The 44,448-nt window shown below is 62.1% G+C and carries 31 protein-coding genes and 2 pseudogenes; 13 read left to right on the top strand and 20 right to left on the bottom strand.

What is annotated here, in order from left to right:
* Positions 1–79 precede the first annotated feature (79 nt).
* Positions 80–331 (top strand): annotated as a pseudogene (locus C446_RS01075) (hypothetical protein); the annotation flags it as partial.
* A 52-nt stretch (positions 332–383) separates the two neighbouring features.
* Here C446_RS01075 and C446_RS01070 read toward each other — a convergent pair.
* Complete coding sequence (locus C446_RS01070) at positions 384–803, bottom strand: hypothetical protein (protein WP_006671193.1); 420 nt, start codon at positions 801–803, stop codon at positions 384–386.
* A gap of 286 nt (positions 804–1,089) precedes the next feature.
* Between C446_RS01070 and C446_RS01065 the strand changes: the two genes are divergently transcribed.
* Both C446_RS01065 and C446_RS01060 read left to right on the top strand, forming a co-directional pair.
* Entirely contained in the window at positions 1,090–1,593 is a 504-nt protein-coding gene (locus tag C446_RS01065; protein ID WP_006671192.1) for a YfcE family phosphodiesterase, read from the top strand.
* A 114-nt stretch (positions 1,594–1,707) separates the two neighbouring features.
* On the top strand, positions 1,708–2,328 hold the full coding sequence (locus C446_RS01060; RefSeq protein WP_006671191.1) for a hypothetical protein: 621 nt from the start codon (positions 1,708–1,710) through the stop codon (positions 2,326–2,328).
* 143 nt (positions 2,329–2,471) lie between these two features.
* Here the strand turns inward: C446_RS01060 and C446_RS01055 are convergent, their stop codons facing one another.
* From C446_RS01055 to nrfD, 5 genes are all read right to left on the bottom strand, one after another.
* Entirely contained in the window at positions 2,472–3,572 is a 1,101-nt protein-coding gene (locus C446_RS01055; protein WP_006671190.1) for an Mrp/NBP35 family ATP-binding protein, read from the bottom strand.
* Positions 3,562–4,326, bottom strand: a complete 765-nt coding sequence (locus C446_RS01050) for a TorD/DmsD family molecular chaperone (protein WP_006671189.1) — start codon at positions 4,324–4,326, stop codon at positions 3,562–3,564. The genes C446_RS01055 and C446_RS01050 overlap by 11 nt, the downstream gene beginning before the upstream one ends.
* 146 nt (positions 4,327–4,472) lie before the next feature.
* Positions 4,473–7,256, bottom strand: coding sequence for a molybdopterin-dependent oxidoreductase (locus tag C446_RS01045; RefSeq protein ID WP_006671188.1), 2,784 nt, complete (start codon positions 7,254–7,256; stop codon positions 4,473–4,475).
* A gap of 4 nt (positions 7,257–7,260) precedes the next feature.
* Positions 7,261–8,088, bottom strand: coding sequence for a 4Fe-4S dicluster domain-containing protein (locus C446_RS01040; RefSeq protein ID WP_006671187.1), 828 nt, complete (start codon positions 8,086–8,088; stop codon positions 7,261–7,263).
* Positions 8,081–9,310, bottom strand: coding sequence for an NrfD/PsrC family molybdoenzyme membrane anchor subunit (gene nrfD, locus C446_RS01035; RefSeq protein WP_006671186.1), 1,230 nt, complete (start codon positions 9,308–9,310; stop codon positions 8,081–8,083). Before nrfD ends, C446_RS01040 begins: the two co-directional genes overlap by 8 nt.
* A 300-nt stretch (positions 9,311–9,610) precedes the next feature.
* On the opposite strand from nrfD, the gene C446_RS01030 reads away from it, so the two are divergent.
* Together C446_RS01030 and thsA are read left to right on the top strand one after the other, a co-directional pair.
* Positions 9,611–10,168, top strand: a complete 558-nt coding sequence (locus C446_RS01030; RefSeq protein WP_006671185.1) for a KH domain-containing protein — start codon at positions 9,611–9,613, stop codon at positions 10,166–10,168.
* Between the two features lie 263 nt (positions 10,169–10,431).
* A complete protein-coding gene (gene thsA, locus C446_RS01025) occupies positions 10,432–12,096 on the top strand; it encodes a thermosome subunit alpha (RefSeq protein WP_006671184.1) in 1,665 nt (554 codons plus the stop codon).
* 593 nt (positions 12,097–12,689) lie between these two features.
* Here the strand turns inward: thsA and C446_RS01020 are convergent.
* Positions 12,690–15,017 (bottom strand): methyl-accepting chemotaxis protein, encoded by a 2,328-nt coding sequence (locus C446_RS01020; protein WP_160162948.1) that lies wholly within the window; start codon positions 15,015–15,017, stop codon positions 12,690–12,692.
* A 343-nt stretch (positions 15,018–15,360) separates the two neighbouring features.
* Between C446_RS01020 and C446_RS01015 the strand changes: the two genes are divergently transcribed.
* The gene (locus tag C446_RS01015) at positions 15,361–16,710 is read left to right on the top strand and encodes an ABC transporter substrate-binding protein (RefSeq protein ID WP_006671182.1); all 1,350 of its coding nucleotides are present in this window, start codon (positions 15,361–15,363) and stop codon (positions 16,708–16,710) included.
* Positions 16,711–17,248: 538 nt separating this feature from the next.
* Positions 17,249–18,244, top strand: a complete 996-nt coding sequence (locus tag C446_RS01010; protein WP_006671181.1) for an alanine dehydrogenase — start codon at positions 17,249–17,251, stop codon at positions 18,242–18,244.
* A gap of 4 nt (positions 18,245–18,248) precedes the next feature.
* On the opposite strand, the pseudogene C446_RS20525 reads toward C446_RS01010, so the two are convergent.
* Positions 18,249–19,047: pseudogene (locus C446_RS20525) on the bottom strand (YqjF family protein).
* A 165-nt stretch (positions 19,048–19,212) separates the two neighbouring features.
* Between C446_RS20525 and C446_RS01000 the strand changes: the two are divergent.
* Positions 19,213–20,130 carry a transcription initiation factor IIB gene (locus C446_RS01000; RefSeq protein WP_006671179.1) on the top strand — a complete coding sequence of 306 codons (918 nt, stop codon included), beginning with the start codon at positions 19,213–19,215 and terminating at the stop codon, positions 20,128–20,130.
* On the opposite strand, the gene C446_RS00995 is transcribed toward C446_RS01000, so the two are convergent.
* The gene (locus tag C446_RS00995) at positions 20,111–20,680 is read right to left on the bottom strand and encodes a hypothetical protein (RefSeq protein ID WP_006671178.1); all 570 of its coding nucleotides are present in this window, start codon (positions 20,678–20,680) and stop codon (positions 20,111–20,113) included. The two genes, C446_RS01000 and C446_RS00995, sit on opposite strands and share 20 nt — an antisense overlap.
* A 553-nt stretch (positions 20,681–21,233) precedes the next feature.
* Here C446_RS00995 and C446_RS00990 point away from each other — a divergent pair.
* Entirely contained in the window at positions 21,234–22,235 is a 1,002-nt protein-coding gene (locus C446_RS00990) for a hypothetical protein (RefSeq protein WP_006671177.1), read from the top strand.
* Between the two features lie 107 nt (positions 22,236–22,342).
* On the opposite strand, the gene C446_RS00985 is transcribed toward C446_RS00990, so the two are convergent.
* From C446_RS00985 to C446_RS00950, 8 genes are all read right to left on the bottom strand, one after another.
* Complete coding sequence (locus tag C446_RS00985; protein WP_006671176.1) at positions 22,343–23,704, bottom strand: PKD domain-containing protein; 1,362 nt, start codon at positions 23,702–23,704, stop codon at positions 22,343–22,345.
* Between the two features lie 176 nt (positions 23,705–23,880).
* Positions 23,881–25,533 (bottom strand): PKD domain-containing protein, encoded by a 1,653-nt coding sequence (locus C446_RS00980; RefSeq protein WP_006671175.1) that lies wholly within the window; start codon positions 25,531–25,533, stop codon positions 23,881–23,883.
* Between the two features lie 34 nt (positions 25,534–25,567).
* Positions 25,568–27,325 (bottom strand): glycosyl hydrolase family 18 protein, encoded by a 1,758-nt coding sequence (locus C446_RS00975; RefSeq protein ID WP_006671174.1) that lies wholly within the window; start codon positions 27,323–27,325, stop codon positions 25,568–25,570.
* A gap of 89 nt (positions 27,326–27,414) precedes the next feature.
* Positions 27,415–29,247, bottom strand: a complete 1,833-nt coding sequence (locus C446_RS00970) for a glycosyl hydrolase family 18 protein (RefSeq protein WP_006671173.1) — start codon at positions 29,245–29,247, stop codon at positions 27,415–27,417.
* 581 nt (positions 29,248–29,828) lie between these two features.
* Positions 29,829–31,004, bottom strand: coding sequence for an ABC transporter ATP-binding protein (locus C446_RS00965; RefSeq protein WP_049919958.1), 1,176 nt, complete (start codon positions 31,002–31,004; stop codon positions 29,829–29,831).
* Positions 31,005–31,281: 277 nt separating this feature from the next.
* Entirely contained in the window at positions 31,282–32,208 is a 927-nt protein-coding gene (locus C446_RS00960) for a carbohydrate ABC transporter permease (RefSeq protein WP_006671171.1), read from the bottom strand.
* On the bottom strand, positions 32,205–33,191 hold the full coding sequence (locus C446_RS00955) for a carbohydrate ABC transporter permease (protein ID WP_006671170.1): 987 nt from the start codon (positions 33,189–33,191) through the stop codon (positions 32,205–32,207). The genes C446_RS00960 and C446_RS00955 overlap by 4 nt, the downstream gene beginning before the upstream one ends.
* Positions 33,192–33,281: 90 nt before the next feature.
* Complete coding sequence (locus tag C446_RS00950) at positions 33,282–34,535, bottom strand: extracellular solute-binding protein (protein ID WP_006671169.1); 1,254 nt, start codon at positions 34,533–34,535, stop codon at positions 33,282–33,284.
* Between the two features lie 208 nt (positions 34,536–34,743).
* Between C446_RS00950 and dgoD the strand changes: the two genes are divergently transcribed.
* Positions 34,744–35,895, top strand: coding sequence for a galactonate dehydratase (dgoD, locus tag C446_RS00945; RefSeq protein WP_006671168.1), 1,152 nt, complete (start codon positions 34,744–34,746; stop codon positions 35,893–35,895).
* A 417-nt stretch (positions 35,896–36,312) separates the two neighbouring features.
* On the opposite strand, the gene C446_RS00940 is transcribed toward dgoD, so the two are convergent.
* Both C446_RS00940 and C446_RS00935 read right to left on the bottom strand, forming a co-directional pair.
* Complete coding sequence (locus C446_RS00940; RefSeq protein WP_006671167.1) at positions 36,313–37,014, bottom strand: PIG-L deacetylase family protein; 702 nt, start codon at positions 37,012–37,014, stop codon at positions 36,313–36,315.
* Between the two features lie 145 nt (positions 37,015–37,159).
* Entirely contained in the window at positions 37,160–37,906 is a 747-nt protein-coding gene (locus C446_RS00935) for an IclR family transcriptional regulator (RefSeq protein WP_006671166.1), read from the bottom strand.
* Between the two features lie 95 nt (positions 37,907–38,001).
* Between C446_RS00935 and C446_RS00930 the strand changes: the two genes are divergently transcribed.
* The 3 genes from C446_RS00930 (at position 38,002) to C446_RS00920 (ending at position 40,782) form a co-directional block, all read left to right on the top strand.
* A complete protein-coding gene (locus tag C446_RS00930; RefSeq protein WP_006671165.1) occupies positions 38,002–39,228 on the top strand; it encodes an aminotransferase class V-fold PLP-dependent enzyme in 1,227 nt (408 codons plus the stop codon).
* A 115-nt stretch (positions 39,229–39,343) separates the two neighbouring features.
* Positions 39,344–39,724: a RidA family protein gene (locus tag C446_RS00925; protein ID WP_006671164.1), complete on the top strand. Its 381-nt coding sequence runs from the start codon at positions 39,344–39,346 to the stop codon at positions 39,722–39,724.
* Positions 39,721–40,782 carry a glucose 1-dehydrogenase gene (locus C446_RS00920; protein WP_006671163.1) on the top strand — a complete coding sequence of 354 codons (1,062 nt, stop codon included), beginning with the start codon at positions 39,721–39,723 and terminating at the stop codon, positions 40,780–40,782. The genes C446_RS00925 and C446_RS00920 overlap by 4 nt, the downstream gene beginning before the upstream one ends.
* 927 nt (positions 40,783–41,709) lie before the next feature.
* Here the strand turns inward: C446_RS00920 and C446_RS19735 are convergent.
* A partial coding sequence (locus tag C446_RS19735) for an LAGLIDADG family homing endonuclease (RefSeq protein ID WP_006671162.1) occupies positions 41,710–44,448 on the bottom strand: 2,739 nt, incomplete at its 5' end.

Raw genomic sequence — 44,448 nt, 5'->3', positions numbered from 1 at the left:
AAAACAGGACTCTCAGGCCATATAGCGGCATTAAGACGAATATCATAAATTCAATACTGTCGCCTTCTTGCGTTCAACAGAGCAACTCGAACGCATCGCCACACAGTATCGCACAGGCGAGTTGCTCAGCGGCGAACTCAAGGAGATCGCGACCGATCGCATCACCGGCTTCCTCGCGTCACACCAGCGTCGCCGGGACGCGCTGGATCGCCTCGAGGACGAACTCGAGGCGTATCGACTCACCGACACCGAGCGTCGGCAGGCGCTCGAGCGAGCGGGAGTTCCGTGTTCCCTCCGCCCCCGTCTCCGAGGGCAGGGGGACGAGGGCTGAAGCCGACGGTGGACTGCTGCTCGCCCGGCAGGTCGGACCCATCCCGCTGTCGTCACTCGAGTAATAGGACGGCGGTGGCACCGAGAACGAAGCCGCCGACTGCGAACGGGACGCTCTGTCCCCCTAGCATCAGGGCGAAGACGAACGCCGGGAGGTCACCGTCGGGACGGACGAGAAGCTGCAGCACGTAGAGAACGAGGATCGGCACGATGCCACATCCCAGCGACGCGAGAAAGCCCAGCCGGTACCAGCCACAGACGACACCGGCGAGCGCCGGTATCACCCAGAACCCCACGAGCAGCACCGTCGTCCCCGGTGGTTCGGTGCTCGGCAGTCCGAAGACGGCGATGACGACGTAGCTGACCAGTATCCCGATGCCGACGGCGGCTACGGTGAGTGCGGCACGGGTCGGAGCCGTCCCAAGGAGGACCGATCGGAGTCGGGCGGTCGAAGAGTCACTGGAGCCGCTCACAGACGTCTTTCGCCCGAACCGAATTTAAATCGACCGCCGGTAAATATAGTAGCCACTGCAAGGCAGTGCGCACCTGCTCGCCAGACGGATCGGCGATCAGTGTGCAAATCGTTGCAGTTGGTACTATAGTTACAGCAATCCGTCGAGTCCGGCGTGCAACGGGGCTCGTCTCCAAGGCCTTGTACGGACTGTTGTCTCGGGTCCCGGGGCAACTGCTTTGGGTTGCGGGTACACCGGAACTGACGGACAGTAAATCGTATAGTGACTCGACGGCCTCGTGTAGAATATGCATATCGGTATCGTGTCTGACACTCACGACAACGTCGAAGCGACGGAGCGAGCGACCGAGGTCTTCGCCGAGGAGGGTGTCGAGATCGTTATCCACTGTGGGGACTTCGTCGCCCCACTGATCCCGCCGTACTTCGAGGCGTTCGAACTCCACGGCGTCCTCGGGAACAACGATGGCGACGCTCGCAACCTGCAGGCCGCGTTCGACGCCCTCGGTAGCGAGAGCGAACTCCACGGCCGGTTCGCCGACCTCGAGATCGACGGGCTCTCGATCGCGGCCCTCCACGGGGAGTCGATGGCCGAAGTCGAGGCCGTCGCCGCCACAGCGGAGTACGACGTGGTCTGTTATGGCCACCACCACGTCTCCGAACTCCGCGAAGACGGCTGTACGACGGTCGTCAATCCCGGGGCACAGTTTCCGACGACGGCCGACGACGACCGGACCGTCGCCGTTCTGGATACACGCTCGGAGTCGGTGCGGTTCCGGTCCGTACTCGAGTGAGCGTGACGGCGAAAACCGGACGACGGCCGGTCGGCCGACTTAGCTATACTCCTCGTTCCTCGCCAGTGGGAGCAAGGGGGAGGAATACGGCCGACGGAAGACGACGGTGTAGCTATGTCCGATGATGCTGCGAGTTTCGGTCGTTCCGACTGTGATTCCGACTCTGGTGCCGGTTCCGGTTCCGGCTCCGGCTCTGGGAACGGGGACGGATCCGGACCCGATTCCAACGACGTCGCCGCCGAGATACGAGCTTCGAGACTCGTATACGGGGCCGTCCTCGTCGAGGAGCGACCGACGTTCATCGAGTGTGTCGACCGCGACTCCTTCGAGGACGACGCGGACGAAGCGCTCTATACGGCGCTCAATAGCCTCGGTGCTGACCTCGTTCCGTTCGTCCACGAGACGGCAGAAGAACTGGGGGATGCGCTTCCGGCGACTATCGCCGCCACGCTCGAGGACGACGATCTGCCGCGGGTGAGGGCGTTCGACCGGGCAGCATCGACCGCCGTCGATGCACGTGTGTCGTATCTGCTGGTCAATACCGACGACGGTGGCTGGAAACGTATTCGAGACGTTGCGACCGACCGGTTCGGTGCGGACGACCAGTTGTCCGATCCGCGACTGGGCAAGTTCGTGGTCGCTTCGGCTCTCGTCGAGGAGTCGAGAGACCGGTTTGCGGAGCTCCCGGACGGTGTCGACGCCGAAAACGTGGGACTCGTTCAGTGGTCCGGGTGACCGTCCGACTGTCAGTTTCGGACGGCTCCGGCGCTACCTCTACAGAGATACAGCGAGAGTGACTCGGGGTCGTACGGAAGACGTTGTCTTCCGTGATGACGAGAATCTTTGATTCTCGAACCACGTGACCCCGAGGTACTCCGCTACTCTGCTGGCCCGTCCGTCGGCGGGACACCCTCGAGATCGACGTCCGCGACTGCTCCACGATTGACCGCACCGACTCTGTTCAACACCGTATCCTGTAGCTCTATGAACCGATCGGCCGCAGGCCCCTCTTTGAGCGCCGTAACGGGCTCGTCGGCGTCGCTCCCGGCTCGAATCGCCGGGTCCATCGGTATCTCGGCCAACAACGGAACGTCGAACTCGTCGGCGATCCGTTGTCCGCCGCCAGTTCCATACAGGTCGTGTTGATCACCACAGCTCGGGCATCGGTAGGCGCTCATGTTCTCGACGACGCCAAGTACGGGGACGTTCTGGTCGATGAACATCCTGACCCCCTTCCTGACGTCCTCGAGGGCGATGTCTTCGGGCGTGGTGACGACGACCGCACCGGTAACCGGCGCGTGCTGCATCAGGGTTAATTGTTCGTCACCGGTCCCCGGCGGGAGGTCGACTAACAGGTAGTCGAGTTCCCCCCAGTCGGTTTCCCGAATGAGTTGTCCCAGCAGTTTGTCGATCATCGGGCCACGCAACATCGCGGGATCGGTCTCTTCCTCCGTGAGGAAAGCCATACTCATCAGCGTGATCCCGTCGGCTTCCGGCGGGACGATGTCCCCCTCCGGACTCATTCCTGGCTGGGCTTCGATACCGATCATTCCGGGCACGTTCGGCCCGTAGATGTCCGCATCTAGCAGGCCGACTCGAGCGCCGGTCCGTGCGAGCGCGGTCGCCAGGTTCGTCGCCACCGTCGTCTTCCCGACGCCACCCTTTCCGGACGCGATCGGGACGACGTTGCGAACTCCCGGAAGGGGGCTGTCGGTCGTGGCCGGCTGCTCAGGGGAGACCGTCGGCTCGAGGCCGAGGTCTTCGATCTCCTCGCGGATTCGGTCACCCATGTCCATCTCGTCGGGGGCGTACGGCGCGCCAAACGACACCGACACCGCTGCGGTGCCTTTCTCGTCGCCGTCCCCGTCGCCGACAGCGACGTCGATGTCGTCGATTAACCCGAGCGAGACGATGTCCGATCCGAGTGCGGGGTCCTCGACGGAGCGCAACCGGTCGCGAACCTGGTCCTCATCGACCATCGTCGTCACCTCCGTGTAGTGCCGCGACCAGGTCTGCTCTCTCGAGGTCCCCGGTGTCGATGTCGTCGTCACCGTCGTCGTCTCCCTCCCCGTACTGGATTCCGAGTCGGTCCAGACGATCGGCCAGTCGCCGTCCGTCGCGTTCGACGAACCGTTCCGTTTCGTCGGCCAGCCGCCGATAGAACTCGGTGTCGGCGTGACTCCGAACGTCGTCGGCAAACTCGCCGATCCAGCGCCCGAGATGGGTACCCAGGAACTCGTGTTGCCGTCGTAGGTAGTCGGCTGCGGTCTCGTACTCGCCGGCCGCAAGCGCTTCGACTTCGTGGCGTGCGAGCAGATAGACGAACTCGAGTTCGGCGGCGACGTGGTCCGCTGGTTCGTCGAGCCCGATATCGACCTGTTCCTGGCGATACTCGTTTGTCACCTCGACGGTCGATTCCGTCATCACTCGATCCGGGTCGTCGACGTAGGTCGATTCGTACGGCGGTGCGAGGACCTCGAACGGACCCACGAACAGCCTCGCGTAGTCGACGCGCAACGATTCGAGGTCCGTCATCGCCTCGTTCAGTTCGTCGGCCGGGATATCCAGCTCCAGCCCTCCGTCTCGGTCGCTCCCTTCGTCGGCAGTAACCTCCGTCAGCAGCCCAGCAAGCTCCTCGTCGGGCTCGTGGAAACACTCTGCCAGGAGCTTGTACGCGTTCACCCGGCACCGTTCCGGTGCCAGCAGATCGTCGTCCGATAGTTTCTCGTACATGCTTTTGTCTCGTGTTTTGGTTTCAGTCGTCAACGACCGTCGTTGTATCGGCGCACTTCTTCGTCTCACCGCGACATCACGTCGGTCCGTTCGCCGCCCACGCCGCGCCTCTTGGGTGTCCGAAAGGATAGAACGGCGGTCAGGTGTTAGAGCTTCTCCACGTCGACGCAGACGTCGCCGTAGAACACGGAACTTCCGCTCAGGCGATCGTACTCCGCGCCGATGAGGCGGTTGTTGCTACCACCGTGTTCCTCTTCGCCGAACTCCTCGGACGCGACGCGCCCGTAGGCCCAGTGGCCCTGTCCCCAGGTCTTCGCGACCGTGCCGGGCTTGACGCCCTCCCACAGCTTCGCCGTCACCTCGATCTCGCCTGCGGGGGAACTGATCCGAATCTCGTCGCCGTCTTCGATGCCGAGTTCCGCGGCGTCGCGGGGATTGAGCTTGGCCACGTCTTCCCAGGGCTCGTCGCCGGGGTTGACATCCTTGAACTCGTGGAGCCAGGTCGCGTTCGCCGACCGCCCCTCGCGGTTGAGTCGGTCCTTGTAGTCGACGAACTTGAAGGGGTAATCGCCGTCGTCGCCCATATCGTACGGCTCCTCGTAGTGAGGCACGTACGCGTGTCGTTCGCCGTCGGTTCTGGCCAGGTAGTTACACGTCTCGAGGACGTCGTCGACGTCCGTGTCGTGTCGTTCGGCGTGGCCTTCCAGGCCGTCGGGGTCGTCGACATCGAACTCGAGGTCGATGTCGTCGTCGGGATCGACGTCGGTGTCGGGGCCGACTCGCAGCGTCTCCGAGAAGAACTCGAATCGGCCCGTGGCGGTATCGAACTCGCCGCCTTCGGACGGCCACCGGTGTCTGTACTCCCAGTGATCGGAGTTCCAGACGCCGGCCTCGCGGAACTCCTCCCAGCCGTCGAACTCGTCGCCCGGCGGTGCTTCGACGTCCGGGTCCCACATCGGCTGGGTCCGGAGTTTGGCCGCGTTCCGCGAGAACGCCTGGGCGCGGAGTTCGCGGTCTCGGAAGCTGCCGCCGTCGTACTCCTCGCTCGGAGCCAGTCCGGTCTCGGGGTCCTCGTACTGCTCACAGTACTCGAACAGATTGTCGAAGCCACGATCGGCCAGCTCCTCTGCGATCAGGTAGACGATCTCGGTCTCGTCGGTCTTGACGTCCCACAGCCGGCCGTTGTCGAGGACGTCTTCGGGGTCGTCGGGATCGTCCGCCAACACCGGCTGGTGGAGGTTGATCGACCGAATCCCGTTGGCAGTGCTGCGAAGCTGGCCCCACCGCTCGAACTGGTGGTGGGTCGCCGGCAACAGGATATCGGCGAACCACGCCGTCTCGCTCGGGTGCGTTTCGATCGTGACGTGGAACGGTATCTTCTCGAGGGCGTCCTCCCAGCGCTGGCTCTCGGGGTTCGAGAAGGCGTAGTTGTTCCAGTAGGAGATCAACAGCTCGATCTCCATGGGGTCTTCCTCGAGGATGCCGTCGGCGGCGTTGTTCGTGACGACGCCGCCGCCGGACTCACCGCCCTTGAGTGCGGGGAGCTCCAGCGAGCCGCGCTGGTCGATCTTGTCGCCGGTGCCGTGCTCTTCGGGGTAAGCGAGCCCCTCCTCGGCGATCTCGTCGGTGAACTCGTCGGGTCCGGGGAGACTTGCCGTTCCGTCGTCGGGCGCGTACAGGGTCCCGCCCTCGTTGCCCACGGAACCGACGAGCCCGTTGAGGGCGTGGACCGCCATGGCGGTGTAGGTCCCCCGAATCTGCATGCAGGGGCCGCCGCCGAGCCAGGAGATCGCGTTCGGTCCAGCCTGGGCGAACCGCCGGGCGACCCGCTCGATCTGTTCGGCGGGGACGCCGGACTCCTCTTCGGCCCACTCGGGGGTCTTGTCGTTGAGCTCGAGGTTCCACCACTGGACGACCCCGTGGCTGTTCTCCGATTCGTCGAACGTGTCGGGATCGACTTCCTCTCCCTCGACGAACCGGTTGTCGCCGTCCTCGAACTCGCCGACGAACTCCTCGTTCCACAGTCCCTCCGTGAGGATCACGTGGGCCATCGCGGAGGCGATAGCACCGTCGTAACCCGGCTCCACGGGGAGCCACTCGTCGGCTTTCGAGGCCGTCGAGGAGAGCCGCGGCTCGACGACGGCGACTTCCGCACGATCGAGCAGGTCGCCGAACTCGTGGGAGTAGTGTGAGACCTGGCGGTTCGTCGAGATCGGGTCCGCGCCCCAGCAGATGACGTACCGCGTTTCGGTCACGTCGTACTGGCGGTACGACCACTCACCTTCGGTGAACATTGGGCCTGCCTTCTCGGCTTCCGCACAGATCGCGCTGTGGGAGATGTTGTTCGGAGTGCCGATGATCTGTGGGAAGTGGCTGTAGAGGATCGGCCGGAGGTACGTGTACCGGCCGCGCGTGACCATCGCCTTGTGGGTCTCCTCGTTCTCTCGCAGTTCCATGATCTTGTCGGCGATCTCTTCGATCGCCTCCTCCCAGGAGATCGGCTCGAACTCGGGATCGACGTCTTTCCCCTTCTCCGGATTGGTCCGGCGCATGGGCTGTTTGAGCCGATCGGGATCGTACAGCTGCTGGATAGCCATGTCCTGGCGGACACAGTCGTTCCGACCGTGTACTTGCGAGTGTTCGTTCCCGCGGGTTCTGATGGCACGTCCCGTCTCGTCGTCGACCAGGATCTGTGCGGCACACCAGGACGTACAGCCGGCACAGGTGCTTGCACGCCACTCGCCGGTGTGCTCGACCAGCGCGTCCCGGTAATCGTCGGCCTCGACGAGTGAACTGAGACCGAAGCTGAGCCCGAGACCGGCAGCCACGGCTCCCGCCGCGCCGGTTTTCATAAATCCTCTCCGGTCCAGCGCGAGACCGGCACTGTCCGTCGTGTCCGTCGGGTCGTTCGTGGTGTCGTTTTTGCTCATGGTCTTAGTCCCCCAGTGCTGGCTCTCCTTTGCCGCGTTCGTAGCTGCCGCCGTTGTAATCGCGGACGTACTTCACTTTCGGCTCCGTTCCCTCTTCTTCCTTGAGCACGTCGGGGTTGTACCGTCCGAGTATCTCGTTGACCTTGCTGTCCGGATCGTTTCTGTCGCCGAAGATCCGTGCATCACACGGACACTCTTCGACACATCGTGGCAGCTCACCCTTGTTGAGACGGTGGACACAGAAGGTACACTTCTCGACGACGCCCTTGAACCGCGTCGGGTGTTCGTGCTCCCCGACTTCCCGGTTCGGATTGTAGTACGCCGGGGCGTCACCGTCGACACCGACTTCCGCTTTGAGCTCGGTCGGGGTCGCTGTTCCTTCGTCGATCACGGCCTCGTCGTCGTCCCACCGCGGATGCGGATCTTCCTTGTGAAGGTGAATCTCGTCGTACGGACAGTTGATCATGCAGTACTTGCAGCCGATACACTGGTCGGGATCGTGCATCGTGATCCCTCCTTCCCCCTCGTACAGCGCCGATGTCGGACAGCCCGAGGCACACGGTGCGTCCTCGCACTGATTACACAGCGTCGGTGTGTACTCGTAGCTGACGTTCGGGAACTGGCCGTCGGTCTCGACGATCCGACTCGAGAAGGCCACTCCCTCCTGGAGGTTGTTTTCCTGTGCACACCCGATGTTACAGGCGCCACAGCCGGTACAGCTCTGGAGGTCGATGACCATGTTGAGGTCGACATCGTCGTCGCCGTTTTCGTCCAACTGCAGCTGCTCGACCTCCGTGCGCATTTCGTCGTCGAGTGAGTGGTGCTCAGTCATCGTCGTCACCTCCGGTTACCGCTGGCGATGGTGTCGATGGCGTCTTCACGTCGTGATCCGGAACTTCGTCGAGATCGAACAGCAGCCGGCCGGCCGTATACAGCAACGCGAACACGGCGATCCCGAGGATCACGACCGCGATCTCGATGCCGGTCGGCGAGTAGCTCACGAACGGCCACTGCAACGACGGATCTTGCGTTAGCGAGACGACCTGGCCGCCGAGCACGTACTCGAGCCGGGACGCGAACATCCCGACCAGTACCAGTACCGACGCAGCCAGTACGCCGTTGACGCTTCGTGTCCGCGACGTGGCGACCAGTGCGAACGGCACGACCAGCCCGAGCACGATACCGAACGTCCAGACCCACCAGCTCGGTGGTCCAAACAGCATGTACTCGTGTGCTGCTGCCATCGCGTTGTTCGTGGCCGTCAGTCCCATGATGTACTTCCACGCGACGGTGACGATCGTGATGCCGAGCAACAGCCCCAGATACTTGCCGAGGGTTTCGGTCACCAGCTCCTGGCGAGCGTCCTCGAGTGTCCCACCGGCGAGTTTGGATTCGACGATCACCACCGCAGCGATCAGTGCCACGCCCGACAGCACGGCGGTCAGGACGAGATACACCGGACCAAACACGTCGGCGTAGTACGGCCGAATCGAGGTGCCGAAAATCGCTCCGAGGGTCGTCCCCGCAGCGATCGGGGCCAGCAACGCAAGCAGGCTGACCGACAGTTTCGAGGCACCGTTTCGCTCCAGCAGGTAGAACTCGGCCAGCAACGCCACCATGTAGATCGTGTAGAACACGATCATCCACCACATCGGCGAACCGGGGTTCGCCGAGAGCAGGAGGTGGATCATGCCCTGTTGGTGGCCCAGGCTGACGAAGATGACCAGGAGCCCTGCGGCAAGCGTGGCGATAGCCAGCAGGACACCCCGCTTCACCAGCGGCTCGTACTTCTTCAGGCCGAAGACTCCCGCCAGTGCAACCACACCGATACAGATGCCAGTGCTCAGCAGCGCGAAGAACACGTACGTGGAGATCAGGATTCCCCACGGTGCCTGACTATCGATCCCGGTCGCGATCGTCCCCTCGAGAAAGAGGGTGACGACGCCGTACAGACCGATCACGAGACCGATAGCGATCGCTGCCAGCCACGCGTACAGTCGCTTTCCACCGTCTTCGATGTCCGGTAATCCGGAACTGTGAGTTGATTGGCTCATTTGTTTACCCCCTGTGAGTCGCCTGCTCTCGGCGACGGGTTCCTCTCAGCTCGGTTGGCCCCCGATTCACCTTTCCTAACCGGCCATCCGACTGTGTTGTACCCATGGTTCTAGTAACAACTCGTAGCTCATCTTCCGAGACAGTACGTCTCCAGTATACAGACCTTTATTAGTGGCAGAACACGTTAGTTCCGCACCTTTATTGATAATAAAATATGTTTGATTAAACCCTCTCCTCCATGGGTCCGCGGCGTACCCCGGACCAAGCCCTTAAACTCACCGAGCCACTACGGTTGATACATGCAGCACGTGAAGATTCCGCAGGACCGAATCGGCGTTCTCATCGGCGAAGGCGGTGAGACGATGCGGGAGATCGAGGCCCAGGCTGAAGTTCGTCTCGACATCGACTCCGAGAACGGCTCCGTCGCGGTCGAAACCGTCGGCGACCCCGTTCTCGGCCTCAAGGGCCCCGAAATCGTCCGCGCCATCGGCCGCGGGTTCCCGCCCGAGGAGGCGCTTCGCCTACTCGACGACGAAATGATGATGTTCGATGTCGTCGACATCGACGCAGCCGCCCGCAACAAAAACGATCTGCAGCGACAGAAGGGCCGACTCATCGGCGAAGACGGCCGGACTCGCGAACTGATGGAGGAACTCACCGGCGCGTCGGTCGTCATCTACGGGTCGACGCTCGGTATCATCGGTGCACCCGAGGAAGTCGATGCCGTCCGTACGGCCGCCGAGATGCTCCTCGATGGCGCACCCCACGGCTCGGTCTACTCGTTCCTTGAGGAGCGACACAACGAGATGAAACACAAGGGCCTCGAGTACCACCGGTTCCCCGGCGGCCAGTCCTGAGACGGCCGCTGGCTCCCGGCCCGGTGTCGGTAGATACTACGCCGATCGCGGTCCGTTCTCGCTCGTTTTCGTTTTCACCCGCTTGCTTTCCCCGCTCCCGCTCCTGCTCCCGATCGAGCGGTGGCTCCGAACGACGCCCCCGTCGATCCGTGGCTATGGCTCACATATGTTCCCGGCCACGTCCGTCGGTTTGCCTCCCCGGCGTCCGAAAAGCATATATAGAATAGCAATCAATCCTTCAGACGACTATGGCACAACAGCAGATGGGCAACCAGCCCCTTATCGTTCTCTCGGAGGACAGCCAGCGCACCTCCGGTAAGGACGCGCAGTCGATGAACGTACAGGCCGGGAAGGCCGTGGCCGAATCCGTACGGACCACGCTCGGCCCGAAGGGGATGGACAAGATGCTCGTCGACTCGACGGGCAACGTCGTCGTCACGAACGACGGCGTCACGCTCCTCTCGGAGATGGACATCGACCACCCGGCGGCCGACATGATCGTCGAAGTCGCCGAGACCCAGGAAGACGAGGTCGGCGACGGGACCACGAGCGCCGTCGTCGTCGCCGGCGAACTGCTCAGCCAGGCCGAGGAGCTCCTCGAGCAGGACATCCACGCGACGACCCTCGCTCAGGGGTACCGCCAGGCCGCCGAGGAAGCTACCGAGGCTCTCGAAGAGATCGCGGTCGATGTCGACGAGGACGACGAGGAGATCCTCGAGCAGATCGCCGCCACCGCGATGACGGGCAAGGGTGCCGAGAGTGCCCGCGACCTGCTCTCGAACCTCGTCGTCGAGGCCGTCAGCACCGTCGCCGACGACGGTGAGGTCGACACCGACAACATCAGCGTCGAGAAGGTCGTCGGCGGCTCCATCGACGAGTCCGAACTCGTCGAGGGCGTCATCGTCGACAAAGAGCGCGTCTCCGAGAACATGCCGTACTTCGTCGAGGACGCCAACGTGGCGATCGTCGACGGTGACCTCGAGGTCAAAGAGACCGAGATCGACGCCGAAGTCAACGTCACCGACCCCGACCAGCTCGAGCAGTTCCTCGAACAGGAGGAACAGCAGCTCCAGGAAATGGTCGAGGAGATCGCCGACGCCGGTGCCGACGTCGTCTTCGTCGACGGCGGCATCGACGACATGGCCCAGCACTACCTCGCTCAGGAGGGTATCATCGCGGTCCGCCGTGTCAAGTCCAGCGACCAGAGCCAGCTGGCCCGATCCACGGGTGCGACGCCGGTCTCCACGGCCGAAGACCTCACCGAGGAGGACCTCGGCTTCGCCGGCAGCGTCGCCCAGAAAGAGATCGCTGGCGACCAGCGCATCTTCGTCGAGGACGTCGACGACGCCAAGGCCGTCACCCTGATCCTCCGCGGTGGCACCGAACACGTCATCGACGAAGTCGACCGCGCCATCGAGGACTCGCTGGGCGTGGTGCGGACGACCCTCGAGGACGGTAAGGTCCTCGCGGGCGGGGGCGCACCCGAGGTCGACCTCTCGCTTGCGCTGCGTGACTACGCCGACTCCGTCGGCGGCCGCGAACAGCTCGCCGTCGAAGCGTTCGCGGACGCGCTCGAGGTCATCCCGCGCACGCTGGCCGAGAACGCGGGGCTGGACCCCATCGACTCGCTCGTCGAGCTACGTGCCGACCACGACAGCGGCAACGAGTCCGCGGGTCTCGACGCCTACACCGGCGACACGATCGACATGGCCGAGGAAGGCGTCTACGAGCCGCTGCGAGTGAAGACCCAGGCCATCGAGTCCGCCACCGAAGCTGCCGTCATGCTGCTGCGTATCGACGACGTCATCGCTGCTGGCGACCTCGCCGTCGAAGACAACGACGACGACGATGACATGCCCGCCGGCGGTCCAGGCGGTATGGGCGGCGGCATGGGCGGCATGGGCGGCGGCATGGGCGGCATGATGTAAGCCCGGCCGAAACCGACCCGTTATCTACCCTCCCGACGAGATCACACTGGGCGGTCCTGGGTTCGTTCGGACCTCGCGACCGCATCCGAAACCACAACGGCGACGGTCGACGTACCGATCCCGTGTCCGTATCGCGTCGGCCTCTCGTTTTCCCGTTTCGTCGTCGCTTTCGATTCGTTGTCACCAGTTGAGCCACCCACATCGAAAGAGAGGGATTCTCGAGTCGAACGAACCGAGTCGCTCGAGACAGCGACACAGCCCCGTCACGCCGAAGCGAAAAGCGTCTGTCACAGATTCGCCCACTACAGCTACGGAGGCGATCGTCTACTCTTTCGTGGTGGATAGCGCCGATTGTAGTGCTGTCGAGACGCGATCGAGTGTGTACTGACTGGTGTTCGTATCAGTGGCGTCGCGGCAACTCGACGAGACACTCCCGATCGTGGTCCGTATCGACGAGAAACGATTCGCAGTTACGTGCTACGGAGACCGTCGGTCCACGATGGCGGGCGGATCGCCAGTGACCGGATCAACTGGTGTTCCCGAAACACGCTCGCGACGGGGATCGACGGCCCGACCGATCTCGGGCCGATCGGTCAGTCCTGGGACCTGGTCGTCGCGTCGTCTTCGCGCGTGTCGCTCCCGTCGTCCTGTCGGTCGGTAGCGTCGTCTTCGAGGGTGTCGTCGTCACCCTCGAGGTCGGCGTTCACGTCCGTCCCTGCCAGCGTCTCCGCGTTCGCATCAGTTTCGAACTCGTCGAGGACTTCGAGCAGGCGGATCGATTGATCGGTCAGCTGCTGGGCCGAGCCCGAAACCTCGGTCAAGGCCGAGGTCTGTTCCTCCGCCGCCGCAGCGACGTTTTCGGCTTCGGTCGTCGTCTCCTCGGAGATCGTCGCCGCCTCGTCGACGATGGAAACGACCTCCTGGGTGGTCGCGGCCTGCTGTTGGGTCGCCGCCGAGATTTCCTGAATACCGGTGTTGGTCTCGTCCGCGAAGTCGGCGATCTGTGTGAGCGCGTCCACGGCCTGTTCGACGCGTTCAGTCTGCGATTCGACCTGTTCCGTCGTTCCTCTGACCTGCGTGACCGCCGTCTGGGTCTGGTCCTGAATCTCGTCGACCAGCGACTCGATAGTGTCGGCGGCCTCCTTGGTCTCGCTGGAGAGTTCTTTGACCTCCCTCGCGACGGCACCGAAGCCTTCACCCGCCCCGTCCTCGGTGGAGCGTGACGCTTCGATGTTCGCGTTCAACGCGAGCATGTTCGTCTGTTCGGCGATCTCGGAAATCGACGTCGTGAGTTGGTCGATCTCCTGGACCTCCTCGTGAAGCGTCTCGATCTCGTCGAGGGCCTCGTCCGACTCTTCGAGGACCATCTCCATCCCGTCGATCGCTTCCTGTGCGGCCTCTCGTCCCTCCGAACCAGTCTCGGCGGTTCGTTCGGCGAGGTCCGCCACCTCGTTCGACGAGGCTGCGATCTCCTCGGTCGTCGTCGAAAGCGAATTCATCTCCTGGTTTGCCGACTGCAGGCTCTCGTTCTGTCGTTTCGAACCGTCCGAAATTTCCTGAATCGACTCCGACACCTGCTCGCTGGCCGCTCTGACCTCTTCGGAGGACGACGTTACCTGCTCGGAGGCCGTCGCGACCTCTTGGGCGAACGCTTTGACCTCTTCTGTCGTCCGTTCGATGTCCGCGATCATCTCGTTGAACTCGGCGGCGATCTCGGTCATCGACTCGTTCTCGCTTTCGGGATCCATCCGAGCGGTGAAATCACCGTCGCCGGCGGCCTGCATCACCTCGCGGTACTCGTCGGCTTTCCGCTCGAGGTGCTGGTTGAGCCGTTCGGCTCGCTGTCTCGCCTGTTCAGCGTTCTCTCGAGCGGTTTCGGCCTCGTGGATCTGCTCTCGGAGTGCCGTCTGCATCGAATCGAACGCCTGGTACAGCCGGCCGATGTTGTCGATCCGATCGGTCTCGAACGAGACATCGAGATCACGGTTTTCCATCCGACCGGCCTTGGTCGTCAACCGATCGATCGCCGTCGCCGTGTTCCGGCCGAGGACGACGCCGACGACCCCGATCACCAGGACGCCGACGAGCGTCGCCAACGTTCCGAACTGGTTGACCGTCGTAACGAACCCGTAGGCGTCGTCGGTCGGCATGTGGACCAGCATGACCCACTCCCGGTCCTCGAGTTCCATCTTGTTGTAGCCGACCACGTACTCCTCGTTCGGGAACACGTAAGCCTCACTATCGACGAGCGTCGAGGGTGGCGTCGAGTGTGTCGCCGATCCCGACCGTTCCATGCCGGCGGCGAGATCGAACGCTTCGGCGACGACCCCGTTCGCGTCGTCGTACTCCGCGAACAGTTCGGCGTCGCTCTCGTCGCTAAAGATCACCTGTCCGTCCTCGTTGACGACGAGTGAGACCACGTTCTCGGCAGTAGCGTAGCTACCGAACTCCTGTGTGTACTCGTTGAGTCGAACCGTATAGATCAGCGCCCGGTCGTCCGCGTCGGCGATCGGTTCCACGTACGAGATGACTGGTTGCTGCAGATCGTCAGTCTCGTACAGATACTCCGTCGTTGCGAACTGCTCCCCCGCAGCCAGGCGGTCCTCTGCGGGGAAGTTGTAGGCCGAGACGGACCCGGTGTCACGCGGGGACGACGCTAGCACGTCTCCCGTCTGTGTGTCGACGTAATCGATCTGGAACGCCTGGTCGGGAAGTTGATTGACGTCCAGATAGTCGTCGATCGCCTCGGTGTCCGCCGACTGCATCACCGGCGTCTCGGCGAGCACTTGTATCGTGTCTCGGTTCTCTTGCTGCCAGTTCTCGAGATTGTTCGATTCCTGTTCAGCCGTTGATTGTATTTCTCCGTTGACAATACCTTCGACTTCGTTGGTTACCTGCCCGGTGCCAACCATTCCGATCATCCCGATCGAGATGCCGAGAATGAGAAAGGCGATTCCGAACTTTATCGCGTAGCTTTTCCGAATAAAATCCGGAGTAATTCGACTCAAGAGCCCCATATACCTGAACTCGAGTGTAGTAAGTAAAGTGTTACTACCAAGGGGCCAGGATAAAAATTTCGGCCGCGACTCGTCGTAGCTAGCGTAAATCAGGCTCAGCGGCGACCGGAGCAGACATCCCGTACCGATTATTCAGATAGCGGAGATACGAGGGACTCTAACATATTTGTTACATTGATTTGACATAAAGTAATGTCGGCGTTCAGTGCCAAAATAGCTTAATATATCGTCTGAGAAGCCCCACGTCATGAGTGCTGACGATCCAGCTGGGACCAGGCGGACGTTTCTCGAACAGGTTACGGCCGGTGGCGCTGCGACAGCGACTGCCCTCACGGCGGGCTGTCTCGGGTCGCTCCCGACGGATGTTCTCGGGGACGACGAAATCGAAATCGACGTCTGGCACGGACTGACCGGCGGCCTCGAGGAGACGTTCGCGGATCTCACGCTCGATTTCAACCGCAGCCGTGAAGACATCACGGTGCGGCTCACCGGATACGACGACGGATACGACCAGGTTTTCACTGAGACGAGAGGGGCCGTTACCGAGGACGAGGGAGACCCGCCGGAAGTGGCGATGTTTGCCGAAATTGGGACGCGACAGGCGATCGACAGCGGCCAGTTCGTCCCGATGGAAGACGTCGTTCCGGACCTCCCGACGGACGATTTCATCGATCCGATACTCGATTATTACCGTGTGGACGGGACGCTCCACTCGATGCCGTTCAACCCGTCCCACGCGTTTATGATGATCAACCGGGACGCCTTCGAAGCCGCCGACCTCAATCCCGACGACCCGCCGCGGTCGTTCGAGGGGGTTGCCGACGCCGCGGAGGCTATGGTCGAGGCCGACGCAGTAGACCACGGAGTCACGTGCCCGAACATTTCGTGGTTCATCGAGCAGTGGTTCGCGGCCCAGAACGCCGAACTCGTGAACAACGAAAACGGGCGGGCAGGTCCACCGACGGAAAGCAACCTGACCTCCGATGCTGCGGCGACAATTTACGAGTGGTGGCACGACCTGGACGAACGTGGCGTCTTTCACGTCGGCGACGGCTGGTTCGAGTCGGAAGACGCCTTCGCGAACGGGACGGCTGGTATTCTCCTCTACTCGACGGCCAGCATCAGTACGCTCCTCGAGCGGGCAACACAGGAGGGTGGGTTCGAAGCCGACGCAGCGTACTTCCCTGCTCCGGGCGGCGATCAAACGGGCCTGGCTATCGGCGGCGCGTCGCTGTGGGTGCCCGAAGCGATCGACGACGATCGGCAATCGGCTGCTGCCGAGTTCCTGACGTGGCTCACCGATCCCACGCAACAGAGCAGGTGGCACCGCGAGACCGGATACTTCCCGGTCCGCGAGGAAAGCGTCGACGAACTCGAACAGGAAGGCTGGTTCGACGCCAACCCCGACTACAGAGTCGTTTTCGACCAGCTAACCGGCTCCGCATCGACGACGGCGACCCAGGGTGCGATGATCGGTCCGTTCCCCGAGGTTCGGACCGAAATCGAGGGAATCTGGACGGATATCGAGGACGGAACGTCGGTTCAGGACGCGCTGGCTGACGGCAAGGAACGGGTCGACGACCAGTTGACGACGTAGCCGGCGAACACCAGTGGTCCACTACAGTAGCCACTGATCGGGATTGCTGTAACTATAGTACCAACTGCAACGATTTGCACACTGATCGCCGATCCATCTGGCGAGCAGGTGCCCACTGACTTGCAGTGGCTACTATATTTCCCGCCGATCACCGGAACGGGTCGACGATCGGCGGTAATTGAGGACAGTAACCCGTATGATCGTTATTGCACACCCGATCGCACGGCAACTGTGCGATCGGTGTGTAAATCGTCTCGTTACTATCGGAGCACGCGATAGAACAGTTACGACGGTTACGGTGGGCTTGTTGTCGGCCATCCGACAGTCAGAGAAACGAGACTGATCACTGACTGTCAGTTACATATCTGACCGTGCCATCCGAGCCAGTGGTGCCGACTACTGCCAGCACTGGCCCGCTTTGCTGGGAGCAGTGTACGTGTCGTAATCTTGTCACCATGGCGAGAGGAAACGGAAAACCGCCCAGACGAGGAAACACGCCTCGCAGAATTTATAAATAGTGCTCTCGCTATCTATTGGTATGAATACGCTGCTTCTGGATAGCGAGGACGTCGACGCCAACGCACGTATGGCGGCAATCATCGAGGCAGTCGAACAGGCCTTCGGAGCCTTCGAACGCGGCGACTCCCAGATGCCGGCCAAGTCCTACATCGATCTCCCACAGTACAACGGTGACTTCCGGTCGATGCCCGCTTACCTCGATACTGGCGAGTGGGACGCTGCCGGTCTCAAGTGGGTCAACGTCCATCCCGACAACCCCGAGAAGCACGATCTCCCGACCGTCCTCGGGACGATGGTCTACTCCGATCCCGAAACCGCGGTTCCGCTCGCGATCATGGACGGGACCGAGCTGACGATGAAACGGACCGGTGCTGCCGCGGCCGTCGCGACCGACTACCTCGCCGTCGAGGACGCCACCTCGATGGGCGTCGTCGGGGCAGGCGTCCAGTCGTACACGCAACTCGAGGCGATCAGCGAGATTCGTCCGATCGAGGAAGTCGTCGTCGCTGACAAGGACGATGCTCGTACCCAGGCGTTCATCGACGCCTTCGACGATCAGTTCGACGTCCGGGCCGGCTCGATTTCGGAGGCCGGTCACTGCGACGTCCTCTCGACCGTGACGCCGGTCGAGGACCCCATCGTTGGCACGGACGACGTCGCGGACCACACCCACATCAACGCGATGGGTGCGGACGCCGAGGGGAAACACGAACTCGCCGACGACCTACTGGTGGACGCCCGCGTCGTCATCGACGACCACGAGCAGTGTACCCACTCCGGCGAGATCAACGTCCCGTACCACGAGGGCGTCCTCGGGGATGGGGACATCCACGGTGAGATCGGCGAGATCGTCGTCGGCGAGAAGTCCGGCCGGACCGGGGACGTGGGTGTCACTGTCTTCGACTCGACCGGGCTGGCGATCCAGGACGTCGCCGCGGCACACGTCGTCTACGAGCACGCCCTCGAGAACGATAACGGCACCTCGTTCGGCCTGATCGACGCGGACGGCGTCTAGACGGTCAGCCCGGTGCTTGCAGCCGCCGCGGAATCGAGCCCGTCATCTCGAGTTTGCCACAGAAGTGACAGACTGGCTCTCCCTCCGGCTGGGGGAGACCGTTCGCTTCGAACAGGGTGTTTTCGTTGATGGTTACCGTCGCTGGCTGGAGCGGCCAGGGGTCGTGGGATAGTTCGCCCGTGAGGACGCCACGACGTTCGGCCGCGTAGAACCGTCGCCGTTCGGTGAGCCAGTGGGCGAGAGTACCGCGTTCGGGTGAGGCTGGCTCCCCGGAATCGAACCTCGCTGAAACCGTCCTGCGGCCCGACACGTGCTCCGGACGCATCCCGATTTCTCGAACGGGACCGTGATCGCCGACTCGAGAACGCAACCTGGGTCCCGTCGGTGCTGACCTGTATCCGTGCGTACCTGACCGGTAGCCGTGTGGTCCGACGCACCAGCGACGCCAGCAGCGGAGCCCCAACGTCGATACTGAAGAACAACAGCCCCGAATCGCCGCCGTACCTGACGTACGTTCGCACGTTGAGTTCGGGAAAGGCGGTTCTCGTGATCGGCGGCGAACCGCGAACGCCGACGTTTGCGAGTACGAACGGCAACACGCTCACCCACGCCCGTCCGTCTCGCGTCTCGAGTTTTAACTCGCCAGGGATTCGATGTCGCAACTCGTCGGGATCGACCGGCCAGTGGGCGAACAACCCGTCGCGCCAGGTCATCGTGGCGACGTGTGGGGCTCGAGGTACCGTCTGCGCCCCGCCGGCTTCCGTTCGGTCGTTCGAACTGACTCGTTCGCTGCTGTCACTCATGTGAGGGGAGTGCTCGTCTCCGCCTACGACGAGACGCTGCATAAAACGCAGCGGCGAGTGTAAGAACCGATGGTCGTTGAATACGACCGCGCGTTAATTCCGATATCGATCCATTAGTTTAAATACATTGGTGCAGATACACTTCTTCCACAATACGGATTACCGATGGTTAATGCCGATACGAAACCGAACTGCCCCGAATGCAACGGCAGACTGCGCTCTCTCGACTCGGAACTCGTCTGCGAGGACTGCGGCCTCGTCGCCGACGAAGACGCGATCGATCACGGTCCCGAATGGCGATCGTTCGACGACGGTACCGATCGCCGTCGGACCGGTGCCCCACTGACGCGGTCGCGACACGACCGTGGCCTCTCGACCGAAATTGGCTACGGAACTGGCGCTGACTCGAGTTACGAAACTCGCCTGACTGGCCGCAAGCGAAGACAGATCGCTCGCCTCCGTCGCGAACACAATCGTGCCCGCATCTCCTCGAAGGCCGAACGCAACCAGGTGTACGGATTCGCGGAGATTCGGCGGATTACCGCCCACCTTTCCCTTCCCGATTCAGTTCGGGAACAGGCCTGTGCCTTGTTCGACTCCGGCCAGTCGGAGGGGCTCTTCCAGGGCCGATCCCTGGAAGGGTTCGCCGCCGCGGCGATCTACGCGACCTGTCGGACGCGGTCGACGGCCAGAACGACCGACGAAATCGTCGCCGTCGCCCGCGCCGACAGGGCCGAACTCCGCGCTGCCTACGACGCCCTGAATCGCGAACTCGGACTACCGACGGGGCCGATCGATCCGACGGAGTATCTGCCACGGTACGCGACGAAGCTCGACCTCGGAACTGAGGTCGAGAAGCGCGCCCGTGAGTACGTCAGGGCGCTGCTCGAGGCGAATCGCGTCGGCGGTCGGAACCCGAGCGGGGTTGCGGCTGCCTGTCTCTACGAGGCCGCCGGCGAACGCGAGGAGTGGCCCTCGGTTACCCAGGCGGCCGCCGCCGACGCGGGCGACGTCGCCCCCGTGACCATTCGGTCGACGGTGACGGCGCTCAAGGAACTCGAGGTTACTGCCCCGGAGTCCTGACGCCGTGGACGGAGGCGAACAGCGAACTCGCCTGGACTAACAGTAAGTGCCAGACTACCGAGAGTCCAAACCCCACTCCGAGGATTACGGTTCGCGTCGTGAGCGTTCCGACCGAGCCGGGATCGGCACCGCCCGTGGCGAAGACCAACGAGAGCGGGACAGTCAGCGCGTACCCCAGCCACACGACGGGATACAACGCCAGGCTGAGGAGGAACGGTGCCGGACTGAACTCGAGTACTCCCGACTCGAGCGTGGCTACCCCAGCGACGAACCCCACGAAGACGACGACCACGACGGCTATCGACGGAAGGGAGGGGTGAGCGATCTCCTCGGGTATCGGTCGTCCTTCGAACCGAGCCGTGAGCGATAGCCCACGAGCGATCGCGATGCCGGCGACAGCACACAGGAGCACGCTCCCGAACAGGATCAGTCCGCCACGGAGTGTCGGGTCGACACAGACTGGCTCGCAGTACTGGTCACTCGAGAGGAGCACGTATGCGACTGGATACGCGAGCGTCAAAGCGGGGACGGTTGCAGCTCGAAGCGTCATTACGGGCCAGTTCGCTCCGCAACGATAAAAACGATAACAGAATCTTCGAAACCAACACCTGTGGCGTCCGTCTGAGACTGGCAGTCTCGTGGGGGTCGGACGGTTCGGCTGCGTTTCTCTATCCAGTCGTGTCCTGAGGTGCGAAGAAACGTACCACGCGGGCCAAAGTAACACAAAACACTTCCATCCCAGAAATAATAAGAATTAGATAATACTTTCTAACTCGACTATTGCTTCGATAACATCCTGTCCGACGGCTACGGTCCGATCCGCAAGTCGATCTGCGTTTAACTGATGAATCGCTTCAGAAGTGTTGTGGTCTCTTGTGGCCTAATAAACGTACCACCTGGTACGCGGATACCACGGCTTAGCTGACAACCGGTTCCGAAATCGTTCTCTGTGAGATACAATAACTGCAAACTATCAGGAGGATGCTATTTAGTGTGGTGGAAATATCCCGAACCTATCGCTGCATATACGTCTCCGAGTAACGCTGACCACTCCTCTCCCGTCCACCCAAAGAATAACGTGTTTGAATTCGAATACCTGTTCGATGCTCGAGAAAGGAACGAGTTACTTCAGCGTCAGGGATCCCCAGCGCGTCGAAGACGACCTCGATCGGTTTCGAGAGAGCGGTCTGAACGCCGTCCTTCATACGTTTAGCGAACGGGACAGGCGACATTATCGGGAGACGATGGCCGACATCGTCGACGCGAGCCACGAACGTGGCTTCACCGTCTATCTGAACCCGTGGTCGGTCGGACGGGTGTTCGGCGGTGAGGCGTTGTCCGAGTTCATCGGGACCCATCCCGAGAGCTGTCAGGTGTTGTCGACCGGCGACCGGCTTCCGGCTGCGTGTTTCAACGACCCCGATTTCAGGGAGTACATGCGCGAGTGGATCGCCGACGCCGCAGCAGTCGGTGCCGACGTGCTCTTCTGGGACGAACCTCACTGGTACATTCCCGAGTGGTTCGACGAGGAGTTCCCCGACGGAGCCTGGACGTGCCGATGTGAACGCTGTCAAAAACTGTACCGCGAGGAGTACGACGAGCGGATGCCGGCGACGCGAACGGACCGAATCGACGAGTTTCGGGAGGCGTCGTTGCTCTCGTTTCTCGAGGAGATGATGGGACACACTGCGAGATACGGCCTCGAGAACGCGGTCTGTCTGTTACCCCTCGAAGACCCGGATCACGGCCTGCGCGACTGGGAACAGCTCGCGGCGACGGACCACCTCGACGTCCTCGCGACCGATCCCTACTGGGCCATCCACGACGAGGAGAGCCCGGAGTTCGTCGCGTCGGCTACTGAAACCGTGGTCTCGCTCTCCGAGCAGTACGATCTCACGAGCCAGATCTGGATTCAGGGGTTCCGTCTCGACGACGCTCCCGAAACCATCGCCGACGTTCGAAACGCGACGCGTGCGGCGATCGACGGCGGCGTCGACAGCGTGTTTCTGTGGGGGTACGATGGCTGCCGATCGATCTCCGACATCGCCTGTGAGGATCCCGAGGCGGTCTGGAACGCCTACCTCGAGGAGCTCTCGGTGGAGTGATGGGAAACGTCGGTGGATGCCACACGCGTGGCAGCCGACACCACGATCAGTGTTGGCTACCCGGCCACGCGTGGCGAGAGTGAGACGGCCGTCGACGGCGTGAGGTGTCAGCCGTCGCTTTCGAACTCGGAGAAGACCTCCGAGAACGCGCCGTCGTCGTCTTCGCCGAGTACCCACGGCGCGATGCTATACATGTCCTTCTCGTTTGCATACTCGACGAGTTCGCTTGCGGTGTCCGTCGTGATCTCCCCGAGATACGGCGTCACGCCGACCATCGTCCAGAGCTCCGCTCGAGATTGGTCGGGATACACCGTTTCGAGGAAGTCGACCGCCCCCTCGAGCGACGACGTGATCGTTTCGATGTTCTCCGGTGCGCCGTCGAAGTGCATCGTCATCAACTGGACGTAGTCGAGTTCGAGACCACGGTCGGCGGCATCCTCGATGAAGACCTCGCCCGGCGATTCGCCCCAGCTTACCATCCCGTCAGGAGTTGCGGAGACGGTAAAGCCGACGGTGACCTCGGGACGCTCGTCTTTGAGCAACGCGAGCGCCTCGTTGCGAAGCTGGTGGAGGTCGTCAGGTCGGTCTGGGTCCGCGGCGTTCTCGTCGTCGATGTCGAGGTGGGTGACACCGAACGTATCGAGGAGGTCCGCGTAGGCCTCTTTGAGCTGCTCGGGATCGTCTGCGTCGCGGGCAAGCACGGGACTCTGCCAGCCGCCGATCGAGAGGCCGACCTCGATTCCCTCGTCTTGCAGCGTCTGGACCTCGCTGGCGTAGGTGTCGAGCGACTCGCCTTCACAGTTTCGATTGTTGCAGTTGGCGAGCCAGGCAGGCGATATCTCGCCGTCCCGGTACGGATCGCCGATGAACGACATGATGACGCGGTCGGTGTTCCGACCGAGCGTGCCGTCGACGATATCGTACCAGGTGCCCTGATATGGCGTATAGACGCCGGACGGCGTTGGCGCTTCGACCTCGCCTACGTACAGCGTCCGCTGGGTGCTGTCGGTGTCGCCGTCGACGTCGGTGACGACGAGTTCGGCCGTGTATTCGCCCGTGGCGTCGTAGGCGTGTGTAACCTTCTCGCCGGTCGCGGTCGCGTCGTCACCGAACTCCCACTCGTAGCTCTCGAGGTCGCCCTCGGCGTCGGACGCGTCGAACGTGACTTCCGCACCCGGCTCCGGGCTCGAGTCGCTGACGGAAAACGCGGCGGTCGGTCCCGGATCGTACGGCTCGACCTGGTCCCACGGCCCCCATTCGCCGCCCTCACCGGGCTCGTTGCCGCGTGTCCACCAGTTCGCCTCCCAGACGTACCCCTCGTGGACGACGCGGTCGCCGCTCGTGTAGACGGCGTCTGGGTCCCACTCGGGATACTCTCGAGCTGAGACGGTACTGCTCAGTCCGACGCCAACGGTCAGCGCGGACAGTGCCGATGCGTTTCGGAGTAGGTCTCGTCGTGTTCGTTTCATGGTCTTGGATCGTTGAATCGTCGAATTCGGAATCTGCTCACTTTCTCTGTCGTCACAGTGCGATCGATATCACGGACGGTGCCGAACGCGACGCTACCGGTCGACGAGAACGGGCCGAACTCACGGTTCGGACACGTTCTACGATACCGGCACCGACGGGACGGCCGCCTGTGGGGTCAGTTCCCGTAGCGGTTCTTCATGTCGAGCGTGTCGACCAGTTCGGTGTTTCGCTCGATGTCGTCCAACTCCTCGCGGAACTCGACGTGACAGGTCTCGAGCATCACCTCGAGCAGGTCGTCGTATGGCCAGTCGTACTGGCTCGGTCCCGTGACGTTTCCATAGGTCATCGAGAACTGCTGGTTCGGATAGAGCGTCCGGTACAGATACGGGTTGTTGTGCTGGGCCATCCGGACGCCGTAGGCCGACAGCGGCGCGTCGGTTCCCTCGAAGGGACCGGGTTTGGCTGCGTCCGGCAGTGCCACCTCGATGACGTCACGCTGTGGGTGACCCACCGAGAAGTTCTTCCGCTGGGCGTTGTCGTAGGAGAACTGGTCGAGACCAGTGCCGCCTTTCGACGGGCCGACCCACCAGATGACCGCTCCGTCGACCAACAGCGGCACGTCGGTGACGTTCTCGAACACCAGCGCCATGTCGAAGAGCCAGCCCTCCCCGTGGAGTTCCGCCGTCGCCTCCAGAGGCGCGTTCGCGGTGAAGCCCTCGCCGAGCGACTCGCCCGTGAGGGGGTGTTCCTTGTTCGTCGTCGCGTCGATGATCGGATTCTCGGTGTTTGTGTGCTGACTCTGGCTGACGCCACTGCTCCAGTCCGATCGCTCGGACTGCTGGTAGACGTCGTCGAACTGCTCGCCGCTCGGCCAGGCGTCCTGGACGAGCGTTGGCGGATCGTTCGTTGCCGAGACCGGCCCCGCATCGGCCGTCAACCCACCATCCCGTCCGCCGCCGTCGTTGAACGGGATCGGTTCGGTCTCCTCGGCCAGCCCCGCCAACCAGGGCATGAGCCGCGCGGTGGTTTCCCGGGCTACGCCATCGGCGTCGAACCGCTTGACCAACTCGAGGCCGCGGTCACCGAGTGCGCCCAGTTCCATCGAGCCGTCCGCGGCGTTGCTCTCGATCGCCTCGAGATCGGCACCGAACTCGCTTGCGTCCTCGTGTAACTCGGCTTGGAGCAGGCCGGGCACGCCGCCCTCGGTCTCCACCGGGTTGAAGTCGGTGTCGTACGCCGAGAAGAACTCCTCGAGCGTGGTGTCGGCGGTGACGTCGCTCTCGGACTCCTCGGTGACGGTGACGGTCGTCGAATCGGTATCGGTCTCGCCGTCGGTGTCGGTGACAGTCAGTTCGACCGCGTACTCGCCTGTCTCGTCGTAGGAGTGGGTAACGGCCTCACCGCTTGCGTCCGTGCCGTCGCCGAGGTCCCAGGCGTAATCGTCGATGTCGCCGTCCGAGTCGCTCGCGTCGAACTCGATCTCGTCACCGACGTCGATACGGGTCGTACTCGCCGTGATAGTCGCGTTCAGTTCCGGTGGCTCCGGGTCGGGTTCAGGTTCCGGGTCTGGGTCGGGATCGTCCTCGACGGGTTCGATTTCGTCCCATGGGCCCCACTCGCCGCCTTCGCCGGGTTCGCTGCCGCGGGTCCACCAGTTCGCTTCCCAGACGTACCCCTCGTGGATGACGCGGTCGCCGCCCGTGTAGACGGTGTCCGGGTCCCACTCGGGATACTCCTGTGTGGTGGCGCTGGCGCTGCCTCCGAACAGGAGCGCCATCGTTGTCAGTGACGATGCCGTGCCGAGTACGGTGCGTCGGGTTCGTTTCATGTTGTCTGTAGCAGTTTCGTGTCGAAGTCTCGTTCTAGATGTTCTGCAGGATCGTATCCAGCAACGTCTCGTTCCAGTCCTGGGCGAGATCCCAGAACATTACGCCCTGCATGCCACGCTCTTTGGCGAACTCCACTTTCGCCTCGATGGCTGCCTCGTCGTCGTAGCTGATGAAGATTCCCTCGTCCTCGTTGACGAGATACGGGACCTCACCCATCTCGTGGCGGTTGACGTCCCAGGCGTCGTCGTCGCGCAGGTTCTCCTCGATGTCGCCGAAGTCGAACGCGCCGGTCGCGTCCTCTCCGTCCTCGAGGATGTGGTGCCAGGTTCCTTCGGGCAGGCCGCTGTAGTTGCCGCCGAGTTCGGGCGGGCTCTGCCACTCGCTGACCGAGAACCCGCGGCCGTAGAACGGCATCCCGAGGACGAGTTCGTCGTACTCAGCGGGATCGGCGGGCGGATACTCCCACTGGCCGGGCCAGTAGGCCTCTTCGCCGTGGTCGCCGGCCCACAACTCGTCGACGGCGTACTCGACCCAGTACTGCTCGCCGTCGGGGTAGACGTCGCGATCGTTGGTCGGATGCGTGTCGGGCCCGTTCAGCGGCGCGTTCAAGCCGATGGTATCCATCCACTCGCCGGTGAAGTCGTAGGCCATGACGTACACCGAGTCACAGAGTTCCCCGATCTGATCGTGGCGAAGCCCGCCGGCGTTCCAGTCCGAACCACCGTTTGCCACCGACAGGTAGTAGTCGGTGTCGTCTTCGGCAGCCGCCTCGTCGAGTGCCTCGCGAAGGTCCTCGAGCAAGCGGACGTGGTTTTCGTAGTCGTCGTCGTTACCGCACTGACACTGCCCTTGCTCGGGGCCGGGGTGTTCCCAGTCGATGTCGATGCCGTCGAAGTTGTACTCGCGCATCAACTCGACGCAGTTCTGTGCGAACGCTTCGCGGATGTCCGGGTCCGCGGCGACGATGTGGAAGTTCTCGGACAGGGTCCAGCCGCCGACCGACAGGTGGAACCGACAGTCGACATCGTCGGCAAGCTCCGCGAACGCCTCCAGGTTCTCCTCGTGTGACTGCGTGGGAATGTCGAACTCCGTTTCGTCGTCCGAGGGCGGGAAGACGTTCCCGTCCTCGTCGAGATCGATGAAGGCGTACAGCATGTCGGTGATCTTGTCAAACGGGACGTCCTCCGGGTAGTAATCCTGCTCCGCGTTGGATTTCCAGCCCGGGTAGTAGCCGACGACTTTGAACTCGTCGCCTGGCCCCTCGATCTCGTCAGTGACGGTCAGTTCGATCGCGGCGGTATCGGTCTCGCCGTCGGCACCGGTGACGGTCAGTTCGACCGCGTACTCGCCCGTCTCGTCGTAGCTGTGCGTAACGGTCTCGCCCTCGGCCTCGTTACCGTCGCCGAGATTCCATGCGTATTCGTCGATATCGCCGTCCGAGTCGCTCCCGTCGAACTCGACGTCGTCACCGACTTCGACACGAGTCGTACTCGCCGTGATAGTCGCGTTCAGTTCCGGCGGTTCGGGCTCTGGATCGTCCTCGACCGGTTCGATTTCGTCCCAGGGACCCCACTGGCCGCCCTCACCGGGTTCGTCGCCCCGGGTCCACCAGTTCGCCTCCCAGACGTACCCCTCGTAAATCACGCGGTCGCCGCTCGTGTAGACGGCGTCCGGGTCCCACTCGGGATACTCCTGGGCTGCCGTTGCTGCCGCCGAACTCGCGCCGAGTCCGGCAAGCAGGATCGATGCTTTCGATGCGGTGCTCAGTAGATCGCGTCGTGATCGTTTCATCAGTGTCTTGCAGTCGAGTGGTCGTCAGTTCTCGTCCTGTGCGATGCCCGTCCACGGGGTCGGCGTCGCCGCCGATCGTCCGGACGAGATCAGCCGTTCAGGTTGGTCCATAGCGTGTCGATGAGTTCCTCTTCGTAGGTGTCGCCGCCGATGGCCCACAGCATCGTTCCGCCGTAGGGGGAGTCACGGAGCCACTGCATCTTGGCTTCCATCGACTCCTGAGACTCGTAGCTGATCATCTCCCGGCTGTCGGAGTTCCAGGCCCACGCCGCGACCGCGTCCTCGTCGAAGTAGACCTCCCAGTCGTCGCTCTCGAGATCGACCGAGTTGCTCCCGCCGCGACCGTCGCCCTCGAGGTCGAACCACTCGAAGACGCCGCCGAGCTGAGAGCCGGGCTGGCCAGGGGGCGAGGGATAGGAGCCGTCCATGCTGGCGTCGGAACCGTCTCCCTCGAACGCCTGGAAGAGACCGTCGTCCTCGCCAGTGCCGACGGCGTCTTCGGGGGGCTGGACGCCATCCCAGCTTCGGCCGTAGAACGGGACGGCCATGTTGATCTGGTCCGGATCCCAGCCCTGCTGTTCCCAGTACTGGAGCGCGTACTCGGCGTTCCAGCTGTCGGCGTCGTCGAACGGGTCGTCGGGATTCGCCTTCAGCGGCGCGTGATGACGCGTCGTCTCCGACCAGACGCCCGCGTAGTCGAAGGTCATCACCAGGACGAAATCGAGCACCTCCGAGAGCCGCTCGTGCTCGAGGCCGTCGTTGCCGTCCTCGATGCCCTCGACGACTTCGGGGTTTGCCGAGACGGCAGCGGTGAGTTCGTAGGGCTCGTCGCGGCCGACCTCCTGGGCGTGCTCGTCCAGCCGCTCGCGTACCGTCTCACAGAGCAGCGTGAACCGTTCCTGGTCGCCCTCGCGGACGATGTTCCCGTCGCTCGGACAGACGCTGGCGGGTTCGTCGGCGTCCTCGGACGTACAGCCGCCACCGCCGGGGAACTCCCAGTCGATGTCGATGCCGTCCAGGTTGCCCCGTTCGATCCACTCGATGCAGTCCTCGGCGAATTGCTCCCGACTTTCCTGGGTCAGGGCCGCGTCGGAGAAATACCGCGAGTCGCCCCAGCCGCCGATCGAGAGGACGAACTTGGTGTCGTCGCGCTCCTCGGCGAATTCGGCGAAGGTACCGCCCTCGACCCCTTGCCAGTCTTCTTCGCCCCAGAAGGCCTGCTGGCCGTGGGAGTCACCGACCAGGGTAACCGAGCCGTCCGACTCGGGACGGGCAAAGGCGTACTGGACGTGCGTGACCTGATCGTAGGGAATGTCCGCCGGAACGTAGTCACGGTCGTACTGAGCCCACTGACGGTAGTACGCCACTACGCGCTTTTCGTCCGACGACGGGCGTCCCGCCGTAATTCGGATACTGTCAGTGTCGGTTTCCCCGTCAGCACCTTCGACGGTCAGCGTCACGTCGTACTGGCCCTCGTCGAACGAGCGCGTGACGACGTCACCGCTTGCCGTCGTCCCGTCTTCGAACTCCCACTCGTAGGAGTCGATCTCTCCCTCGGAGTCGGACGCGTCGAACTCGATTTCTTCGCCGGGAGCGGGGAACTGATCGCTGACGGTAAACCGGGCGGTCAGTTCGTCTTCGTCTTCGTCTTCGTCTTCGTCGTCGTCGTCGTCGTGCTCTTCGATTTCCTCCCAGGGGCCCCACTCGCCGCCTTCGCCGGGTTCGTTGCCCCGGGTCCACCATTGGGCTTCCCAGACGTAGCCCTCGTAGATGACGCGGTCGCCGCTCGTGTATACCGTCTCCGGGTCCCACTCGGGATACTCGTTGCCCTCCGCAGCGACGGCACCGCTGGCTCCGATTCCAGCAAGCAGCGCGGACAGTTTCGTTGCGTTACTCAGAACGTTTCGTCGTGTTCGTTTCATTGATTGTGACCTCGGTATCGCTTTCGAGTCGCAATCTGCTGCGACCAGTTGATTATATTGTACTCGGATATAAAAAATTATTCTAGCTAAGTGGATAATTTTGAGATTATAAGTAAAATAGTATATCAGATATAGATGTGAATGAGATCACTCGAGGGGGGGAGCGATCCGATACCATCGATGGAAGCGACCGACAGTGATTCCATCGGGTGAGTGCGACCGATCCAGCAGGGATTGCCACGACCGAACGGACATCCTGTCGGTGTCGATGCTGTCGAACGGTCGAAACCGAGACTGGCATCGAATTTGTGTTCTGTGGTACCGCGCACCACTTATCGGAACCGATGACATTCTCAATAATAAATGTTCGGGGCGATCAGAATCCCTCCGAACGGCCGTCGATAGAGCGAATACACGAACGGAGTCGTTCCGTTACAGCGTCCCGAAACCGTGGCAAAGAAGTGGACAGCAGTCCCGACGAGCGACCCGCGACGAGACGCTCCCTATTGGGACGCGCTAGCCAGCATAGTTCACTTCGGCTCCCGAGTGGCTGGCACTACCCTGATCGGGACAGGATTCGTCTAGGCCGTCTCGGCGGGACTCGTGGATTCCGTAGCTGTCGGCGAATCGGCCGCATCGATCGGCTCGTCGCTGTGTTTGATCGCCTCTCCCGTTTCGCGGTCGAACAGGTGCATTTTCGCGGCCGGGACGTGCATATACAGCTGGTCGCCGGGGCTCGCACCCGTTTTCCCGTCGGTCGTCACCGTTACCGACTCGCCGCCGATATCGAGATAGACGTTCGTTACGTCGCCCATCGGTTCGGTCACGGTCACGTCCGCCTCGACGAGACGGCTCGGCTCCCCGTGGGTTTCGGGCGTATCAGTCAACTCGATGTGTTCCGGTCGGATACCGAGCACCAGCTCCGACGAATCGATCTCGGTCGCTACCGACTCCGATAGCGGGAGGGTAAACACGGCGTTTTGCAACTCCTGTTGCTCGAGGTCCGCTTCGACACGCAGGAAGTTCATCGGCGGGGACCCGAGGAAGCCGGCGACGAACTGGTTTGCCGGGCGATGGTAACACTCCAGTGGCGTCCCGACCTGCTGGAGTTGCCCGTCGTCGAGCACGACGATCCGATCGCCCATCGTCATCGCCTCCGTCTGATCGTGCGTGACGTACACCGTCGTCACGTCCAGTTCGCTCTGTAGCTGCTGGAGTTCCGTGCGCATCTGTGCGCGCAGTTTGGCGTCGAGATTCGACAGCGGCTCGTCCATCAGGAAGACTTCCGGATCACGAACGATCGCCCGCCCGAGCGCGACGCGTTGTTGCTGTCCACCCGATAGCGCCTTCGGTTTGTCCTCGAGCAACTCCTCGATACTCAGCATCTCCGCGGTCGCTTGGACGCGTTCGTCGATCTCCTCGCTCGAGAGCTCCGTCGACATCTTGAGCCCGAACGCCATGTTCTCCCGGGCGGTCATATGCGGGTACAGCGCGTAGTTCTGGAACACCATCGCGATGTCGCGTTCTTTCGGCTTTTGATCCGTGACGTCTTCGTCGCCGAACCGAATCGATCCCTCGGTGACCGTCTCGAGGCCACCTACGCATCGAAGCGTCGTCGATTTCCCACAGCCGGATGGGCCGACGAAGACGACGAACTCTCCGTCGTCGATGGTGAGGTCCAAACCGTCGACAGCGACGATCGATCCGCCGGCGGAGTCGTACTCCTTCGTCAAGCTATCTATGTTGACACGACTCATATGCCCACACCTGGTTCGCCCGGGTATTTATAACTATCTGACCGGATACCGACTGTGCCGGCCCGGAGCCAGGTCGAACGCGACCTGTAGCTGGTGTGGGCTCCCGTGTCGTCGTCGGTATCGCGTCGACTGTGGGTGCTGATCCTGAGCGGTGACGAGTCGTGGGTCGCTCGGAAGTGATACGGTGTCACCGGAATCGATACGCCGGGTTACAGCGGCCCATTCGACTCCGATCAAACCGCTGGGGGACCGAAACCGAAGCCGAACGTTCCCAGGGTTACTGCTTGACGCTTCCCTCGGTTAGCCCCTCGACGATCGGCTTCTGAAAGATGACAAACAGCAGTAGGATGGGGGCCGTTGCGACGGTCGAGGCTGCCATCATCTCCCCCCAGTACGCCGTCGTCTGGGTCTCGAAGCTCTGGATGCCGATCGCGAACGGCGTCACGTCGCCACTCGCGAGGATCGACGCGAACAGCACCTCGTTAAACGCGACGAGAAAGACGAACATCCCGGTTGCGGCGATACCCGGCGCAGCCATCGGAAGGATAACCCTCACGAGCGCCTGGAGTCGCGAACAGCCGTCGACCCGGGCCGCTTCCTCGACCGAATCCGGGATCGTGTCGAAAAACCCTCTGAGCATCCAGATCGCTACGGGAACAGTGAACGTGGTGTAGACGAAGATGATTCCGTGGTAGGTGTCGATCATCGGTATTTCCAGCGTGGTCTGGACCCACAGAAACAGCAGATACATCGGGAGCAGAATAAGGATACCCGGAATCATTTGCGTCGCGAGCAACGCACCACCGACCGCTCCTTTCCCGGGAAACCCGTACTTCGAGAAGGCATACCCTCCCAGACAGCCGACGACGAGCGCGAACGCGGTCGTCGTGGTCGCGATAATGAGACTGTTGATGAAGTAATCCAACACGGGGAATCGGCCCCACATCGTGATGTAGTTCTCGTAGTGGAGTATCTCCAACAGAAGTGCCGGGTCCCGAACGATCGCTGGAATCTCTTCGAGAGCGAACGGCAACAGCTGTGGATCGGCGGCGGTGATCTCGGTTCGTGTGCGGAAACTCGTCAGTACCATCCAGTAGATGGGAAACAGTGCAAACAACAACAGACAGCCCAGTACCGCCCGCGAGAGCAAATCGAACAACCCGTCCTTGGCGGCCGGCGTGAGCCGCAGTTCCTCGGGAATCATCGGTCACCCTCCGCGAAGTCGTCGTCGAAGAGGTATTTGTAGTAGATCATCGCCATCGTCATCGCGATGAGAAAGAGCACGACGCTCATCGCGGCTCCGCGGCCGAACTGGTAGTTCGAGAAGGCGAATTCGTAGATGTAGAGAATGCCGACCTGTCCGGCCTGGGGAGGCTGTGCCCCCAGCAAGACGAACGGTGCGGTGAAGTTGATCATCGTCCACAACATCACCAGTAACACGACGACCGCAGAGACCGGCTTGAGCTGTGGGAAGGTGATATAGCGGAACTTCTCCCACCGACCGGCACCGTCGATAGACGCGGCTTCGTACAACTGATCGGGGATTCCCTGAAGCCCGGCATAGAGCATGATCATCACCAGCGGGAACTGCGTCCAGGAGTGTGTAAGAACGAGCGTCCAGATCGTGTTGTCACCGATCAACCAGTAAATCGGCTCGTTGATGAGCCCGATCGAGAGCAGCACGTGGTTGATAATGCCGCTCTGTTGTTGGAACATCATCCGCCAGATAAGCAGCGTGACGACGACCGGCGCGACCCACGGCAGCAACAGCAACGTCCTGGCGACGAACCGCCCCGTAAACTTCTGGTTGAGGATCAGGGCCGCCGTCAGCCCGAGCACGTACGTCACGACGAGCGACCCGACGGCGAAGATAACCGTCTGGCGGATCGCGAACCAGAACCGGCCGCCGACGACGGTACGCGGATCGAGCACGTAGCTGTAGTTCTCCACTCCGACGAACGGTGCCCGATACCACTCCTGGACGTAACTCGAGTCGACGCCCATGAAACTGATCAGCGTCCCCCAGACGATCGGAAGCAGATGAATCAGACACATCATCGCCAGCGCCGGGGCGAGAAGCTTGTACGCAAAGCGCTGTTCCTCCGACAGCCGACTGTAAAACGGGAGCGCGTCCCCGAGTTGTACGTCGGCCAGCCGCTCTCGAAATTGTTTGGTCGTATGTGGCATGGTTCGTATCTGTTTTGAATTGAATTAATATTTTTGCTCCCGAAACTACAATGCGTACGCCGTCACAGGTCGTCGGGAAGCATGCGTCGCCTACAGCGTTTGCCGTGCGACGTCGGCAGCGTCCTCGAGTGCATCCTCGATGTCACCGTCCTCGAGGTCGCCCGTCACGGCGTTCTGGATGACGCCGGCGACGGCGCTGTTGAGTTCGCCCTCGATCTCACCCCAGCCGAGCACCTGCGGATACGTCCGTGCGACCGGGAATACCTCGTCGTTGAACGACTCGTACAGCTCGTGGTCGAAGTACTCGGTGTCGAACCCATCGGGGTTCGTCGGCAGGAATCCGACCGTACTCGAGATTTCGGCGTTCGGTTCTGCCCGCAACAGGTAGTCGATCCACTGTGCAGCAGCCTCGGGTTCGTCGGTCCACGGATGGATACCGAGTAACTCCATGCCGAAGAACGTTCCACCGTCACCGTCCGGTCCGACCGGCGGCGCGGAAATCGAGAGGTCGTCCAGCGAGTGGCCGTCCTCGTCCTCGTATGCACTGACCGTCCCGAGGGCGTCGACCGTACTGGCCATCTGTCGGCCCGCGAAGGCACCGTTGATGTCGGCTGCGCCCCACTCTACCGTTTCCGACGACAGCACGTCGTACTCGGTGTAGAGGTCGGCATAGAACTGGAGTGCTCGGACTCCCTCCTCGTTGTGAAACGCTGGCTCGGTATTGTCGTCGGTAAGCAGTTGTCCGCCGCTTTGCCAGAGGAACATCGCGAAGTTCCGCATCGGCTCGAAGTCTGCACCCATGAGCGCGAACAGATCGGTGTCACCGTCGTAGGCCTGGCCCTGGTCGACGAGAGCGTCCCAGTCGTCGGGATGGCCGTCGACCCCGCCGGTTTCGATTTCTTCGTCGATCTGCTGCCACGCGCGTGGCCCCCAGAACCAGGGAATGCCGACGAGTGAGTCCTGAAACGTTGCGACATCCATCGCACCGTCTTCGAACATCTCAGTATTGGGAATGTGATCGACCACCTCGTCGGACTCGAGGTCCATCCACCCGCCTGCATCGGCCTGTTCGGGTATCCAGGTTGATGCGATCTCTTGTACGTCCGGTCCGGTCTGACTCGTAATGTCGGTCAGCAGCCGTTCTTGGGCTTCTCCCCAGCCGATAGTTTCGTACTCGACCCGGATTCCCGTCTCCTCTTCGAAAATCTCCGTATGCTTCTCGAAGTAATCTTCGAGGCCCGGTGCGTCCATGTACCGGGTTTCGATCGTCGTCCCGTCGCCGGACCCGCCGCCGAGACAGCCGGCGAGGCTAAACGTCGTTACCGTCCCTGTCGTTGCCAGCACTGATCGCCTGGTATGGCTTCTCATGGCTAACTCTCGCTCCAATGTTGTGACACATCCCACATAATCTTTTCTAAAGCTGGAGAGAAACAGGAGAGACGTACCCCGAGAAGAACGCGTGAACAGCCGAAGGTAGTAGCGAAACCGCGGATTCTGGGTCGGCACCGACGGTAGGGGAGAATATATAGCCGATTATTACGAACAGTCTGCTATGAAAATCACCGATTACGAACTGTTCGAACTGCCACCCCGCTGGCTCTTCCTCAAGATCGAGACCGACGCCGGCGTCGTGGGCTGGGGGGAGCCGATCGTGGAAGGTCGGGCTCGAACGGTTCGCGCCGCCGTCGAAGAGGTGATGAACAGCTATCTCGTCGGGAAGGACCCACACGATATCGAGGATCACTGGCAAGCGATGTACCGGGGCTGTTTCTACAGAGGTGGCCCCGTGCTCATGAGCGCGATCGCCGGCATCGATCAAGCGCTCTGGGACATCAAAGGAAAGAGTTTCGACGTACCCGTCTACGAACTGCTGGGGGGACAGACCCGGGATCGAATTCGGGTCTACCAGTGGATCGGTGGCGACCGCGTCACCGAGATCGGAACGGAAGCGAAACAGTTGTCGGAGGCTGGATACACCGCACTGAAGATGGATGCGTCGAATCAGATGCGCCACCTCGAGCCACCCGAAGCGGTCGACGCGGTCGTCGAACGCGTCCGTCACGTTCGTGACGTGGTCGGAACGGGAATGGACATCGTCGTGGATTTCCGGGGACGAATCTCGAAGTCCCTCGCCAAACGCGTCATCGCGGCCCTCGAGGAGTTCGACTTGCTGTTCGTCGAAGAACCCGTCCTGCCCGAAAACCTCGAGTATCTCCCGACGCTCGCCGAACGAACCAACGTCGCGATGGCGACGGGCGAACGGCTCTACTCCCGGTGGGATTTCAAACCGCTGTTCGAGCGAGGTGGCGTCGACGTGATTCAGCCGGACGTCTCTCACGCGGGTGGCATCTCCGAACTCGTTCGCATCGCCGCGATGGCAGAGACCCACGACGTCGCCGTTGCCCCGAACTGTCCGCTCGGCCCGATCGCGCTCGCTGCGTCGCTACAGGTGAGTACGTATATCCCGAATCTCCTCGTCCAGGACCACGGGTTCGATATCTATCCGGCTCCGAAAAGTGCGGCCGACCACTACCTCCACGATTCGTCAGTGTTCGAGTTCGCCGACGGATACGTGACCCCGCTCGACGATCCCGGCCTCGGGATCGAAATCGACGAGTCGGCGGTTCGCGAGCGCTCCCAGCAGGACCTCGAGTGGTCGAACCCGATCTGGCGACACGACGACGGCAGTATCGCCGAGTGGTAACTCACCTCGAAGACGGTCCAGCTCCGTCCCGTTCTCGCCGTTCGTGGTCGCCTCCGGGGTAACGGTGTAGTAAGAGTCCCCTGGTAACTAACCCCGTGTTCTGATGAGGAAACCGGCGACCGACAGGACCGAACACACGGACCACTGTTTCCGTGTCCGAACTGAGTGTCGGCCCACGAGACCGGACCGTCGCACTGATGATTCCGGACCCACACCGGTAGTGTTTCGCTGACCGAAACAAACCGGGTGAAATCACCGCGGTTGATACGTTTCGTCGACAGATTGAATTACAACCGTACTTTTGTAATTTTCCGGCGTAGATCGACGGTGTTTCGTCTGGCGAAACAGTTGGGGGCGACGGATCGGCCCCAGCGAATCGAACGGAGCGTTGCTGCTCCGACGACCGTCGGTCGACGCTCAGCCAAGGTACTCGTCAGCCTGTTCGTGTAACGGAACGAACCCCTCGGCGCTGTCGACACCCGTCCGCTTCCCGAGCGTCGCGTCCTCCGCGGCGACGCCTTCAACGAGGTTGTCGAACTCCGCGTCGATTCCGCCGTGGTTCTCGAGGAACTCGACCTGTGACTCGTGGTGATCGATAGCCGCTGCCTTCCGGTCTTCGTACCCGGAGATGTCGACGAACACCGTCGGATCGAACGACGATGTCGGCTTGCCGAAGAAGTAGACGTTGTCTGGATCGGACGGTTCGTGGTCGGTCTCGACCAGCGGGAGCGACGCCATGTAGTAGGCGTCGGTCACGAGACGCGACGTGACTCGATGGTCGGGGTGCATGTCCTCCCTGTAGTGAGTGAGGACGAGATCCGGGTCGTGTTTCCGGATCGTCTCGACGATTTCGAGACGGTTCTCGAGCGAGTACTCGATGCGCCCGTCCTCGAAGCCGAGGAACGTCACGTCGTCCGCGCCGAGTTCCTCGCCAGAGCCGCGGGCTTCCGCCGCTCTCGTCTCGGCGATCGCGGCTTCCGTCTCGTCGAACCCCCCATACTCCCCTTTCGTCATGTGAGCGATCGTGACCGTGTCCCCACGGTCCGCATGCTTTGCTAGCGTTCCTCCACAGAAGATATCCGCATCGTCGGGATGTGCGACGATTGCTAACAACTCCATTGCAACCGCGACAACGAAGTGAACGTATTTCAGGATACCGGACGACCCCGGTCGTTCGGAGAGCGGTCATACGGACCGCTGTCCGTCAGTTCCGGCGGACCGCAGGACGGCTCGCGGTCGCGCCGGTACATGGTAGCAGTCCGTATCACTCGAGTGCGGACGTCAGCATCCGGCTCGCACTGAGTAACAGCCCCGGAATGTTCTCTTCGAACCGTTTCCCGGAGAGTTCGTCTGCCTGGCCGGAAACGTAGACGGCAGCGACGATGTCCTCGGTTTGTACACTGACAGCGACGCTGTTGACGTTCTGGAACTGCTCCTGTCGATCGAGCGAGAACCCACGTTCGCGTACGCGCTCGAGTTCCGACAGGAGTTCCTCCCGGTCGGTGATCGTGTGTTCGGTCAGCGCCGGGCAGGTCTCGAGGATGGAGTCGACCCGGTGCTCGGGGAGCTCCGCGAGAATGGCCTTCCCGGCGGCACTACAGTGGAGGTGACGTGTGTTGTACGCGGGAAAGGTGCCGCTGTAGTACTGATCGGCACAGTAGACATCGACCGCGGCCCCCTCCCGCTCGACGACCAGGCCGGCCACTTCGTTGGCCATCTCCGCCAGTTCGTCGACCGGATCGCGAACGGTTCGGATCAGCTCGTTGTTCCACTCGAGTCGGCGAGCGCAGTCGAGCAATCGAACCGACGGTCGATACTGCGTTCCGACCGGTTCGGCGTATCCGAGGGAGACGAGGGTTCGCACGTGTTTGTACGCTGTACTTTTGGTCATATTCGTCCGAGACGCGATTTCCGTAACGCCGACCGGATGCGGCGTATCGACGAGGACGTGCAGGACGGCGAACGATCGTACGGTCGCTTCGATCGTCCCTTCCGTTGTCTGCTCACTCATGTCACGACATTCAGGAGGGCCCGATATCAGTGTTTCTCCGTCCGAAACACCGCTGGAACCAAAATTTTTTATTCACGATACACGGTATGGGATCTATGGACACGGTTGGGAAAGCCGACATTTACGAGGAGCTCAGCGTTCCCGCTGTCATCAACGCGGCCGGGACGAAAACGCGAATCGGCGGCAGCCGAATCCGCAGTGAAGCGAGAGACGCGATGCAACGTGCCGGCGATTCGTTCGTCCGCATTTCGGACCTCCAGGCGAAAGCCAGCGACCGGATCGCCGAGGCTACGGGCGCGGAAGCGGGGTACGTAACCAGCGGTGCAGCCGCCGGTCTCCTTCTCAGCGCCGCCGCTGCACTCGCCGGCCGCGACGTCCACCGGATGGATCGGCTCCCCGAGACGACCGGCTTCGCCGACGAGATCGTCATGCCCCGGACACACCGAACCGGCTACGACCACGCGTTCCGGGCAGCCGGCGCGACCATCGTCGACGTCGGTACCAACGACAAACACCTCGGCACGGGGTCGACCGCGGTCGAACCCTGGGAGATCGAGCGTGCGATCTCCGACGATACCGCCGCGATCGGCTACGTCCAGAAATCCTACACGGAGCCTCCCCTCGAGGTCGTCACGTCGATCGCTCACGATCACGACGTCCCCGTCATCGTCGACGCTGCGGCGGAGCTGCCGCCGACGGCGAACCTCTCGCGGTTCGTCGACGAGGGCGCGGACCTCGTCGTTTTCAGCGGTGGTAAGGCGATCCGCGGCCCCCAGACGACCGGCATCGTCGCTGGACGACGGGACCTCGTCGAATCCATCGCGTTACAGCACCTCGATATGCACGCCGCCGCATCCGTCTGGGACCCTCCCGAACCGCTCATCGACGGCGATCGACTCGATTGCGTTCCCCGCCAGGGAATCGGTCGCCCGATGAAAGTCGGGAAAGAGGAGCTCGTCGGTCTCATCGTCGCTCTCGACTCGTTTCTCGACGAGGACCACGCGGCGAACGCTCGAGCGTGGCGACAGGAGGCCGACCGAATCGCGGATCACCTCGCGGAGATCGACGGATTCCGCACGCACGTGACCGACGGAACTGACGTGTCGGTCGCACCGGAAGTCGTCGTCCACGTCGATCCGGGCGAAACCGGCCTCTCGGCGACGGAGTTAGTTCGGGCACTTCACGACGACCGGCCGCGCGTGTTCGTCGGGACGGATCGGCTCGACGACGGAATAGTCACGATCAACCCGATGTGTCTCGACGACGACGAAACGGCGTACGTCGTCACGCGAATAACCGACCACGTCGACGCCGCTAGCTGAAACCAATGCGAACGAAGAGACAAACGGTCCCCTCGATTGGCCCGTTCCGGCGAGCTGTCGGCAGAGTGTTGAACCGAAAACTACATTCCCAATGGCAGAGGTTGTCTACCCGGCTATGAAAGAGGTATCTACAGCCGACGCACCGCCGAGTATCGGGCCGTTTTCGCAAGGAGTCGTCGACGACGGCAGGGTGTACGTCTCCGGGCAGGGACCGATCGATCCAGAAACCGGCGACATCATCGAGGGTGACATCGAAGCGGAGACCCATCGCACGATGAAAAACCTCGGAGCCGTCCTTGAGGCCGCGGGCAGTTCGCTGGACGATGTCGTCAAAGCGACCGTCTTCGTCCAGGATATGGACGACTACGACGCGATCAACGACGTGTACCGGAGCTACCTCAGCGAGCCGTATCCGGCACGAAGCGCCGTACAGGTCGAGGAGCTGCCGGTCGATATCGGGGTCGAAATCGAAGTCGTCGCACGGGTCGACCAATGAACGCAATCGCCATCAAAGCAGGACGGAGTTCGCCGGAAGTCATCGACGTCGACGTGCCCGACCCGGACGACGGGGAAGCCCTGGTCCGCACGCTCCGCGTCGGCATCGACGGCACCGACTTCGAGGTGCTCGAGGGGAACCACGGCGGGTTCCCGGACGGTGAAGACTACCAGATACTCGGTCACGAGGCCGTCGGTGTCGTCGACGACCCGAACGGCACCGATCTCGAGGAGGGACAGCTCGTCGTGCCGACGGTTCGTCGCCCACCGGACGGCTCTAACGACTACTTCGAACGCGGCGAGCCGGACATGGCACCACCCGATGCGTGCCTCGAGCGAGGGATCGACGGGGCCCACGGGTTCATGTCGGAGTATTTCACCAGTCCTGCCGAGTATCTGATCCCGGTTCCGACGGCGTTCGCCGAAACCGGCGTCCTCGTCGAGCCGATGAGCAACACGGCAAAGGCGCTCGAACACGCGTTTGCCTCCCGGTCGATGTTCGACTGGGAGCCAGACACGGTGCTGGTACTCGGCAACGGACCGCTCGGCCTGCTGACGCTTGCGATGCTCGATTCGACGGTCGACCGATCGTACTGTCTCGGCCGCCGGGATCGACCCGACCCGACGATCGACGTTATCGAGGAACTGGACGCTACGTACGTCGACTCGAGAGAGACACCCGTTTCGGAGTTTGCCGGCGTCCACGAACCGGCTGATCTGGTCTTCGAAGCGACCGGGTACGCGAAACACGCTTACGAGACCGTCGACGCGCTCGCACCGAACGGCGTCGGCGTTCTGCTTGGCCTGCCGGGTGACTGGACGTTCGACATCGACGGCGGACGGCTCCACCGCGAACTCGTCCTCGAGAACAAGGCGCTGCTCGGCAGCGTCAACTCACACGTTCGTCACTTCGAGTCAGCAACGGAGTCGCTCGAGCGACTTCCGGACTGGTTTCTCGAGCGGATCATCACCGACACGTACGCGCCGTCGGAAGTCGACGACGCGTTCACCGACGACGACGATCGAATCAAAACCGTCGTCGAGTTCGATACACTGTGATAGTCCAGTGCGCGTGAGACAGTGGTGGGTTCCAGAAGCCCGCCAGGGACAGCTCGAGCCGTCGGGTGTATCAGAATTGTGATTGTATTTTCGAATGATGTGTTTATATACATAATAGAGGTTCGGTGAGAGCACAGACATATTGACTAGGAGTGGGAAAGAAAGCGAGGCCTATACTCGGTCATCGGGAATAGTCGAGAGTTCCCTGACGACCTCCGTCGACGAGAACTCCGGTAACTTCAACGACGTATTTTATGGCTGTTGGCGACCTAGAAACCGGTTTTAGAACATAACGTACTGAAACGCCCTTACAGTCGATTTCGGATCGGCCAAGAGACGGCCAGCATTATTCCTCGTCGATACGCACTGGCCTTCCACTCCCTTTCCCCGGTCGGCGATGTCGATCGAGTTCCGTTCCAGTCTCCCATCCACAGTATGCAGTTGAGGTCGTGTCAGCATACGCTCTGTTTTCCCTGAAATCAGAAATATATCATAATACGCATCTATATTTCTATCTGATGTTTCGGTAGAACGCGCGGAAGAGTTGTCTACATAGGTAGCAGGCAGAGTGTCCCGGGCCACCGCGCCCGCGGTACTTCACTAGCTCACGGGTCCCCTCACAGAACTCTCGAGTCAGTTCGGTCTGCCAATACGTTCCGGGAGTTCGCGTACGTGGGGCTGGTCCGGGCCACTGACTCCGTTCGATCGAAGCAGCAGTCACTGAACTCCCTGTCCCCCCGATCACACGCGACGGTCCGGTTACTCACTGGGTGGGCATAACGCGGAAATCGACGGGAAGAGACGTTTTGAAGGCGACGACAGCAACGAAGCCGCGGCTACCGTAGCACTTCGCTCGTGTCGGGAAGAGGGCGACTGCGGGCCACCGCTGTGGTGACGAGTAGCGACGAGTCCGACTCGGGAGTACCGCTACGTCGTCCGCAGGTTGTCCGTGCTCGGCTCGTAGACCTCGCCTTTCTGTTTGAGCTTGTCGATCTCGTGTTCGGCCTTGGACTGATCCATGCCGATCTCTTCGGCCCGGTCCAGGACGATATCGACTGGCGCGCCCTCGTCGTACTCCTCTTCGACGTCGCTGATGAGCTGTTTGATGTTCTTGATCCGGTCGCGCTGGGACTTCGAGGTTCCGGCCTCGACGATGTCCGCGTCGAACTCGCCAGTTTCGGGGTCGACACCGATGTCCTGCAGACAGGACCGGACGATCTCGACCGATCGTTCCGCATCACGCTGTTCGACCGTATCCGAGAGCCGAACGCGGGCGCTGGCTTCCGCCAGCCTGACCAGCGCCTCGAGTTTTCGCGCGGTGACGGGTACGGCTGCGTCCTCGTCGGTGCCACGCGCCCGCAAGTCGACGTAGAAATCCCGGATCGTCTCCTGGGCTTCGTCGGTCATCCGCGGGTGGCAGTTTTGCTTCGCGAAGGCGATATACTTCCGCAGGAGTTCGGCGTCGATCTCCGGATCGACCTGCTCGGTCATCTCCTCGATCTCGGCTTGCTCGACCTCGAGAGAGGTCATCTGTTCCTGTTGGGTCGTCAACTCGCCTGCGTAGTTGGTCGTGAGGATGTGTTCGGCGAGGTTCTTGTCTTTCTCTTCGTCGGGCTGGTCGGTGACGGTGAAGATGAGGTCGAACCGCGAGATCAGGGCCGGCTCGAGGTCGATCTGTTCGCCGATGGGTTCGTACTGATCGAAGCGGCCGTACTTGGGGTTTGCCGCGCCGAGAAGAGAGCACCGAGATTTAAGAGTTGCATTAATGCCCGCTTTGCTCACAGATATTTTTTGTTGTTCGAGGGCCTCGTGCATGGCGCTCCGGTCTTCCGGCCTCATTTTATCGAGTTCGTCAACTGCTGCGATTCCCTGGTCGGCAAGCACGAGCGCGCCGGCCTCGAGGGTCCACTGCTGGCCGTCGCCGAAGTCGTCGCGAACCGCAGCTGCGGTGTTGTGCGTCACGATCCCGTTTCCGACGAAGTTGTGGGTCTCGGGAACCGTGAGGTCGAACACTTCTTTCGTTCCGGTGTCGGCGACGGCGACGACCTCATCCCATCTGAGGTCCGCGTCGATCACTTCGGCGAGGGTCCGCGTTACCGGGCCGAGATCGACGTCTTCGAGCATCCGATCCACCCGGCCCCGACTCCGATTGTCGCCCCTCCGGATGTTATTGTGGTATTCGCCGGCGACGCCCCCGTCGGCGGCGACCAGCGCGTCGCCGACCGGCATCGTTTCGTCCTGCCGGCGCTCGTCCGCGACGATTCGTTCGAGCGCACGACGTTTTTCTGTGACCTCGAATCCGATCGCGTCGGCGTACCTGTCGACGTCCGCCCCGTATATCTCGACGTAGTACTGGACGTGCTTCGATTCGACCGTCCCACCGTCGGCTAGTTCGTAGGTCCCGCGTCGGTCCCGTTCCCGGGTCCGGGAGCGGACACCGTACGACTCCAGCATAAGCTGTATCTGGGTCGCGAGACGTTCGCTGATGGTCGAGATGAGGACGCTCGAGCCGCCGTCGTCTCGCTCGGACACCGACCCGTCCGCGTCCATCAGCCCGCGGAGGAACGCGTCGGCGTGGTCCGCGGTCGTCAGTTCGGGCGCGAGGTCGTGTTTCGGCGTCTCCATGCCGGCGTTCGCGAACAGTCTGGCGATCGTCGCGCTATTGACGCGGATGCAGGGGACCCGATCCTCCTGGCGTTCGATCTCCGGCCGCTTGTCGAACTTCTCGGCGAATATGTCCGCAGCACGCTCGAGGAGCGGTTCGTCTCCGTTCGAGAGACGGACCATTCCGCGATTGCCGCCCCGCGGGTCGAGTGAGATGTCACCGTCCCCGAACACCAGCCCAAGGAGATACATCAGGTCCGAATCGAACTGGTCGGGGATCGTGATGGAGTCTCCGTGTCGAATCATCAGTCGCTCGAACTCGATGTCCTGACGGGTCGCATCGATCGCGTCGAGCATCCGATCTAGCTTCGCGAGCGGAACGTGGTGGTTCTTGAGGTGAAGGTAGATGAAGTCCTCCGAGAGATCGAGTTCGGCGGCGGCGTCGCGGAGCGTCCCGAACTCGTCGGTTAGCGACTCACGAAGGAACCGTACGGAGTCGTCCTCCAGTTTGATCTTCTCCGTGCTGAGTTCCAGGAAGTCGCGAACCGACGGCTCCAGCCGGTCGAGGTCATCGTACCTGGGAACGGCGACGTGATCTCCCGGCTCCACGTCGGAGATTTCGGTCCATTCGAGGCCCGCCTCGCCACAGGTCAGAACGGGCGTGTTGACCGACGCCTCGAGTTCCTTCCCGTGCCGTGTCTCGATTTGCCGACATGGCTTTTCGGGCATTCGCCAGACGTGCGAGGAAATAGCGTCGGTCATCTCTCCTGCGACTCGATCGAACGTCTGGACGCCGACATCCCGCTCGACTGCAGTCTCGGTCGAAACCGGTTCGGGGAGGTCCTCCGACACGATGTCCTCGATCCGCCGGAACCCGCGGTCGGTGTGGATCACCGTGTCTCCGGTGACACAGAGCCCGGCCGAACTGCTGCCTTTGCCGGAGGTGTAGACGGAGCGTGGGGCGATATTCTGGATGTAGCCCAGCATCTGGGAGTTGTGCGAGATGACCCCATTCGAGACGTAGCTGTGTGTGCCCGCGACCTCGAGGTCGTACACCCAGTC

The organism is Halobiforma nitratireducens JCM 10879 (assembly GCF_000337895.1).
Taxonomy (GTDB): domain Archaea; phylum Halobacteriota; class Halobacteria; order Halobacteriales; family Natrialbaceae; genus Natronobacterium; species Natronobacterium nitratireducens.
The sequence above is the reverse complement of the archived record's forward strand: the minus strand, read 5'-3'. Positions and strand labels throughout refer to the sequence as shown.

Bases quoted from the DNA above. Each gene is read 5' to 3' on its own strand.
- C446_RS01065 (WP_006671192.1), top strand. From the start codon at position 1,090: ATGCATATCGGTATCGTGTCTGACACTCACGACAACGTCGAAGCGACG.
- C446_RS01060 (WP_006671191.1), top strand. From the start codon at position 1,708: ATGTCCGATGATGCTGCGAGTTTCGGTCGTTCCGACTGTGATTCCGAC.
- C446_RS01055 (WP_006671190.1), bottom strand. From the start codon at position 3,572: ATGGTCGATGAGGACCAGGTTCGCGACCGGTTGCGCTCCGTCGAGGAC.
- C446_RS01050 (WP_006671189.1), bottom strand. From the start codon at position 4,326: ATGTACGAGAAACTATCGGACGACGATCTGCTGGCACCGGAACGGTGC.
- C446_RS01045 (WP_006671188.1), bottom strand. From the start codon at position 7,256: ATGAGCAAAAACGACACCACGAACGACCCGACGGACACGACGGACAGT.
- C446_RS01040 (WP_006671187.1), bottom strand. From the start codon at position 8,088: ATGACTGAGCACCACTCACTCGACGACGAAATGCGCACGGAGGTCGAG.
- nrfD (WP_006671186.1), bottom strand. From the start codon at position 9,310: ATGAGCCAATCAACTCACAGTTCCGGATTACCGGACATCGAAGACGGT.
- C446_RS01030 (WP_006671185.1), top strand. From the start codon at position 9,611: ATGCAGCACGTGAAGATTCCGCAGGACCGAATCGGCGTTCTCATCGGC.
- thsA (WP_006671184.1), top strand. From the start codon at position 10,432: ATGGGCAACCAGCCCCTTATCGTTCTCTCGGAGGACAGCCAGCGCACC.
- C446_RS01020 (WP_160162948.1), bottom strand. From the start codon at position 15,017: ATGATCGGAATGGTTGGCACCGGGCAGGTAACCAACGAAGTCGAAGGT.
- C446_RS01015 (WP_006671182.1), top strand. From the start codon at position 15,361: ATGAGTGCTGACGATCCAGCTGGGACCAGGCGGACGTTTCTCGAACAG.
- C446_RS01010 (WP_006671181.1), top strand. From the start codon at position 17,249: ATGAATACGCTGCTTCTGGATAGCGAGGACGTCGACGCCAACGCACGT.
- C446_RS01000 (WP_006671179.1), top strand. From the start codon at position 19,213: ATGGTTAATGCCGATACGAAACCGAACTGCCCCGAATGCAACGGCAGA.
- C446_RS00995 (WP_006671178.1), bottom strand. From the start codon at position 20,680: ATGACGCTTCGAGCTGCAACCGTCCCCGCTTTGACGCTCGCGTATCCA.
- C446_RS00990 (WP_006671177.1), top strand. From the start codon at position 21,234: ATGCTCGAGAAAGGAACGAGTTACTTCAGCGTCAGGGATCCCCAGCGC.
- C446_RS00985 (WP_006671176.1), bottom strand. From the start codon at position 23,704: ATGAAACGAACACGACGAGACCTACTCCGAAACGCATCGGCACTGTCC.
- C446_RS00980 (WP_006671175.1), bottom strand. From the start codon at position 25,533: ATGAAACGAACCCGACGCACCGTACTCGGCACGGCATCGTCACTGACA.
- C446_RS00975 (WP_006671174.1), bottom strand. From the start codon at position 27,325: ATGAAACGATCACGACGCGATCTACTGAGCACCGCATCGAAAGCATCG.
- C446_RS00970 (WP_006671173.1), bottom strand. From the start codon at position 29,247: ATGAAACGAACACGACGAAACGTTCTGAGTAACGCAACGAAACTGTCC.
- C446_RS00965 (WP_049919958.1), bottom strand. From the start codon at position 31,004: ATGAGTCGTGTCAACATAGATAGCTTGACGAAGGAGTACGACTCCGCC.
- C446_RS00960 (WP_006671171.1), bottom strand. From the start codon at position 32,208: ATGATTCCCGAGGAACTGCGGCTCACGCCGGCCGCCAAGGACGGGTTG.
- C446_RS00955 (WP_006671170.1), bottom strand. From the start codon at position 33,191: ATGCCACATACGACCAAACAATTTCGAGAGCGGCTGGCCGACGTACAA.
- dgoD (WP_006671168.1), top strand. From the start codon at position 34,744: ATGAAAATCACCGATTACGAACTGTTCGAACTGCCACCCCGCTGGCTC.
- C446_RS00940 (WP_006671167.1), bottom strand. From the start codon at position 37,014: ATGGAGTTGTTAGCAATCGTCGCACATCCCGACGATGCGGATATCTTC.
- C446_RS00935 (WP_006671166.1), bottom strand. From the start codon at position 37,906: ATGAGTGAGCAGACAACGGAAGGGACGATCGAAGCGACCGTACGATCG.
- C446_RS00930 (WP_006671165.1), top strand. From the start codon at position 38,002: ATGGACACGGTTGGGAAAGCCGACATTTACGAGGAGCTCAGCGTTCCC.
- C446_RS00925 (WP_006671164.1), top strand. From the start codon at position 39,344: ATGAAAGAGGTATCTACAGCCGACGCACCGCCGAGTATCGGGCCGTTT.
- C446_RS00920 (WP_006671163.1), top strand. From the start codon at position 39,721: ATGAACGCAATCGCCATCAAAGCAGGACGGAGTTCGCCGGAAGTCATC.